The following is a 50270-nucleotide window of genomic DNA, read 5'->3' as shown; positions in this document are numbered from 1 at the left end:
CGCGGTCATCGAACACCCTCCTCAGCAGCGTGCGCACGGGAACGGATCGAGTGCCCGGACAGGACCGGACTGTGGGGCGGGGACAGGTGCCGCAGTGCGGTGGCCACGACCAGGCCAGCGGCGGCGAACACCAGGAACTGCACGGCCGGGGTGTCTGCGGTGGCGGTGGCGAACAGCCACAGTCCGAGGCCGATGCCGGCGGCGGTGATCAGCAGCTTCCACAGCAGCACCACTGCGGTGAGGGCCAGCAGCGCGCCGACCGTGAGCACGGGGAAGGGCAGGGCGTTCATCGCTGGCCCTCCGTCTCACCGATGCTGCGCAGCGCGAGGGCGTCGTGGGAGAACTCCGCGGCCAGCTCGCAGGCCTTGGTGTGCTCGGGGTGCGCCACGTCGGTGGTGATCGGCTTGAGCAGCGTCACGGCCAGCTCGAACCAGTCGGATACCGCGTCGTGGGAGGCGTGCATGCCGGGGGCGAGCGCCGCCCAGCCCAGCAGGATGCTCGACAGGTGCGACAGGTCGGTGGTGGGTTCGGGAATGGTGGTGGTGGACACTGGTGTGGCCCTTCGGTCTGATGATCGCTTGGGTGTCAGGACCGGACCGGCGGTGTCTTCTGGCCGGAGTCGGCCGCCGGTCCGGGCGTGGCTAGGCGTTGGGCCTGTTGACCTGCAACCAGGTCGTCACCCAGGCCGCGGTCTTGTCGCTCGGGTCGTCCCACGTGGTGTCGGGGTCGGTGTGGAACTCCTGGCACAGCCGCACGGCCAGCGCCTGGTCCGACAATCCGACCGGCAGGACCTGCGTCTTGCCGTTGGCGATGCGAGCCGGAGACCACTGGCTGAAGTCGATCTGCACGCTCACGCCGACGTCGGCACCCTTGATGCGCGGGACCAGGGCGAGACCGTTGCCGATCCGCATGAACGGCAGCGGGAACTGCACGGTGGTGCCGTCACCGAACCTCGCGGTGATCGACGGGTCGAACACGACCACCTGGTTGCCGCGGTTCTCGACGTAGTGACTGGTGAGCTGCAGGTACGTGGACATCACGCGGCCTCCGTCATCTCGGTGTTCTCGTTGGCTTCAAAGCACTTCCAGCACAGACGGGTGCTGGTCGGGACCACGTACAGCGGGTCCTTGCCACAGTGGCAGCAGATGCGCCGCGCGAGGTTGGCCTTGGCCAACGCGGTCCACTTCGCCGGCGTCATCGGCCGCACCGGCGCGGCGTTCGCGATCAGGTACAGCGACGCGAACCACGTCGTGCCCGACCCGTTGTGCCGCCCGTACAGCACCGCCACCGGGTCAGACCCGTTGGGACGCAGGCCCATCGCCCGCAACTGGCGGTAGGTGGCCAGCTTGTCCCGCGGCGCGCAGCAGTACGACAGCAACGGCAGACCGTCGTGCGTGCCACGCGTCCACTGCGGACCCTGCGCCCACACCACCGACGTGAACACCCACGGGAACGTCTTGCCCGCCACGGCTACACCACCGCCGTGACCGTCAGCGCGACACCCAGCAGCAGCAGACCGACCATCAGCAAGTCCACGGCGCGGCGCACGTTGGCGTACTTGGCCTTGGCGATCGCCGACAAGTGGCACACGTCCACCGCGAGCACGGTCGGCGACGTCTCGTCCGCGAACTGCTCCAGCAGCTCAGACGGCCGCTCCACGTAGCCCGCGAAGTGCAGGAAGCCGTGCGGGGCGACCTGGGTCAGCCTCGGCCGCACCGCGGACAGCAGCAGCAGCACGCTGAACGCCATCGGAGCCGCGGCCAGCCACAGCACCACCTCAGCCGCGACCGGGAGGCTGCGCGTCGTCAGCGCGACCACACCCGCGAGGAACCCGCCGAACAGCGGCAGCAGCGTGGCCGCCTTGGTGTCCGCGCGCCTCAACTGGTCAGCCACATCCGCCTGCGCCTTGTCGATCCGCGCAACCACCTGGTCGTCGGTCTCGCTCATCACGCGGCCTCCGTCCCGTAGGACGCGGCGTACCGCGACGTCGCGAGGTGCAGTTCTTCGGGGGAGAGGTAGTGCAGGCCCTCGTTGAGGTCGACGCCTAGCGGCGCCAGCAAGGCACGCGCGCTGTCGGTGTCGGCGTGGTCCCACACGCGGACTTCAGCGTCACTGCCCGCCACAGACGCGGTCACGGCGAACTGGACGAACGTCTTGCCCATCGCCACCGTGATCGAGCCGTCCAACGCGTGGCACCACTCGACGATGGCGCTCACCGTGCCGACGATGTGCGGCGAGTATGTCTGCAACTCGACCATCGGCACGATGCCGTCAGACAGCCGCACCGAACACACCTCGGGCGCGTCCGAGTGCACTTCCAGGATGCGTGCCGCCAGTTTGGCCAGTTCAGCAAGCACGTTCATCACGCGGCCTCCGTCCCGCGCGGAACGGACGCCGCCTGGACCCGCAGGACCCGCACGGTCTGACCGGTCACCCGGTTCACCTCCCGGCGCTCCCAACGGACCGCGGCCACACCGTCCAGCAACCGCGACGTCGGCGCCGGCATGTCTTCCAGCTCCGCGTCCACCTCCGCAATCAGCAGGTCAATCGACGCTTCGTCCAGCCCGTCCGGGCAGTATTTGCCCTGGTCACCCGTGGTCCGCATCGGTGTTTCCTCCCATGTGGTCGCCGCCACATCTAGCGACAATGAGGACGCTAACAGTTGTTATGTGAGCAGGTCAACTGTTTGGTAAGACTCGCCCAGAAAAGGCCCGCTACCTGCACAAACGCCGGTCGGCGTGCTGTTTGGTTGCTGGTATGGTGCGACCTAACAGCAGTCGAGGCGGTCGGAGGTTGCATGTCGGGCGAGGGTCCTCGCGTCGCGCGAGCCGAGGCTGGTTACCAGCAGGTGGCGCGCAACATCCGCAATCAGATCGCCGCTGGTCTGCTGCGCGACGGGCAAGCGCTGCCATCCACGCGCGCTCTGGGGAAGGAGTGGGGTGTCAGCGTCTTCACGATCAATAAGGCGATGGAGCTGCTGATAGACGAGGGATTGGTTGTCAGTAAGGAGCGTTCCGGTCGTGTCGTGAACGCGCCTGACCAGGTGTACCGCACCGAGATGCGAACGGCGGCGCCACACGTCCTTCTTATTGGGGGGTATGCGGGCAGCGGAAAAACCGAGCTGGGTAGAATTCTCGCCCGCGCCACCGGCTGGCCAATGCTGGACAAGGACACGCTGACCCGCCCTGTAGTTGAGGCTGCGCTTGAAATCCTTGGTCTCTCGCCGAATGATCGGGAGTCGGAGACCTATCTGTCGCAGGTGCGTCCTCGGGAGTACGAGGCGCTCATCAATGCTATGACCGAGAATGTCCAATGCGGGAGCAGTGCAATCGTCACGGCACCGTTCATCAAAGAGTTTAAAGATACGGCGTGGCTTAATCGCATTGCGGCTAGCTGTGCTGACATGAACGCCACAATGACGGTTGTGTGGGTTTATTGTGACCCCGCCACTATGCACAGCTATATTCGACACCGCGGCGCGGCTCGGGATGCGTCGAAGATCGAGAACTGGGCCGACTATCTAGACGTAATTGACGTCGACTTCCGACCGCCTGTGCCGCATAAGGTCATCGACAACAGTGCGTCCGGCGTGCCGCTGCAAGCGCAAGCGCGTGAGCTGATTGCACAAGTGGCGGATCAGGGTTGAGGGGAGTGATCCGTGGCTGTGTCCAGAATCCTCGTAAGTAACGAGCAAGACGACAGAGATGGTTACGAGTATCTGAGTGCTGTTCCGAACCTAGAGCTCGTTGGATACGATCCTAATAGTCTGGCTATAGACGATTTGCAGCGTTCGGTTCAACTGCTCATGCCGCCGTATCGGGGGAGTCACCGACCTCTCGGTTTGGTTGGGGCGCTGCCAGCACTGCGGATGGTGCAGCTGCTCTCGGCAGGCGTAGACGAGTGGAGGCCTCATGTGCCAAAGCATGTCACAGTGGCTAGTGCGCGCGGTGCGCACGCCGGACCGGTTTCTGAGTGGGTGCTGTCGGCAATTTTGACGCAGTTCCGCCAATGGCCTGCGCTGGTGAGGTTTCAGGACCAGCGCACATGGGCGCACCGCAGGTTCGACGCTGATACGCTGGCTGGTAGGCGTGTGCTCATTGTTGGAGCGGGAAGCATCGGAATGGCGGTTGCACGAAAGCTTGATGCTTTTGATGCCGAGTCGACGCTAATTGCTAGCTCTGCACGAAACGGTGTACACGGTCCCGAGGAATTGCCACACCTTATTCCGGGGCACGCTGTCGTGGTTGTTACAACACCGCTAACCGAAGCGACAGCGGGCCTTGTGGATGCCAAGTTCCTTGCTGCTATGGACGACGGTGCATTACTCGTGAACGCCGGTCGTGGTCAAGTCGTTGACACGGACGCGCTAGTCCTCGAACTACAGAGCGGCCGTCTCCGTGCGGCTCTTGACGTGACCGATCCTGAGCCATTGCCTTCCGAGCATCCAATTTGGGGCTGCGCTGGAGTAATTGTCAGCCCGCACGCTGCTCGTACCGTTCCTGGCACCAGTCGACTTTGCTACCAGGTAGCAGCAGAGCAAATCGCAACCTTCCTATCAGGCGGCACGCCATCGAACGTGGCCTACCTCTAGGGCGGCTGTAGCCGAGGGGGATTGGTCTAGGGTGGGGGACCCGTTTTTCTCAGGTCCGTAACTGCCGTAACTGCCGTAACCTCCCTGGTCAGGCGGTTACGGATAGGTCTGGGCATCCGTAACCGTCTACGGATCGGGGCACGGCGGTTACGGATAGGGCGGGCTATCCGTAACCTTCTGACCTGCATGGTTACGGCAGTTACGGCAGTTACGGACTTTGAGAGGGTGGGGGAGGCGCTGGCGACTCTGGTCCTGGATTGGTCCCCCCGGCTACAGCCTCGTCGTCATGGAGCTACTTCGGTCGATCGATGGTCGCCGATCACTCGCGGTGTGGCCCTGGAGACGGACTTAGACCGCGCCGTCGCGCAACGCTGGTTGTGTTGCTGCCCCGAGGAGTCCCGCTGAGAAGTCGTCCATAGTGGACGGTCTGCCTACGTGAGTGAGTGACTAACTGAGTCCCTTCGGTCACAGCCTTCGAGCGGCGGTGTTAGGTCCTCCCCGCCATGCTGCTAGGTGCGGCATCGCCGTGGGAAGTGACATCCGCTACAGTTTGTGGGTGACTGCGCGAGTCTTCCTTGAACGGTTGATCGATACCCTTCCGATGTATAGGGGCGATGAGCTGGTCTTCGACCCGGATACGCGCTTCCGGGTCGGCGTCGACATGCCAAAAAACTATGTATGGCCTTGTCTCGCTTCGGATCAAACTCCTGAGTGCTCGGTCCTTCTGATCGCGGCACCAGGGGCCGGCGGAAAGACAGTGGCGGCAGAGGCCATTGCTCACCGCCTGAACGCTCCGTTGGTTGATCTCGCCGAGCAGCCTGTAGGCGGTGACGGTATGACCGGCCTGCTTGCCAACTTGCTTGGATGGGATCAAGCGCCGATCTATATCAAGCAGCTGCGAAACGGTGAACGAGCGCTCGTGATGGACGGTCTGGATGAGGCGTATCTCCTTGCGGGGCATGTCCACTTCCTAGCCTTCTTGAAAGATCTGGCGTCGCTCATCAAGGGCGCGGCGCCTGCTCGGCAAGTGGTAATCCTAGGGCGGCATGATTCAATCGAGACCGCCTTTCTTGCGTTCGAAGATGAGGGTATCGCCGCTAAGATTGCGCACATCACCCCGCTTACTTGGGAGCAAAGCGGCGAACTGATCGCCCTTACTCTTGATGATAAAGAGCTTCCCGACGGCACGCTGTACACTGTGCACCGGAAGTATCCGAAGCCGTTCGCTCGGCTGCGTGACCAGGCATTCACCGAAATTGCGACAGCCCTAGGAAACCCCCCCAGCAACGGCGTTATGGACTGGCAGCTGAGCGAAGATTTTCTGGGTTATCCGCCTGTTCTTCTGGTGCTTGCAGAGTTCCTGGTAGTAGATAATCCCGAGGCTGAGCGCTCAAACCGGTCAATTCACGTAGCGGCGCCTGCAGATCGCTCAGCCCAGGGCGCCCTATTGCGCGAGGTAGTTGAACGAATCCTGGATCGCGAAGCCGGTAAGGTGCGCAAGCAGCTCGTAAAGTCGATTCCAGCAGCAGAGTCTTGCTTGGAGACCCTTTACGGGCGCGAGGAACAAGCACTGCGGGTTTTGCGACTGATCACAACGTCGAACATTGAAGTGGTGGCTCCCGCGTCTCTTCTTATGGAGGATCGCGCGATCTACGAAGAGCAAATCTCCATTTTTGTTCGAGAGCATCCATTCTTGGTAAATGGACGCTTCGCTAACGTGGTGTTTAGTGATTACATCCGTGCGTTCATCGCCACTTCGCCCATCGTCGCCGCACACGGACAATCCGTCCCGAGCCTGCTGAGTGCAAGCCCGCCTTCGGGACCCTTCTTTGCACATTTTGTCTTTGCGCTTAGTTCGGAGATGTATCACCGTACGGGGAAGATCGCAGCTCCATTCGCGGGTGAGGCCAACGGTGAGGTAGTCAGCATGGGAGTAGCTTCGGAGGGGCAGGTGGACGACCTGATCAAGTCGTTCGCAAGCGGGACTTCGAACCCATGCTGGGCATCGTATGGGCATTCAGAAACTGATGCCTATTTGATTTTGAGTGAGTATGCTGTCGAGCCTGAGGCCGATGTATCGGCGGCGAGCAAGTATTACTCGCTTTACTTCTCTATCGAAGACGCGTCGGGCGTGCTCGAACTTTCTAGTCCCATATCGCGTACTGTTGTGTTTTCTGACTTTGGCGTTGTTCTGACCTCGCGAGTTGGTGATGAAATTGAAGTTGGTCCTGCCGTAATAATTGCTGCAAACGAAATCGATTTGCGGGCGACCAAGTTTTCTGCAGTTGGCGGACATGACAACGCAATCGGCTCAGTTGCTATGATTGCCGAGACGGTACGACATGCCCAGAATCTAAAGGTTGCCGCTTACCCGCACAGCTGCTTGCGGGCTATGTGGAATGATTCTTGGCATCAATGGAAGCCGTACGCCGCAAAGCTTGGTGGGGTTGAAAAATTCATCAGCAGGGCGAGCGCTTATCAGGTTCTTATTGATTCCCGACGTATTTTGACCTCGTTCAAGAAGGCTGGTGGCAAAGCGGCTAAGGCGGCTCCTAGTGTGTATTGGGAGATGCTTGAGCGGATGGTTGTTGGTCGCAACATCCTGACCAATGCCGTTCTCAGCGGTTTGATTGAGCTGGAGCTAATCACACGAGATGGGCCGATGTATCGGCTCAATCTCGATGAACTGAGCTCGTATGGGGTTAGCTACTCCGCCCTTCGTGGCCCTGAATTCGAGGAAGCACTATCCAATCTGCACGCGGCCCTTGTGAAGACTAGTGCGGTGTTGGCTGTGGTTAGTCGACCGAAGAAATAGCGCACACGTGCGTAAGGTGTCGCCACCGTAGTCGGCACCTTGTAGAAGTACTGTGGCTAATTGCTCCGATGCTGGTCTACGTCCACCCGCCGGCAGCGCGGTGCACTACGGTTGCAATCGTGGTGGCATTCGCCCGTAGTCGGCGGTGCACGCCGAGGTGTGCCGTGCATCGTTGAGCAGGTGAAACATCGCCGATGATCCTCGGTGATCGGTCACTCGCAGACCTCGAAAGCGTGTGAGGTGAAAGCCTCCGTGGGTTCAAATCCCACCGCCACCGCCAAAGCTGGAAGGCGAGTGCTCACGACGAGCGCTCGCCTTCTTGCTTTGGCGGGTGTTTTGTGGGGGCGGAGCCCCCACACCCCGCCCTGGGGGCAAGCCCCCAGACCCCCACCATGGCTCAGAACCTCACCGCGGCGAGGAACTTCTCCAGCAGTGCGGCGTCGCCGGTCACCTCGAAACCGTCGACCGGCCGCCGCTGGTACAGCGCCAGCACCACCTCGAACGCCGGCCCGCTCAGCGACGCGTCAGCCGCCACCTCCCCGTGCCGGAGCGCCACGGGCGCCTCACCGCGCAGGTCGACCAGCCACTCCTCCGCGCCGGTCGCCGTGAAGCGCAGCACCCCGGACCCGAGCAGTGCGGACGCCTCCGGCCGAATGGTGAAAACGAACGGCAGCAGCGTCGTCATCCACTCCCACAGCGCGTCGCAGGTCACCCGCTCGCCGACCTCGAACGGCAGCCCGAGCGCCTGGCACGCGTCGAACCGGTGCACGACGGTCTCGTGCGCCATCCGCCGTCCCCAGAACCGCGGCCCCGCCATCCCGGCCATCACCGCGATCGGCTCGTCGACCCGCACCCCGGACATCCGGTCGGCCAGCAGCTGGGCGCCTTCGAGCAGCCACGGGCCGAGCTCCGCGGTCGTCTCCCCGGCGTAGCCGGACACCGAGTGCGCCTTGCTGAACGACCGGTCGGTCTCCTGGACGCGCCGCTCGACCATCTCCGCGACCCAGCGGTGCGCGTACCCGAGGTGGCGCAGCAGCTGGTTGACCGTCCAACCGGGGCACGACGGCACCGGCGCCGACAGGTCGGCGCCGTCCACCGCGGACACCAGCAGCGACGTTTCGGAGACGATCGTGGCCAGGCGCTCGTCGTAGCTCAGGGACCCCACGGTCAGAAACGTACGCCCCGCACCAGCAGGTCGAGCAGCGCGCGGTCGCCGAACACCTCCAGCCCCTCCACCGGGCGCCGCCGGTACATCGCCAGCACCAGGTCCACGACCGGGCCGCGCACCGCCACGTCCGCCTTCTCGTGGCCCTCCCGCACCACCGGCGCCGCACCCGTGAGGTCGATCACGAACTCGGCCTCGGCGTCCGTCGCGTGCAGGTGCACGGTGCCGGTCCCCACCAGGGCCGCCGTCTCCTCCGGCCACCGCGTGAACGCGTAGGGGACCGCGAGACCGGTCCACTCGCGCAGCGTGTCCTGGGCGATCTCGGGGTCGAGGTCGAACGGCAGGCCCAGCGCGTTCAGCGCGTCCCACCGGTGCACCGCGGTCTCGTGGGTCATCCGCCGCGACCACACGCGGGGGCCGGGGTGGCCCTCGACCGGCGCGATCATCTCGTCGGGGTCGACGGAGCGCAGCACCTCGGCCAGCGAGGCGGCTCCCTCCCGCAGCCACGGGATCAGCACCGAGGTCTGTTCACCCACGTACGAGGACAGGTGGTGGGCGCCGTTGCGGGAGAAGTCGATCTCCGGCAGCCTCTCCCTGAGCATGACGTCGGCCCAGCGGTGGGCGTGGCCGAGGTGGCGCAGGAGTTGGTTCAGCGTCCAGTCCGGGATCGACGGGACGGGAACGCGCAGGTCAGCGCCTTCGAGGGCAGCGGTCAGCAGTGCGGTCTGGTTGATGATCTCGGCGCAGCGGCGCTCGTAGCTCGGAATCCCCACACCTGTGAACATAGGGACGCCGGCCGGTGCCTGGGAGGGGCCCACCGGCCGGCGTTCCGAAAACGAGCATACACCATGATCGAACACTTGTTCGAGTGATCATTGCTGGGCCAACTGGTTAACCGTTAGTGACAACAGCTTCCAAACACCACTCGATCGAGGAAGGATGCGGCGGTCCGCCGCATCCCCTGGAGGAAGTTTTGAGACCCACCCTGCCCGGTGTCGGGACAGCGGTGGTGGCGCTCGTGTTCGCCGCCGTCCCCGCCGTTGCCGCACCCAGCTCCGATGCGCTGATCTCCGAGGTCTACGGGGGCGGCGGCAACTCCGGCGCCACCCTCACGCAGGACTTCGTCGAGCTCGCGAACAAGGGCACGGCCCCCGTCGGCCTGGACGGCTTCAGCGTCCAGTACATCTCGGCGAGCCCCGGCGCCTCCACGCAGTGGGGCGTCACCCCGCTGACCGGCAGCATCGCCGCCGGCAAGACCTTCCTGGTCGCCCAGGCCAAGGGCACCGGCGGCACGGTCGAGCTGCCCACCCCCGACGCCACCGGCACCCTCGCCATGAGCGCCACCGGCGGTGCCATCGCGCTCGTCTCCGGCACCACGCCGCTGACCTGCAAGACCGCCGCCGACTGCGCCGCGGAGCCGCGTGTGAAGGACCTCGTCGGCTACGGCACCGCCGTCGTGCGCGAGGGCACCGCGACCGGTGCGCTGAGCAACACCACCTCGGCGGCCCGCAAGACCGGCCTGCCCGACACCGACGACAACTCCGCCGACTTCACCGTCGGTGCCCCCACCCCGACCAACTCCAAGGGCGAGACCCCAGGCGGCGGCGACCCCGGTCCCGGCCCAGACCCGGACCCCACGCCCGGCGACAAGCGCATCCACGACATCCAGGGCGTCACGCGCATCTCGCCGCTCGTCGGCCAGAAGGTCACGAACGTCCCCGGCGTCGTCACCGGCACGCGCGCCACGGGTGACCGCGGCTTCTGGATCCAGGACACCAAGACCCCGGACGCCGACCCGCGCACCAGCGAGGGCGTGTTCGTCTACACGGCAGGCTCCGCGCCGACCGTCGCGGTGGGCGACGAGGTGCTGGTCAGCGGCACGATCGCCGAGTACCGGCCGGGCGGGGAGACGGGCTCGAACCAGACCCTCACCGAGATCACCGCTCCGACCACGACCACGCTGTCCAAGGGCAACGCGGTCCCGGCACCGGTCGTCGTGCAGAACATCCCGGCCGGCTACCTGCCCGCCCCCGGCGGCAGCATCGAGCAGCTCCCGCTGGAGCCGGAGAAGTACGGCCTCGACTACCTCGAGTCGCTCGAAGGCACGCTGGTGCAGGTGAACGACGCCCGCGTCGTCGGCCCGAGCAACTCCTTCGGCGAGGTCTGGGTGACGGTCAACCCCGACCAGAACCGCAACCAGCGCGGTGGCACCACCTACACCGCGTACGACCAGCAGAACAGCGGCCGCCTGAAGATCAAGACCGCCGGTCAGCTGCCCGCCGCGAACGTCGGTGACGTGTTCGCCGGCGCGACCGTCGGTGCCGTCGAGTACACCAACTTCGGCGGCTACACGCTGGCGGCGCTGACCCTCGGCCAGCACGTCTCGTCCAACCTGCAGCGCGAGATCACCGCGCAGCAGAAGGAGTCCGAGCTCTCGGTCGCGACCTACAACGTCGAGAACCTCGACCCGTCCGACCCGCAGGAGAAGTTCGACCGGCTCGCCGACGGCGTGACCACCAACCTGCGCAGCCCGGACGTCGTTGTCCTGGAGGAGATCCAGGACAACAACGGCGCGACCAACGACGGTGTCGTGGCCGCGGACCAGACGCTGCAGAAGTTCTCCGACGCGATCGTCGCCAAGGGCGGCCCGCGCTACCAGTGGCGCCAGATCGACCCGGAGAACCTCAAGGACGGCGGCGAGCCCGGCGGCAACATCCGCGTCGGCTTCTTCTTCAACCCGCAGCGGGTGTCCTTCGTGGACCGTCCCGGCGGCGACTTCAAGACGCCCGTCCAGGTCGTGAAGAAGAACGGCCGTGCCGCGCTTTCCGTGTCACCGGGCCGGATCGACCCGCTGAACGACGCGTGGGCCAGCAGCCGCAAGCCGCTCGCCGGCGAGTTCAAGTTCCGCGGCCGCACGGTCTTCGTCGTCGCGAACCACTTCAACTCCAAGGGCGGTGATGAGGCCGTCCACGGTCGCAACCAGCCGCCGAACCGCACCTCCGAGGTGCAGCGCGGCAAGCAGGCGGCGTCGCTCAAGGCGTTCACCGAGCAGATCCGCGCGATCGACAAGGGCGCCAACGTGATCCTCGCGGGCGACCTGAACGACTACCAGTTCTCGCCCGCGCTGAAGGCGCTGACCGGTGACGGGAACCTCAAGGCGCTGATCGAGACGCTGCCCGTGAACGAGCGGTACAGCTACGTCTTCGAGGGCAACTCGCAGACGCTCGACCACCTCGTGATGAGCAAGAACATCACGCGCTTCAGCTACGACGTGGTCCACGTCAACGCCGAGTTCGCCGACCAGGCGAGCGACCACGACCCGCAGATCGTCCGCCTCCGCCCGTCCACGGGTGACGCGAGCGTCGACCGGATCGTGTTCACGCTCGAGGACGTCATCGACTGCCTCAAGAAGTAACCCGCTCCACCTGCTGCCGTCGCCGCGTCATCCAGCTGACGCGGCGGCGGCAGCGGCCGTTGCGGCCGCGACACCGGCCTGGATCGCCTGGATGGCCTTGCGCACGGCGTCACCGGCCCAGTTGCCGGCTGCGATCTCCCCGGCCCGCCGCTTCAGCTCGCGCTTGTCGCCCTCGAACACCCGGTGCACCGCGTTCGCCGCGTGCAGCAGCGTGATCAACGACCCCGTGCGCGCATCCGCTCCGCGGTACCCGTGCACGACCTCGCCGACTGCCTTGCGCACCTCGTCGTCCGCGCGCTCGTCCGTGATCACGTAACTCCTGCCGGGAAAGATCCCGAGCACCCTGCGCGCGTCCACCCGCACGGCGCCACGGGCCTCCAGGTCCGCGAGCACGTTGTCGCGCACGCGTTTCCGCAGCCGCTCCACCGCCTTCCGCGGTGACATCGGCTTGTCGATCCGCGCGACCGACTCCCGCAGCAACGGGTCCGCCAGCGGCGCCGGGTCGACGACCTGGAGCTTCTTGCCGGTCGGTTCGAACGCGACCCGCCCCGAGCTCACCAGCTCGATGAGCACGGCACCGGCGAGCGCGTTGTCCGCCGACGCCGAGTCGACGTGCAACTTCCCGTTCTGCCGGTTGATGAACAGCAGCATCAGCTCTTCGTGCAGCACCATGCCACCGTAACGCGAGAAGGGCGCCGAACGGTGAGGTTCGGCGCCCTTCTGCGAAGAGAGCGGAGGATACGGGATTTGAACCCGTGAGGGGGTGAACCCAACACGATTTCCAGTCGTGCGCACTAGGCCGCTATGCGAATCCTCCGTGGAGAACCTTACCGGACGGGTGTCCCACGGCCCAAAACGGGGGGTCTCGACCACCTCGCCGAAAAATCTTCCGAGGCCGTGTCGATCTGGCGGGTGCCCGCTCGTCGTGATCCCGTAGACCCGGACCGAGGAGGACTTCCGTGAAGTACATGCTGTTGATCCACGCCGCCGCCGACCAGGAGGCCAACTGCACCGTCGAGGACTGGATCGCCTACGAGAAGGAGATGAAGGACGCGGGCGTCCTGGTCTCCGGGCACTCGCTGGCCGACCTCGTCACCGCGACCACCGTCCAGGTCGGACCGGACGGCCGGCGCAGCGTCACCGACGGGCCGTTCGCCGAGACCCGCGAGGTCCTGGGCGGCTACAACGTCATCGACGTGCCCGACCTCGACGCGGCACTGGAGTGGGCGGCCAAGTGCCCCGGCTCGCGTGACGGCGGCGCCGTCGTCGTGCGGCCGATCGCCGAGTTCGACCTCTGAGTTCTCGATGAACGTCGAGCAGGTGTTCCGGGAGGAACGCGGCCGGCTGCTCGCCACCCTGGTCAAGCGCTTCGGCGACCTCGACCTCGCCGAGGAGGTCACCTCCGACGCGATCGAGGCGGCGCTGCGGCACTGGCCGGTCGACGGGGTGCCGGACCGGCCCGGCGCGTGGTTGCTCACGACCGCGCGCCGCAAGGCCGTCGACCGGCTGCGGCGCGACCGGGTGCACGCCGCCCGGCTCGCGCTGCTGCAGGTGGAGGTCGACCGCGCGGACCCGCCGAAGGGCGACGCGCTGCCGGACGAGCGGCTGGAGCTGTTCTTCACGTGCGCGCACCCGGCGCTGGCGGAGGAGGACCGCGGGGCGCTCGTCCTGCGGTGCCTCGCCGGCTTCACGACGCCGGAGGTCGCGCGGGCGTACCTCGTGCCCGTGACGACGATGCAGCAGCGGATCGTGCGCGCGAAGAAGAAGATCAGGGAGGCGCGCATCCCGTTCCGCGTCCCCGACCCGCACGAGCTCCCGGAACGCCTGCCCGGCGTGCTGCAGGCCGTCTACTCGATCTTCACCGAGGGCTACGCCGCCCAGCGCGCCGACCTCGCGGCGGAGGCGGTCCGGCTCGCGCGGATCCTGCGCGGCCTGCTGCCCGACCGCGAGGTGACGGGCCTGCTGGCGTTGATGCTGCTGGTCCACGCCCGCCGGGACGCGCGCGCCGAGCTGCTGGAGGACCAGGACCGCTCCCTCTGGGACCGCGACATGGTCGACGAGGGCAGCGCGCTGGCCGAGCAGGCGCTGACCGGCGGCCACGGCCCGTACGGCGTGCAGGCCGCGATCAACGCGCTGCACGACGAGGCACCCGACTTCGCCTCGACGGACTGGCCGCAGATCGTCGCGCTCTACGACGTGCTGCTGAAGCTGGCGCCGTCGCCCGTGGTCGCGCTGAACCGGGCCGCCGCGGTCGCGATGCGCGACGGTGCCGCGGCGGGCCTCGCGTTGCTCGACGAGCTCGCCGCCGAACCCAGGCTGCGCGACTACCACCCGTACCGGGCCGCCCGCGCCGACCTGCTGCACCGCCTGGGCCGTTCCGCGGAGGCAGCCCAGGCGTACCGCGAGGCCATCGCACTCGCGGGCACCGCGTCCGAACAGGACTTCCTGCGCCGCAGGCTCACCGCCGTCGAGGAGAAACCGTGATCGTGAAGTGGTTGTCCACAGGTGGGGACAACCCTGTGGGCAACTCGAACATGCGTTCGAAGAACTAGATCGGTTACACTTGCGTCGGACCTCGTGCGGCACACATCTCGCGAACCTCCCCAGGGCCGGAAGGCAGCAAGGATAAGCGGGCTCTGGTGGGTGCACGGGGTCCCCTTTTTGTGTCGGTGCTCCCCGGTACTGTCTGCGGCGTGGCGCTCGCTCTGTATCGCAAGTACCGTCCGGCCACGTTCTCCGAGGTCGTCGGCCAGGAGCACGTGACCGATCCGCTGCGTGTCGCACTGTCGGCGGGCCGGGTGAACCACGCGTACCTGTTCAGCGGTCCACGCGGCTGCGGCAAGACCTCGTCGGCCCGCATCCTGGCCCGCTCGCTGAACTGCGTGAAGGGCCCGACACCCGACCCGTGCGGCGAGTGCAACTCGTGCATCGGCCTCGCGCCGAACGGCACCGGCAGCGTCGACGTGGTCGAGCTCGACGCCGCGTCCCACGGTGGTGTGGAGGACGCCCGCGACCTGCGCGACAAGGCCTTCTACGCCCCGGCGGAGGCCAAGTACCGCGTCTTCATCATCGACGAGGCGCACATGGTCACCACGCAGGGCTTCAACGCCCTGCTGAAGATCGTCGAAGAGCCGCCGGACCACCTGATCTTCATCTTCGCCACGACCGAGCCGGACAAGGTCCTCCCGACCATCCGCTCGCGCACGCACCACTACCCGTTCCGCCTGATCCCGCCCGGCGTGATGCGCAGCCTCCTCGAACGCAACTGCGCCGCCGAGGGCGTCGCCGTCGAGCCCGCGGTGTTCCCCCTGGTGATCCGCGCGGGCGGCGGCTCAGCCCGCGACACCCAGTCCGTGATGGACCAGCTCCTCGCCGGCGCGGGCCCCGAGGGCGTGCGGTACGACCGCGCCCTCACCCTGCTCGGCGTCACCGACTCGGCCCTGATCAACGACGTGGTCGAGGGCCTCGCGGCCGGCGACGGCGCCGCGGTGTTCGGCACCATCGACAGCCTGGTCGAAGCGGGCCACGACCCCCGCCGCTTCGCCTCCGACCTCCTCGACCGCCTCCGCGACCTCGTCCTGCTCTGCGCGGTGCCCGACGCGGCCGACCGCAACCTCGTCTCCGCCCCGGCCGACGAGCTGGCGACCATGTCGTCCCAGGCCGAGCGCATCGGCCCCGCCACACTCACGCGTTACGCCGAGATCGTCCACACCGGCCTGGTCGAGATGCGCGGCGCCACCGCCCCCCGCCTGCTGCTGGAGCTGCTCTGCTCCCGCATGCTGCTGCCCTCGGTCTCCCAGTCCGAGGCCGCACTCCTGCAACGCCTCGAACAACTCGAACGCCGCCCACCCGCCGCCATCGCGGCCGGTCCCGGCGACCCGTCGGCTGCTCCGGCCGGCGGTCCGGTGTTCACCCGCAGGTCCCAGCAGGCCGCCACTCCACCTGCGGCACCCGCGCCGGTCGCGGCGGTTGCGCCGCCGGTTGCTCAGCCCGCTCCTCCCGTTGTCGAGCCCGCTCAGCCCGTTGTCCAGGCCGTCGCCCAACCGGTTGCTCCGCCCGTTGCCGCTCAGCCCGTCGCTGTTCAGCCAGAACCTGTCGCTGCTCCCGCTGCCGCGGCGGTTCCTGCTCCATCGGAACTCTCCACCGCTCCCAGCACCGGCGCGATGGACGCGCCGGCCGTGCGCCGCATCTGGTCCGAACTGCTGGCCGCGGTCCGCTCCAGCAGCCGCAGCACCGAGGCGATGCTGACGAACGCGATGGTCAGCGAGGTCGACGGCAACGTCGTCACCATTGCCCACACCTCCGCCCCGCTGGCCCGCCGCCTGGCCGAACCCCGCAACACCGAGGCCATCGCCGCAGCCCTGTCCGCCGTGCTCGGCGGCACCTGGCAGGTCCGCTGCATCCACGGCACCCCCGGCGCCACCACCCAGGCCTCCGGCCCGGCCAAGGCCCCCCGTCCCGCCCCGACCCGCCCGAGCCAGTCGTCCGCACCGCCGCAACCCCCGGCCCGCCCGCAGCCAGAACCCCAGTCCCGCCCGGCCCCGCGCCCACCGGTCGACGACGTCCCACCCCCACCGGAACCCCCGGAGCCCGACGAGCCCCTCCCGCCAGAGCCGTACGACGAAGAGGCAATGCTCGCCGAGGCCGCCCGCCCAGCCGACCCCAACGCAACGCCGGTCGCGGCCCTGGACCCGGAGGCCAAGATGTTCCAGCTCCTGGCCGACGAACTGGGCGCCCGCCCGCTGAAAAAGGCCTGACGGGTTCCGCACGCGCCACCCGACCGGGTGAAGCTTGTCCTGATCCACGCCTGGGTTCGTCTTGTAGGTGTCCGGATCACACCTGCTCCGGCGCCCGCAGGTGTGGAAGCGCGCGGAGGGGGCGATGCTCGTGGTCGAGCCGGGGCGGCGGCATCGGTGAGGCCGCGGTGCTCAGCCGGTGTCGTGGGTGAGGACAGCCCGTGGGGGCGGCCGGCGTGCGCACCCGGTGTGGTGGCTGGGGGGTAGGCCGCGGGAGCGGTGGCCCGCGCGGCACCGCGCACCAGCGTTCCCGGCACCTGGACCACCCGCGCACCCACGCTGGCACCGTGGCCACCGCACGTGCCGCCCACCGCACGCACCGCCCACCGCACGCACCGCCCACCGCACGCACCGCCCACCGCACGTGCCGCCACCGCACGCACCGCCCACCGCACGTGCCGCCACCGCACGCGCCGCCCACCGCACGCACCGCCCACCGCACGCGCCGCCGCCCCACGCGCCGCACCGCACCGCGCGTGCCGCCGCCTCACCGCGCGTGGGGCCACCGCATGTGCCGCGCGCCGCCCACTTCACACGCCGCCCATGCGCCGCCACCCCACACGCCGCCCGATTCCACGCGCCGCCCACCCCACCAGGCCCCCACCCCACCCAACCCCCACGAGGGGCGAGCCCCACCCACCGACGCTGCGCGCCGTACGCTGGACCCCACTCCCAACCCACCCGAGAGGACCAGCAGGTGCAACCCGGTTTCGACATGCAGGCACTGCTCCAGCAGGCCCAGAACATGCAGCAGCAGATGGCCACCGCCCAGCAGGAGCTGGCCGAAACCGAGGTCGCCGGTTCCGCGGGCAACGGCCTCGTCACCGCGACCGTCACCGGTGGCGGTGAGCTCATGAACCTCACCATCGACCCGAAGATCGTCGACCCCGAGGACGTCGAGACGTTGCAGGACCTGGTGATCGCCGCCATCAAGGACGCGAACACGAAGGCCCAGCAGTTGGTGGAGCAGAAGCTCGGTCCGCTCGCGCAGGGCGGCCTCGGCGGATTGCTCGGGTAAGTCGCGATGTACGAGGGGCCGGTTCAGGACCTCATCGACGAGCTGGGCCGGCTGCCCGGTGTCGGCCCGAAGAGTGCGCAGCGCATCGCCTTCCACCTGCTCGCGACGGAGCCCGCGGACATCGAGCGGCTGCAGAGCGCGTTGCAGAAGGTGAAGGAAGGCGTTGTGTTCTGCGACGTCTGCGGCAACGTGAGTGCGGAGACCACCTGCCGCATCTGCCGGGACCCGAAGCGGGACCTGACGCTGGTGTGCGTGGTCGAGGAACCCAAGGACGTGCTCGCGGTCGAGCGGACCAGGGAGTTCAAGGGGCGCTACCACGTGCTCGGCGGGGCGCTCGACCCGCTCAGCGGGGTGGGGCCGGACCAGTTGCGGATCAGGCAGCTGCTCACGCGGATCGGCACGCCGACCAACGGGGTCGACATCTCCGAGGTGATCATCGCCACGGACCCGAACACCGAGGGTGAGGCGACGGCCACCTACCTGGTGCGGATGCTGCGGGACTTCCCGGGGCTCACGGTCACCAGGCTGGCGAGCGGGTTGCCGATGGGTGGCGACCTGGAGTTCGCGGACGAGCTCACGCTGGGGCGTGCGCTATCTGGGCGCCGGAGCATGTGACGAACCATCCACCGCGGTTGGGCAGCACCAGGCTGATCGCGGTGGATGGTCCTTCCGGCGCGGGGAAGTCCACCTTCGCGGAGCGGCTCGCCGAGCAGCTCGGGGCTCAGCTCATCCGCACCGACCACTTCGCCACCTGGGACGATCCCGTCACGAGGTGGTGGCCGCGGCTCGTGCGGGCGCTCGACGAGGTCGCGGAGGGCAGGACCGGTCGTTACCGCACGACCGACTGGTCGCAGGGGTTCGCGCGGCCGGAGCAGGGGGAGTGGGTCGAGGTCGAGCCACGACCGGTGCTGGTCCTGGAGGGGTTCTCCGCCGCCAGGAAGGCGAACCACCGCGCCAGCACCGCGATCTTCGTCGACCACGGCACCGAGGAGGCCCGGCTGGAACGCGCGGTCGCGCGGGACGGGGAGCGGCACCGGGAGCACTTCCGGCGGTGGCAGCAGTTCGAGCGCGGCTGGTTCGCCGTCGACGAGACGCGGGACAGGGCCGATTACGTGGTCACGGCGAGTTGATCGCGCACCACGTCGGCCTCCGGTGAGCCGATCGCGTTGAACACCTCGAGCGCCGACTCCCAGTACTTCCTCGCTGCCGCAACGGATCCCGACGCCAGTGCCGCGTCACCGGCCAGGCCGAGCGCCCGTGCGAAGACCCAGCGGTGGCCGGACGACTCGCCGAGTGCGGACGCGCGCAGGGCGCATTCGAGGGCCTGGGCGGCGTCGCCCGTGTCGAGGTGGATGCGGCCCAGCACGAGCAGCACCTCCATCTCGGCGCTGCGGAACTGCGACCGGCCCGCCTCCACCAGCGCCGAGGTCGCCTGCGCCAGCGCCTCCTCGTAGCGGCCGACCCCGCGGTACGCGGCGGCCAGACCGCGGCGGGCGAGGATCATGCCCCACGAGTAACCGGTCTCGGTCGCGCTCGCCAGCGCCGCCGAGAACTGCGTCAGCGCCTCCTCGTAGCGCTTGGCACCTTCGAGCGCGCGGCCCAGCAGGTTCGTGGCGTCGCACGAGCTCTTGACGTTCTCCAGGTCAGCGGCGATCTCGATGGCCGCACGGGCGTGTGTCGCCGCTTCTTCGTACCGGCCGCGCATCAGCAGGGTGATGGCCATGCCCTCGTGCAGCGTGTGTCCGAACGTGCGGGCCGCGGAACGTTCGTACAGCTCGCCCGCGCGCACGAAGTAGTCGGCGCCGAGGTCGGCTTGGCCGCGCATCGCGTACACCTCGCCCAACGCGCGCATGACGTGCGCCTGGGTGATCCACGAGTCGAGCCGCGTGCCGGCTTCGAGGGCTTCCTCGAAGTTCGCTGCGGCCCGGTCGAGCTGGCCGAGCTGCATGTAGATGCCGCCGAGGTTGAACAACGCGGTGGCCTGCAGCTGGTCTGCCTGGACCCGCCTGGTGATCACCAGCGCGCGTTCAAGGTGGTCGGCGGCGTGCTCCAGCTCGCCGAGGTCGATGTAGACGCCGCCCGCGTTCGACAGGACCGCGGCCTCCGCCTGCGGCAGCGAGATGCGCGGCACCAGCGCGATGGCCTGCTGGTAGTAGCCGAGGGCGTTGCGGAGCTGGCCGGTCACCCAGTAGAGCGTGCCCAGCGACGACAGCATCGCGAGCTGGCCGAGCTCGTCGCGGGGTGCGCGGGCGCCCAGCAGGCCCGCCTTCGCGGTCTCCCGCCACTCCGCGGCCAGGCCCTGCGTGTGGAAGTAGCCGCGCAACGCGTCCGCCAGCAGCCACGGCGAGTTCTCCGGGTCGCGTTCCACGGCGTGCGCGACCAGCGCCACCAGGTTGCCGCGTTCCACGTCGAGCCAGCTCAACGCCTCGGTCGAGGTGCTGAACGCCCGCGGCACCACCCCGTCGAGCGGGTCGGGGCGGGGGAAGCGGAACAGCGTCGACTTGAGCGCGGCCGTCGCGTTGTCGACCGACCGCACCGCCCAGTCCACCAGCCGCCGCAACGCCAGGCGCGCGTCGACCTTGCCCTCCTCGAACGCCAGCCGCTCGGCCGCGTAGTCGCGCAGCAGGTCGTGGAACTGGTAGCGGGACGGCGCGTGGTTCGCGATCAGGTTGGCCGTGGCCAGGCGGTCCAGCCGGCGGCGGGCGTCCTGCGGGGTCAGCCCGGACAGCGCGGCCGCCATCTCCGGTGTGAAGTCGGTACCGGGCACCAGCGACAGCAGGCGGAACATCTGCGCCAGCTCCGGCTTCAGCGCCGTGTAGGAGAGGTCGAACGCCGCGTGCACCGCGACCCGCTCGTCGCCCTCCACGGCCAGCGCGGCGAGCCGGTTGCCCGCGCGCAGCTCCTCGACGTAGTCCGCGATCGACAGCTCCGGCCGCGACACCAGGTTCGCCGCCGCGATCCGCAACGCCAGCGGCAGGTGCGCGCACAGCGCAGCCAGCTCCGCGGCCGCGTCCTCCTGCGCGTCCACCTCGGCGGCGCCCACGATGCCCGCGAGCAACGCCCTGGTCTCCGGCCAGTCGAGCACGTCGAGCCGCACGTTCGAGGCCGCGTGCGACACCGCGAGCCCGCGCAGGGTGTCCCGCGAGGTCACCAGCACCGCACAGCCCGGCGACCCCGGCAGCAGCGGCCGGATCTGCTCGGCCGACGACGCGTTGTCGAGCAGCAGCAGCACCCGCTGACCGGTCAGCGTCGAGCGGAACATCGCCTCCTGCTCGTCCTGGTCCAGCGGCACCTGGTCGGGTTCGGTGCCCAGCGCCCGCAGGAACCGCGGCAGCACGTCGACCGCGCTCAACGGCGGACCGGGGGCGTACCCGCGCAGGTTCACGTACAGCTGGCCGTCCGGGAAGTCCGACCGCATCCGGTGCGCCGCGTGCACGGCCAGCGCCGTCTTGCCCACGCCCGGCGGACCGGCGAGTGTGACGACCGGCACGCCCTGGGCGGTCCGGAGCAGGGCGATGATCAACGCCACGGCCTCGTCGCGGCCCACGAAGTCGGGGATGTCGGCGGGCAGCTGCGACGGCACCACCCGCTCGGGCTTCGCCGCCACGACCGCGGCACCGGAGACGGCGGGCGCCACCGCGTCGATCGAGCCGGAGAGCACCTGGCCGTGCACCCGCCGCAGCTCGTCACCGGGGTCGATGCCCAGCTCGTCACCGAGCAGCCGGGACACCCGCTGGTAGGCGGCCAGCGCCTCGCTCTGCCGGCCGGAGCGGTACAGCGCCACCATCAGCTGCGCCCAGAACCGCTCGCGCAACGGGTGCTCGCTGGTCAGCCGGGACAGCTCCGCCACCAGCTCGCCGTGCCTGCCCAGCTCCAGGTCGACCTCGACCCGGCGTTCCAGCACGTGCAGGCGGCGTTCGTTCAGCCGCGGCACCTCGTCGCGGTGCAGGATCTCCGACGGCACGTCGACCAGCGCCGGACCCCGCCACAGACCCAGTGCGGCGGTGAACGCGGCCGAGGCGGCCGGCAGGTTCCCCGCGGCGCGCTCCTGCTCACCCTGCTCGATCAGCGGTTCGAAGCGCATCAGGTCGATGGTCTTCTCGTCCACGTCGATCAGGTATCCGTCTGGCACGGTCCGAATGGGCACGGACGGACCGAGCAGCTGCCGCAGCCTCATCACGTACGTCTGGAGCGTCGCGCGGGCCCTGGCCGGCGGCTCGTCGCCCCACACGTTCCCGGCGAGCTCGTCGACCGACACCGACGTGCCGGCGCGCAGCAGCAGTGACACCAGCAACGCGCGCTGCCTACCCGCTCTCACCAGCAAAGGTTCGGAGTCGACGAGCACTTGCAGAGGGCCGAGCACGCGGAACTCGACGTGCCTGCTCATGCGCCCTCCTCCGCGTGTCGCTGTTGTTTCTACAGCCTAGGAGAGCGTTCGACGCATCTGGCGTGCTCACGTTGGGTCAGCGCGCATGCGCCGGACGTATCAGAATGCCTGGTCTAGTGGCCGGATCGTGACCTGAGCTACCTCGGGAGGGGTATGAACAACGGTTATGGTCGGCGACCACACCGTGAGATGTGCGGATTGTCCAAGGGGTGTTTGATGGTCCACTCAGTAACGGCTCGCCGCCGTTGGGTAGCCGCGATCGGCTTCCTCAGCGTCAGCGCGCTGGCCCTGTCCGGTTGCGCGCAATCCCAGCGCGACTCAGGGGGCGGCGGCCAGCAGGGCGGCACGCTGACCTTCGGTGCCGCAGGCGCGCCGAAGCTGTTCGACCCGTTCTACGCGACCGACGGCGAGACCTTCCGGGTCGCCCGTCAGATGTACGAGGGTCTGGTCGGCTTCAAGCCCGGCACCGCCGAGGTCGAGCCCGCGCTCGCCGAGAAGTACGAGCCCTCCGCTGACGGCAAGACGTGGACGTTCACCCTCAAGGAGAACGTGAAGTTCCACGACGGCACCGCGTTCAACGCCGAGGCGGTCTGCTTCAACTTCGAGCGCTGGTACAACCAGAAGGGCGCCGGCCAGTCCGACGCCGTCTCCCAGTACTGGCTGGACAACTTCGGCGGGTTCAAGGGCACGCCGGACAAGCCCTCGCTGTACAAGTCCTGCACGGCCAAGGACGCCAAGACCGCGGTCATCGAGCTGAACGAGGTCACCTCGCAGTTCCCGTCGGTCCTCGGCTTCACGTCGTTCTCGATCTCCAGCCCCGACGCGCTGAAGAAGTACGACGCCGACAACGTCCAGGCCGCAGGTGACTCGTTCACCTACCCGGCCTACGCCACGGAGCACCCGACCGGCACGGGCCCGTTCAAGTTCAGCAAGTACGACAAGGCCAACAACACCGTCGAACTCGTCCGCAACGACGACTACCACGGCACCAAGGCCAAGCTGGACAAGATCGTCTTCAAGATCATCCCGGACGAGACCGCCCGCAAGCAGGCGCTCAAGGCCGGCGACATCGACGGCTACGACCTGCCGAACGCGGCGGACTGGGCCGGTCTGAAGACCGACGGCTTCAACGTGGCGATCCGCCCGGCGTTCAACGTGTTCTACCTGGGCATCAACCAGAAGAACAACCCGAAGCTCGCCGACCTCAAGGTCCGCCAGGCCCTGATGTACGCGATCAACCGCGAGCAGCTGGTCAAGTCGCAGCTGCCCGAGGGCGCCAAGGTCGCGACGCAGTTCATGCCGGACACGGTGAACGGCTACAACAAGTCGATCCCCGAGGTGAAGTACGACGTCGAGAAGGCGAAGGCGCTGCTCGCCGAGGCCGGTGCCACCGACCTGACCCTGAAGGCCTACTGGCCGTCCGAGGTCACCCGCCCGTACATGCCGTCCCCGAAGGACCTGTGGGGCGCCATCGCCGGCGACCTGCAGAAGGCCGGCATCAAGCTGGACGTCGTCACCAAGCCGTGGAACGGCGGCTACCTGACCGACGTCGACAACGGCATCCCGGACGTGTTCCTGCTCGGCTGGACCGGTGACAACGGCACCGCCCACAACTGGGTCGGCACGTTCTTCGGCCGCACCGACAACCGCTTCAACACCGGTGTGTCGGCGTGGGGCGCCTCGCTCGCCTCCGACCTCGCCAAGGCGAACTCCGAGCCGAACGAGGGCAACCGCACCAAGCTGTACGAAGAGGTCAACAAGAAGATCATGGAGGAGTACCTCCCCGCGATCCCGATCTCGTACTCCCCGCCCGCTCTGGTGTTCAAGTCGGACATCAAGGGTGTCGTCCCGAGCCCGTTGACCGACGAGAGGTTCGGTTCGGCCTCCAAGGGCTGAGTCGACCAGCTCCCACCACAAGAGAACAACGGGGTAGCTCACAGTGCTCCGCTACACCATTCGACGGCTGGTCCAGCTGGTCGGCGTGGTGCTGGTGCTCTCGCTGCTGCTCTTCGCGTGGCTGCGCGTACTCCCAGGAGGGCCGGTCTCGGCCCTCCTGGGAGACCGCTCCACACCGGAGAAGGCGGCGGAGCTCACCAAGCAGCTCGGCCTCGACCAACCGATTTTCGTGCAGTACTTCAAGTTCCTCGGTCGCGCGGCGACCGGCGACTTCGGCGTCTCCACCGGTGTCCAACCCGGTGACTCGGCGCTCGACATCTTCCTCCAGCGGTTCCCCGCCACGCTCGAACTGAGCTTCTTCGCGATCCTCATCGCGATCGCGGTCGGCGTCCCGCTCGGTTACCTCGCCGCGAAGCGCCGCGGCGGCTGGTTCGACAACCTCAGCGTCGTCGGCTCCCTCATCGGTGTCGCCGTTCCGGTGTTCTTCCTGGCCTACGTGCTCAAGGGCGTGGCGTCGTCCACGCTCGGCCTGCCGTCCAGCGGCCGCCAGGACGCCATCGACGCCACCCGCGTCACCGGCTTCTTCACCCTCGACGGCATCCTCACCGGCGAGTGGGACGCGACGTTCAACGCGCTGGAACACCTGATCCTGCCGGCCGTCGCGCTGGCGACGATCCCGTTCGCGGTGATCTTCCGGATCACCCGCGCCGCCGTCCTCGACGTGCTCGACGAGGACTTCGTGCGCACGGCCGAGTCGAAGGGCCTCACCGCTCCGGTGATCCGCCGCCGGCACGTGCTGCGCAACGCGATGCTGCCGGTCGTCACCACGATCGGCCTGCAGACCGGTGCGCTGCTGTCGGGTGCGGTGCTCACCGAGAAGGTGTTCTCGTTCCCCGGTGTCGGCGAGGCGCTCGCCATCGGGTTCGAACGGCGCGACTACCCGGTGCTGCTGCTGTTGATCATCATGGCCACGAGCGTCTACGTCGTGGTCAACCTGCTGGTCGACCTCTCGTACGCGCTCATCGACCCGCGCATCAGGACGAGGTGAGACCGTGGCACTGGGAGTGACCAAGAAGGAAAAGATCGACGGTCTCGCGGAGAGCGCGGGCACCTCGCTCGCTGCCAGCGCGTGGAAGAGGCTGCGCCGCAGCCCGGTGTTCCTCACCGGCGCGGTGATCATCGGCATCTTCATCGCGGTGTCGCTGCTCTCGCCGTGGCTCGCGCCGCACAACCCGGCCGACCCGATGCTGATCGACCAGGTCGTCAAGGCGCGCAACGAGATCCCGCCCGCCCAGCCGGGCCACCCGCTCGGCGGCGACCTGCAGGGCCGCGACTTCCTGTCGCGCCTGCTGATCGGCTCGCAGCAGACGCTGATCGTCGGCATCGGCGCGACGGTCATCGGCCTGACCGGCGGCCTGATCCTGGGCACGCTCGCGGGCGCGCTCGGCGGCTGGGTCGACTCGCTCGTCATGCGCGTCGTCGACGTCATGCTGTCCCTGCCGTCGCTGCTGCTCGCGTTCTCCATCGCGGCGATGTTCGCGCGGCCCAGCCAGTTCACCGTGATCCTCGCGGTCGCGATCGTGCAGATCCCGGTGTTCGCCCGGTTGCTGCGCGGTTCGATGCTGGCGCAACGGCACAGCGACCACGTGCTCGCGGCGACGGCGCTGGGCGTGAAGAAGGGCGCGATCGTGTTCCGGCACATGCTGCCGAACTCGCTCGGTCCCGTGATCGTGCAGTCCACGCTCGTGCTGGCCACCGCGATCATCGAGGCGGCGGCGCTGTCGTTCCTCGGCCTCGGCAACCCGGACGACCGGGTGCCGGAGTGGGGCCAGATGCTCGGCGACGTGCAGAAGGTGTTCGACACCCACCCGCACCTCGCCGCGTGGCCCGCGGTCTGCATCATCATCGTCGCGCTCGGTTTCACCCTCATGGGCGAGACGCTGCGCGAAGCCCTCGACCCGAAGAACAGGCGGTGAGTCGTCGTGGCACTGCTCGAAGTTCGTGACCTCTCCGTCGTGTTCCAGCGCAAGGGCGAACAGCCGTTCACCGCGGTCGACGGCGTCAGCTTCGACGTCGAACCCGGTCAGACGGTCGGGCTCGTCGGCGAGTCGGGCTGCGGCAAGTCGGTGACCTCGCTGGCGATCATGAGACTGCTGCCCAAGCGCGGCGCCAAGATCACCGGTTCGGTGCACTACGACGGCACCGACCTGCTCAAGCTCTCCGACAGGGAGATGCGCGACCGCCGCGGCCGCGACCTCGGCATGGTCTTCCAGGACCCGCTGTCGTCGCTCAACCCCGTCGTCCCGATCGGCCTGCAGGTCACCGAGGTGCTCGAACGGCACCGCGGCCTGGCCCGCAAGGAAGCGATGATCGAGGCGAAGGACCTGCTGGACAAGGTCGGCATCCCGGACCCGAACCGGCGGCTCAAGGAGTACCCGCACCAGCTCTCCGGCGGCATGCGGCAGCGCGCGCTCATCGCGATCGCGCTGGCGTGCCGGCCGAAGCTGCTGATCGCGGACGAGCCGACGACGGCGCTGGACGTGACCATCCAGGCCCAGATCCTCACGCTGATGAAGGAACTGGTGCAGGACCTCGGCACCGCGCTCGTGATGATCACCCACGACCTGGGTGTCGTCGCCGGCCTGTGCGACGAGGTCAACGTGCTGTACGGCGGCAAGGTGGTCGAGAAGGCCATGCGGCACAAGCTTTTCTCCGAGCCGCGCCACCCGTACACGCACGGCCTGCTCGCGTCGATCCCGCGGCTCGACGCCCCGCGCGGCGAGAAGCTGACGCCGATCAGGGGCTCGGTCGCCGACAACATCCCGTGGACGAGCGCCTGCGCGTTCGCCCCCCGGTGCCCGAACGCGCTCGACGTCTGCCGTGCGGAGACGCCCGCGGAGGTCGACAAGCTCGGTCGCCTGCTCCGCTGCCACAACCCGGTGGTCCCGGGCACCCCGGCCGCCGAGGAGGTGTCGGTATGAGCGAGACCCTGGTGTCCGTGCAGGACATGAAGGTGCACTTCCCGATCAAGCGCGGTGTCTTCTTCGACCGCACGGTCGGCCACGTCTACGCCGTCGACGGCGTGGACCTGGAGATCCGGCGCGGCGAGACCTACGGCCTGGTCGGCGAGTCCGGCTGCGGCAAGTCCACCCTCGGGCGGGCGATGCTGCGGCTGAACGAGCCGACCGCGGGCAAGATGGTCTTCGACGGACAGGACTTCTCGGCCCTCAAGGGCGAGGAGCTGCGCAAGATGCGGCGCCGGATCCAGATGGTGTTCCAGGACCCGCTGTCCTCGCTCGACCCGCGCCAGTCCGTGGAGTCGATCCTGGTCGAGGGCCTGCGGGCGCACGGCCTGGACAAGGGCAAGGAGGAGACCGCCAAGCGCTTGCGCGAGCTGCTCACCGCGGTCGGCCTGCCGACGTCGGCCCTGCGCAAGTACCCGCACGAGTTCTCCGGCGGTCAGCGGCAGCGCATCGGCATCGCGCGGGCGCTGGCGCTGGAGCCGGACCTGATCGTCGCCGACGAGCCGGTGTCCGCGCTGGACGTGTCGGTGCAGGCGCAGGTCGTGAACCTCCTGGAGGACCTGCAGGAGCAGTTCGGCCTGACCTACCTGGTGATCGCGCACGACCTGGCGGTCGTGAAGCACATCTCCGACCGGGTCGGCGTGATGTACCTCGGCGGGCTGGTCGAGGAGGCCGACTCCGAGGACCTCTACGCCGAGCCGCTGCACCCGTACACGCGGGCGCTGCTGTCGGCGATCCCGGTGCCCGACCCGGTCATCGAGGACCGGCGTGAACGGATCCTGCTCGCGGGTGACCTCCCGTCGCCCGCGAACCCGCCCACCGGCTGCCGGTTCCACACCCGGTGCCCGTGGCGGCAGCAGACCCGCTGCGACACCGAACGCCCGGTGCTGCGCGAGCTCAAGCCCGGTCACAAGGTCGCGTGCCACTGGGCCGAGCAGATCCGCTCCGGCGAGATCCAGCCGCACGAGGTGAAGCCGGTCCTGGTCGAGGAGGGCGACGGCCTCTCCCCGGACGTCCCCCTGGTCGGCCCGGCCTCCGTCACAGAGGCGCTCAACCCGTAGCTCCGATGTCACGCGGGGGCCCCGCGTTCCCTTCCGGGGAACGCGGGGCCCCCGCGTGCCGTTTCAAGGGGCACGCGGGGACCTTTCGTGCTCCAGGAGAGTACGAAAGCTCCCCGCGTGCACTCGTTTCGAGGGGAGCGCGGGTGGGGCTTGAGGGGGGTCCGCTGTCGTGGGCGGATGGACAGTCGTGCGGCGATCCTGCTGAGGGCGGCGGAGATCGCGTCCGTCGACGGGCTCGAAGGAGTCACGATCGGGCGGCTCGCGGTCGAGCTCGGCATGAGCAAGAGCGGGGTGTTCTCGCACTTCGGCTCCAAGGAGGAGCTGCAGCTCGCGACCGTGCACACGGCGTCGGAGATCTTCGCGCACGAGGTCGTGGTCGCCGGCGGCACGGTCCACGACCTGTGCGGGCGCTGGCTCGACTACTCGAAGCGGCGCGTCTTCCCCGGCGGCTGCTTCTTCGTGGTCACGCGCTCGGAGTTCGCGGCCAGATCCGGCCGCGTGCGCGACGCGCTGATGCTGTTCCACCTGCGCTGGGTGTCACTGCTGGAACGGCTGTGCGGTGACGCGCAGCTGGCGTTCGAGGTCGACGCGCTGCTGACGGCCGCCGACCGGTTCGCGGTGCTCTACGACGACGCCTCGGCGTACGACAGGGTGCGGTTGGCGTTGCGCGCACGCCACACCATGCCGATCGGCACGGAGATCAGCATCGCGACGCCCAGGGACAGCAGCATCGCGAGCCAGGCCTCATCGATGATCTGACCGCCGATGTAGCCCACGGTGGCGGGGTAGAGGCTCCACACCACGGACCCGACGGTCGCGACCGGCAGGAAGCGCCGCAGCGGCCACTTCAGGGCCCCGGCGAGCATCGCGCCGACGATGCCGCCCGCCGGCAGGAACCGCGCCACGACCAGGATCGTCTCGCCCCTGGTCGCCAGCTGGTCGGCGGTCCACACCACCATCGCCCGCGCCTTGGCGTTCTTGTTCACCTTGTCGAGGGCCCTCATGCCCATCCGGCGGCCTGCGGTAAAGTTGATCATGTCGCTGGCCAGGCAGCCCGCGGCGGCCACGGCGATCACCAGGTACAGCGGAACCTCACCGGACGCGGCCAGGACACCAGCGCCGATGAGCACGGCCTCCGTCGGTGCCAGCGGCACGACGGCGACCAGGAACAGCACGACGAGACTGGCGGCTGCGGTGCTCATGATCTGTGAACGTACGTGACGCGGCTGAACAATCCCGACCTGGGTGTTTCTTCAGCCCGCCCACAGGGTGGAAGTCGATCTACACTCTCGCGTGCCCTTCACCCTCGCCCATCCCGCCGCCGTCCTGCCGTTGCGCCGGTTCCTGTGGTTCCCGGGGCTGGTGGCGGGGGCGGTCGCGCCCGACCTGGGCTACTACCTGCCGGTGCTGCCGACGCACGACGTCCCGGGCGGCTCGCTGGCGGCGGTGGTGTTGCTGCTGGTCGGGCGGTTGCTGCTGCCGTCGGTGCTGGCGTTGTCGCCGGAGCTCGTGCGCACGAGGGTGCCGCACCCCGGCCCGTTGCGCCGGCCACTGCGGTGCGGGCTTTCCGTGGTGGCCGGTGTGCTGACGCACCTGGTGTGGGACGCGGTCACGCAGACCGACGGGTGGTTCGTGCAGCGGTGGGACTGGTTGACCACGTCGGTCGTCGGCCCCCATCGGCTCTACAACGTGATCGGCTACGTGTCCTCCGCAGGGGGCATGCTGCTGTTGGGCTGGATGGCGGCACGGTGTCCGAAGGGGCATGACTGGCGGGCATGGTCAGGGATTTCCCGGTCCATGTTCCGGGCGCTGATCGCCGTCGCAGTCGTGGTCGGCGCGGTCTGGTCGTTGTCCGATCCGGTCAGCCAGGTCAGCGCGTATGACTGGGTGCGTGCGCTGCTGGTGGGCGGTATGCAGGGGCTGGGCGCCGGTCTGCTGCTCAACGCCGTGGCGTGGCGGTTCGCCGAGTCATCGCATGACAGGCGATGACTGCTCGGTTCCGCCGGTGAACCGCTGATCTGTCACGCGTTCATCCGGCACTTCTGCCGTTGACCTGTGTCTTCGAGCACGTCTAACCTCCGACCTTAATAGGAAAGCTTGTTTACCAATCCTTCGCCGCCACCCTTGCCCAGGAGGACGAAGTGATCAGAAAGCACACCAGAACAGGTGTCGCCGTCGCAGTGTTGGCGCTGGTGATTCCGCCTCTGGCGGCATCAGGACCGGCGCAGGCGGCCGACTCGCTGCTCTCGGCGAACAAACCCACCACCACCTCCTCCACCGAGGCCGAGACCTTCGGCGGAGCCAACGCCGTCGACGGAGATCCGACCACCCGGTGGGCGAGCCTCGAAGGCGTCGACCCGCAGTGGGTCGCCGTCGACCTGGGTGGCGCCGCCACCATCTCCAAGGTCAAGCTCACCTGGGAGGCCGCGTACGCCTCCGAGTACAAGATCCAGACGTCGAGCGACGGCTCGTCGTGGAGCACCAAGAAGACCCTGACCGGGCAGAACGGCGGCGTCGACGAGACGGCGCTGAGCGCGTCCGGCCGGTACGTGCGGATCTACGGCACGAAACGCGGCACGGCCTACGGCTACTCGCTGTTCGAGCTCGAGGTCTACGGCAGCTCGGCGAACGGCGACGTGACCGCGCCGACCGCGCCGTCCGGGCTGACCAGCACCGGCACCACGTCCAGCTCGGTCGGCCTGCAGTGGACCGCGGCGACCGACAACGTCGGTGTGACCGGCTACGAGGTGCTGCGCAACGGCAGCGTCGTCGGCACGCCCACCGGCACCACGTTCACCGACACCGGGCTGGCCTCCGGCACGGCGTTCACCTACACCGTCAAGGCGCGCGACGCCGCCGGCAACCTCAGTGCCGCGAGCAACGCGGTGCAGGCGACCACCCGGCCGCCGGCACCCGGCGACACCATCACGGTCGTCGCCGCCGGTGACATCGCGTCGCTGACGAACACCGAGCACTACGAGACCGCGAAGCTCATCGACCAGATCAAGCCGAACCACATCCTCACGGTCGGCGACAACCAGTACGACAGCGGCACGCTCACCGAGTTCCGCAACCACTACGACAAGTCGTGGGGCCGCTACAAGAGCATCACCCACCCGGCGACCGGCAACCACGAGTGGGAGGACAACCTCAACGGTTACAAGTCGTACTTCGGCGCTCAGGCCTACCCGGCCGGCAAGCCGTACTACAGCTGGGAGGCCGGCGACTTCCACTTCGTGTCGTTCGACTCCCAGAAGATGTACGACACCGGTGCCGACTCGACGCAGCTCGACTGGCTGAAGGCCGACCTCGCCGCGAACACCAAGGCGTGCGTCGTCGGGTACTGGCACCACCCGCGGTTCAACTCCGGCGAGTACGGTGACAAGTCCAAGATGTCGGCGCTGTGGAACGTCTTCGCCGACGCCAAGGCCGACCTGGTGCTCAGCGGGCACGACCACCACTACGAGCGGTTGAAGCCGCTCAACAAGAGCGGTGCGGTCGACGAGGCCAACGGCCTGCGCTCGGCGATCATCGGCATCGGCGGCGACTACCTGTACGACGCGGTCAAGCCGCGCACCGGGGTCGAGAAGTGGTTCGCCGACACCCACGGCGTCGTGAAGTTCACCCTGTCCGGTCGCTCCTACTCGTGGGAGGTCATCGACACGGCGGGCCGGGTGCGCGACAAGGCCGGTCCCTTCACCTGTCGCTAGTCGCACCTGGCTGTTGATCGGAGGCCGTCGTGTACATCGCAACCGCAAGACAAGCCCCGGCTTCGGGCGGCACCGGCAGGATCGCGGGGAACGTCCTCGCGCTGGGCGCGGTGTCCCTGCTCACGGACGTCTCGTCCGAGATGGTCACCGCGATCCTGCCGCTCTACCTCGTGCTGGGACTGGGGTTCTCCCCGCTGCAGTTCGGTGTGCTCGACGGCATCTACACCGGTGTGACCGCACTGGTGCGCGTCGTCGGCGGTCATGCGGCTGACCGCTGGCAACGCCGCAAGTTCGTCGCGGGCCTCGGCTACGGGATCTCGGCGCTGGGCAAGCTCGGCCTGCTCGCCGCCGGGACCTCGGCCACCGCGATGGGGCTCGTGCTCGCCGGTGACCGCACCGGCAAGGGCCTGCGCACCGCGCCGCGGGACGCGCTGATCACGTTGAGCAGCGAGCCCTCGGCGCTCGGCCGCGCCTTCGGCGTCCACCGCGCCATGGACACCGTCGGCGCGTTCCTCGGCCCGCTGGTCGCGTTCTGCCTGCTGTGGACGCTGCCCGCGCGCTACGACGTGGTGTTCGTCGTCAGCTTCTGCTTCGCCGCACTGGGTTTCCTGGTGCTCGTGCTCTTCGTCCGCGACCACCGCGACGTGCTGCCCCGCTTGGCGGTGTCGCTGCGGAACGCCTTCGGGCTGTTGCGGTCCAGGCCGTTCCGGCGGGTCTGCCTGGTCGCGTGCGGGCTCGGGTTCCTGACGCTCGGCGACGGTTTCGTCTACCTGTTGCTGCAGAAGAAGCTCGACGTCGAGCTCGCCTACATCGCGTTGCTGCCCCTCGGCACGGCCGGCGTGTACCTGCTCGCCGCCGTGCCACTGGGGTCGCTGGCCGACCGGGTCGGGCGGTGGCGGATCTTCCTCGCCGGCCACCTCGCCCTGCTCGGTGCGTACGCGCTGCTCGCGGGCACGTCCGGGATCACCCTGCTGGTCGGCGTCCTGCTGCTGCACGGGGTGTTCTACGCGTGCACGGACGGGGTGCTGATGGCCGTCGCCGGGCCGATGGTCCCCGACGAGCTGCGCACCTCCGGTCTGGCCCTCCTGCAGACCGGCCAGGTCCTCGCCCGTGCCGCCTCCTCCGTCCTCTTCGGTGCACTGTGGACGTGGTTCGCTTGAAAAGGGTTCTGATCGTCATCGCCGCCGTGGTCGTGCTCGGCGCCGGCGCCACCGCCTACGCCCTGCGCACTCCCGGCGAGATCTCCGTTGCCGTGGAACAGGGTCCGGTCGAGCTCTCGTCCGGCCGGCTGCTGTTCGTGGACGAGGCGAGCGGCAAGGTGGCGTCCGTGCCGCTGACCGACCCGTCCGGTCCACGACGGGTCAGCTCGTTGTCCTGCAAGCGCTTCTACACCTCCGGCGGCCGGGGGCTGTGCCTCGCGGACGCCGCGGGCCCGTTGCCCGGTGCGACCGCGGTGTTCGTCGACCGCGGCCTGACCGAGCGCCGGCGCGTGGAGGTCGACGGCGTGCCCAACCGCGCCAAGCTGTCCGCGGACGGGCGGATGGCGTCGTGGACGACGTTCGTCACCGGCGACTCGTACGCGCAGGCCGGCACGTTCTCCACCCGCACCGCGATCTTCGACCAGGAGACCGAGGTGTACGCCAGCAACGTCGAGGGCACGAGCGTCGCCGGCATGAAGACGACCAACGACATGAACTGGTGGGGCGTCACGTTCGCCACCGACGACCGCACCTACTTCGCCACGATGAGCACCGCCGGCAAGACCTACCTGGTGCGCGGCGACTCGACCGACGAGTCCGCGACAACGCTGCGGGAGAACGCGGAATGCCCGTCGCTGTCACCGGACGGCAAGAAGGTGGCGTTCAAGAAGCGCGTGCCCGGCGACGGCGCGCGACCGTGGCGCCAGCACGTGCTCGACCTGACCACGATGGTGGAGACACCGCTGGCCGAGACCCGCGGGATCGACGACCAGGTCGTGTGGCTCGACGACGACACCATCGCCTACGGCCTGCCCGGCGAGGGCATCTGGGCCGTGCCGGCGAACGGGGAGGGCGCGCCGCGGCAGCTGGTGCCGCACGCGTCCTCCCCGTCCGTCGCTACCGGTTAGCGCGGTTGACGGCGCTGACGATCGCGCGGAACGACGCCGCCACCGTCGACGAGTCGATGCCCACGCCCCACAGCACGCGGTCGCCCACGGCACACTCCACGTAGGCGGCCGCGCGGGCGTCGTCACCGGCGGACAGCGCGTGCTCGGCGTAGTCCATGACCCGCACGTCGTACCCGATGGACGCGAGCGCGTCGACGAACGCGGCGATCGGGCCGTTGCCCGCCCCGGTGATCTCGTGCTCCTCGCCGTCGATCAGCAGCACGGCGGTGATCTCCTCGCGCCCGCTGCCGTCCGACGACGCCCGGTGCCGCAGCAGGTGCAGCGGGACCTTGCCGTGCAGGTACTCCTCCGCGAAGGCGTCCCACATCTCCTTCGGGCCGATCTCGCCGCCCTGCGTGTCGGTGACCTCCTGGATCACCCGCGAGAACTCGATCTGCAGCCGGCGCGGCAGGTCCAGGTGGTGCTCCTGCTTCATCAGGTACGCCACACCGCCCTTGCCGGACTGCGAGTTGACCCGGATGACGGCCTCGTAGTTGCGGCCCACGTCCTTCGGGTCGATCGGCAGGTACGGGACCTCCCACGGGTACTCGTCGACGTGCTGGCCCGCGTCCTTCGCGTCGGCCTCCAGCGCCTCCAGGCCCTTCTTGATGGCGTCCTGGTGTGAGCCGGAGAACGCGGTGAACACCAGGTCACCGCCGTACGGGTGCCGCTCGGCCACCGGCAGCTGGTTGCAGTACTCGACGGTCCTGCGGACCTCGTCGATGTCGCTGAAGTCGAGCTGCGGGTCGATGCCCTGGCTGAACATGTTCATCGCCAGCGTCACCAGGCACACGTTGCCGGTCCGCTCGCCGTTGCCGAACAGGCAGCCCTCGATCCGGTCAGCACCGGCCAGGTACCCCAGCTCCGCAGCGGCGACGCCGGTGCCGCGGTCGTTGTGCGGGTGCAGGCTCAGGATGATCGAGTCGCGGCTGTCCAGGTTGCGCGACATCCACTCGATGCTGTCCGCGTAGACGTTCGGCGTGGCCATCTCGACGGTGGCGGGCAGGTTGATGATCAGCGGCCGCTCCGGCGTCGGCTGGATGACCGCGGTGACCGCGTTGCAGACCTCGAGCGCGTAGGACAGCTCGGTGCCGGTGTAGGACTCGGGCGAGTACTCGTAGCGGAAATCGGTCTCCGGGTAGCCCGCCTCCTGCGCCTTCGCGAACTTCGCGGCGTCCACGGCGATCTTCTTGATGCCCTCGCGGTCGCTGCGGAACACCACCCGCCGCTGCAGGATCGACGTCGAGTTGTAGAAGTGCACGATCGCCTTGCGAGCCCCGCGCAGCGACTCGAACGTCCGCGCGATCAGCTCCTCGCGGCACTGCGTCAGCACCTGGATCGTCACGTCGTCCGGCACCGCGCCGTCCTCGATGATCTCCCGGACGAAGTCGAAGTCGGTCTGGCTGGCCGCCGGGAACCCGACCTCGATCTCCTTGAAGCCCATCCGCACCAGCAGGTCGAACATCTTCCGCTTGCGCGCGGGCGACATGGGGTCGATCAGCGCCTGGTTGCCGTCGCGCAGGTCGACCGCGCACCACAGCGGCGCCTTCTCGACGCGCTTGGCCGGCCAGGTGCGGTCGGGTACGTCGACGACCTCCACCACCTCGTGGAACGGGCGGTAGCGGTGGAACGGCATGCTGCTGCCCAGCTGCGGGTTCCAGGGGGGCTGCGTCGACGGGGCCGGGCGCGCGGGCTGGCGGATGCGGCTCGAACCGGAGGTGTACGCGTCAGGTGAGGCAGACATTTCGGGGTAGCTCCTGCTGGTCGTGAATCAGACGACCGGCGGCAACGCTGAGTCCCGCGACGGGGGGCCGGTCTGGATCAGACCCCGTCACGGCAGCGAAGCAGGAGGGAACGCCACACGCCGAACAGAGTAGCCATAGGGGAGGGGGAGATGGAACTCGACGACCGGATCGTGGGACGTGGCTGTTCGGCGCGGCGTACTTCCAGCCTGGCGAGGCGGCTGTTCCCGGGGCTCCGGCTCGACCAAAGCCCGCGCCGGTCGGCCCGTGCGTCCGTCCAGCTCAGCGCAATGACCCTGTCGGTGCAAGCGAGTACGGTCGAACGCAGGGGCGCCGAAAACAAAGGGGACCCCTGCGCAAGCCTGCGGTTTGAAGCAACACAAACCCGGGAAGTTTTCAGGTATGTCCAGATTACGTACGACTAGTGGCCGCGGCACGGCTTCACGCGTGATCAGCGGCATCGGTGCGGTCTTCGCGATCATCGAGGTCCTGTACATCCTCATGATCGTGCTCGGCGCGAACCAGGCCAACGCGTTCTTCCGGTTTGTCGGCTCCCTCGCGGAACCGCTCGCCCTGTTCTTCCCCGGTCTGTTCGCCACGGGCAACTACAACGTCGATGTCCTGCTCAACTACGGACTCGCCGCCGTGTTCTGGCTGGTCGTCACCGGCCTGCTCGCCCGCGCGGTGTCACGCTACTGAAGAGTAGATTCCTGACCCATGCGTACGCGCGTGGTCGGAATCGTCGCAGGGATCTTGAGCTGGGTCGGCCTCGCGCTGGCGGTGGTGCTCGTCGTTCACGTCGTGCTCACCGTCGGCGGGGCCAACCCGGAAAATCCCATCACCAGCACCGTCAAGGCGATTGCCGAGCCGGTGTCCTTGGCGTTCAGGAACCTGTTCGAGCCGAGTGATGCGAAGCTGCGGACCATCGTCAACTTCGGGTTGGCGGCGATCTTCTGGCTGGCCGTTCGAGCGATCGTCCTCAAACTCGTGAGGCGTCTCGGCTAGCGTTTGGCCATGGCGCGCGACGACTTCTGCGACAACTGCGGCACCGCGTACGCGGACACGTCCGCATACCCCCGCAAGTGCCCCCGCTGTGCGCACATGGTGTGGGCGAACCCGTCGCCGGTCGTCGTGCTGCTCGTGCCGGTCAAGGACGGGCCCAGGACCGGGTTGCTCACGGTGCGGCGCGCCATCCCGCCGGTCGGGCAGCTGGCGTTCGTCAGCGGGTTCATGGAGCGCGGCGAGTCGTGGCAGTGCAGTGCGGCGCGCGAGCTCGAAGAGGAGGCCGGCGTCAGCGTCGACCCCGGTGAGCTGCGGCCGTTGCACTTCGTGTCCACGCCGGACGGCGGCACGGTGCTGTTGTTCGCCACCGCGCCCGCCATCAACGCCGAGGACATGCCGCCGTTCGTGCCGAACGAGGAGGCGTCCGAGCGGAAGGTCATCTTCGAGTGCGAGCCGTTGGCGTTCCCGCTGCACAACGAGGTCGCCACGAAGTACTTCTCAACCGAACAGTGACTCGCCCCAGGTGCCGGTGAACACCGTCTCGGACAACGGCAACCGCTGGCGTTCCCGCTGTTCGCGAGCTTGGAGGTCCTCCGGCAGGTCCGCGAGGTCCCCGATCCGGCCCACGGCCATCGCCACCAGCGGGCGCACGTCGGCGGGCATCGCGAACGCGGTGTGGGTGGCTTCCCCGTCGAAGCCGCCCATCATGTGCGTGACCAGGCCCAGGTCGACGGCCTGCAGGGCGATGTTCTCCATCGCAAGACCCAGGCCGAACTCGGCGTTCGGGATCGGTCCGCGGTCGTCGGTCGTGAGCACGCAGCCGACGAGCAGCACGGAAGCGCGCACCGCCCACGTCTGGTTGCCGGGGCGCAGGGTGTCGAAGACCTTGTCGAACGTCGGGGTGCCGCGGTGGCCCACGACGAACCGGGCGGGTTGGCTGTTGCCGTGCGACGGGGCCCAGCGGGCGGCCTCCAGCAGCACGCGCAGCTCGTCGTCGGACACGGTGGCGTCAGCGGAGAAGGCGCGAGGGCTCCAGCGCTGCGAGATCAGCTCGTTCATCAGATCGCATAGTCCCAAACGGCGAGCGCGTACGCACCGAACCAGGCGCTGAACAGGACGGTCACGCCGAGCACGGTCACGAGGGTGGACAGCCGGCGGCGCGCGAGGACCAGGGCCAGCGGCACCAGCAGCGTGAACGCCGGCAGCAGCAGGCGGGCCTTCGAGTTCATCAGGCCGTTCGAGCCGAGGTCCATGACCAGCACGCCGATGCCGTAGACGACCAGCGGCCACTCCAGGCGGCGCTGGAAGGCGTAGGTGACCAGGGCGATGGCCAGCACCAGCAGCCAGACCGTGCCGATCTCCAGCGCCGAGCGCGGTTCGCCGAGGTGTTGCAGGGCGAACGTCCAGGTCGCCTCGCCGCCGTCGAACTTCGAGCCCCAGCCGCGTTGCTGCACGCCGAACCAGCCGGCGAGGTCGCCGGTGCGGACGGCCACCCAGCCGAGGTAGCCCAGCAGGCCGACCGGGGCGACCAGGCCACCGGCCCACGCCCGCCAGTCGCGCCGGTCGCCGAGGACCGCGACCAGGGCGGCCAGGCAGACCGCCGCGATCAGCGCGCCCGCGGTCGGGCGGACCAGGCCCGCGGCCGCGCAGCAGACACCCGCCACGACCCACTGCCTGCGCACCACGCCCACCAGCGCCCACACGGCGAACGCGCAGAACGTGGCCTCGGAGTAGGTCATCGACAGCACGATGCCCATGGGGGAGGCGGCGAACAGCGTGACCAGCACCAGACCGGCACGCGAGGAGCCGGTGCGGACCGCGCGGCCGAGCACGAACAGGCCGTACGCGCAGAACAGGCCGCTGATCAGGCTCACCGCGAACGCCGCGCCCTGCACGCTCACGCCCGGCAGGCCGTCGACCCACCTGACCAGCGCCGGGTAGCCGGGGAAGAACGCGAGCGGGGTCTCCGCCGACCGCTTGCCCGCCGCGTCGACCAGGCGCATCGGCACGCCGTTGTAGCCGTGCTCGGCGATCGCCAGGAACCACTCGCCGTCCCACGAGCCCAGCTCGCCGGCCACGGTCATCCGCGTGCCGCCGCGGCTGTTCTGGTGGTCGACCATCCAGCCGAGCACGACCAGGCCGAGCTGGCGCACGAAGAGGTAGATGAGCGCCGGGGCGACCCACAGCGCGGCGGGGTGTCTCAGCAGTTCGCCGACGCGGGGTCGCGGAGCGCGTTCGGGCATCGAGGGAGAAGCCTCCACCACATCGACTGACGACACCCGGACAGAGTAGTCACGCGCATCACGGCTCCAGAGTCTCACCAGGTGGTCCGGGTAGGCTGCCTACGACGTGCGGTTTTAGTCGCGTGTGAGGGAGGTTGGGTCGGTGGCGCTCGTCGTCCAGAAGTACGGCGGTTCATCGGTGGGAAGTGCCGAGCGGATCAAACGCGTGGCCGAGCGCATCGTCGCGACCAAGAAGGCGGGCAACGACGTCGTTGTCGTCGTGTCGGCCATGGGCGACACGACCGACGAGCTGCTCGACCTCGCCCACCAGGTCGCCCCGGTGCCGCCGGTGCGCGAGCTCGACATGCTGCTCACCTCGGGTGAGCGGATCTCGATGTCGCTGCTCGCCATGGCGATCAACACGCTGGGTGCCGAGGCGCGGTCCTACACGGGCTCGCAGGCCGGCGTGATCACGACGTCCGTGCACGGCAAGGCCCGGATCATCGACGTGACGCCGAGCCGGATCCAGGACGCGCTCTCGGACGGGGCGATCGCGATCGTCGCCGGGTTCCAGGGCGTGAGCCAGGACTCCAAGGAGATCACCACGCTCGGCCGCGGCGGCAGCGACACCACGGCGGTGGCGCTCGCGGCGGCGACGAAGGCCGACGTGTGCGAGATCTACACCGACGTGGACGGCGTCTACACCGCCGACCCGCGCATCGTGCCGAACGCGAGGAAGCTCGACACGATCACCTACGAGGAAATGCTCGAGATGGCCGCCTGCGGCGCGAAGGTGCTGATGCTCCGCTGTGTGGAGTACGCCCGCCGCTACGGCGTCCCCGTGCACGTCCGTTCGTCGTTCAGCAACAAGACCGGAACCATCGTGTCCGGTTCAGTGGAGGACGCTTCCGTGGAACAGGCGATGATCACCGGCGTCGCGCACGACCGGTCCGAAGCCAAGATCACCGTTACCGCCGTCCCCGACCACCCCGGCATCGCGGCCAAGATCTTCCGGGTGGTGGCACAGGCGGAGCTCGACATCGACATGGTCGTGCAGAACGTCTCGCAGGCCGCCTCCGGCCGCACCGACATCACGTTCACGCTGTCGAAGGACGACGGCCCGCGTGCGGTGGCCGCACTGGAGAAGGCCCGCGGCGAGATCGGGTTCGACCAGGTCCTCTACGACGAGCACGTCGGCAAGGTGTCGCTGATCGGCGCGGGCATGCGCTCGCACCCCGGTGTCACGGCCACGTTCTGCGAGGCGCTGGCCACGGCCGGCGTCAACATCGACATCATCTCCACCTCGGAGATCCGCATCTCGGTCATCTGCCGCGACACCCAGCTCGACGACGCCGTGCGCGCCCTGCACGACGCGTTCGACCTGGGCACCGACGAAGAGGCCGTCGTCTACGCAGGGACTGGCCGATGACCGCCCCCGTGCTCGCGCTGGTGGGCGCGACCGGTGCCGTGGGCACCGTGATGATCGACATCATGAACACCCGCTCCTCCGTGCCGTGGGGCGAGATCCGGCTGATCGCGTCCGCGCGCTCGGCGGGCAAGAAGATCAACGTGCGCGGCCAGGAGCTCACGGTCGTCGCGCTCTCGCCGGAGGCCTTCGACGGCGTCGACATCGCGATGTTCGACGTGCCGGACGAGGTCTCGGCCGAGTGGGCCCCGATCGCCGCTGAGCGCGGTGCCATCGCGATCGACAACTCCGGCGCGTTCCGCATGGACGCGGACGTGCCGCTGGTCGTGCCCGAGGTCAACGCGGACCAGATCGACAACCGCCCGCGCGGCATCATCGCGAACCCGAACTGCACGACGCTGTCGATGATGGCGGCGCTCGGTGCCCTGCACCGCGAGTTCGAGCTCAAGGAACTCGTCGTCGCCTCCTACCAGGCGGCGTCCGGTGCGGGCCAGTCCGGCATCGACCGCCTGTACGCCGAGATCAGCGCGCTGGCCGGCAAGGAGGCGGGGGTCGTCGCGGGTGACGTGGCGCAGGCGCTGTCCGCCGCCGGCCTGTCCGCCGAGGACTCGCCGTTCCCGGCCCCGCTGGTGCTGAACGTGGTGCCGTGGGCGGGTTCGGTGAAGGACGACGGCTGGTCGTCGGAGGAGCTGAAGGTCCGCAACGAGGCCCGCAAGATCCTCGGCATCCCCGACCTGAAGGTCTCCGCCACCTGCGTGCGCGTGCCCGTCGTGACCACGCACTCGCTGGCCGTCCACGCGACGTTCGCCCGCGAGGTCACCGTCGAGGCGGCGCACAAGATCTTCTCCGAGCAGCCGACCATCGTCCTCGTCGACGACCCGGCTGCGGGCAAGTTCCCGACGCCCGCCGAGGTCGTGGGCGGCGACCCCACGTACGTGGGCCGCGTGCGGCAGGCGCTGGACTTCCCGAACACGCTTGACTTCTTCGTGTGCGGCGACAACCTGCGCAAGGGCGCCGCGCTGAACACCTACGAGGTCGCGGAAGAGCTCGCGAAGCGCCTCTGAGCCGACGTGGAGGGCCCCTGTCACCCGAGCTGACTCCGGTGACAGGGGCCTTCTGCTGTCCGAACGGGACCTGAGCCGCTGCAACGACCCGGACCCACCGCGCAGGCGGCCGGGGAGTGGTTCCGCCGCCACCCGCCCACCTAGGGTGGTCGGCATGGCGGAGAGCGACGAGCAGTACGACGCGCTGGGGGCGGTCTACGAGCGCGCCAAGCACATCCCGACCGGACTGGCCGAACGCGCCACGCTGCTGTCGGCCGTCGGGGACGTGCGCGGCCGGAGCGTGCTGGACGTGGCCTGCGGCACCGGGTTCTACCCGCGGCTCTTCCACGACCTCGGTGCGACGCGGATCGTGGGCGTCGACTCGGCCGGCGAGATGGTCGGCTACGCCCGGTACGTCGAGGACCGTGAACCGCGCGGCATCACCTACGCCCAGCACGACGCCACGAACCTGCCGGTGCTCGGCGAGTTCGACGTCGTCACGGCCGTGTGGCTGCTCGGGTACGCCGACGACGTGGCCGCGCTCGACGTCATGATCGGCAACCTGACCGCGAACCTCGCGCCCGGCGGGCGGCTCGTCGTCGTGGTGCCGAACCCGGACGGCGACTGGGACCTGTTCGCGCAGTACGGCCGCTACGGCTACGAGATCACCCGCACCGGGCCGATGGACGTCAAGCAGCCGGTCCGCGTGCACGTGCTGGGCGACCCGCCGTTCGACTTCGACTCCTTCTTCTGGGAGCGCGGCGTGTTCGACGAGGCGTTGCGGCGTGCTGGGCTCGCGGACGTGACGCGCCACCCCGTCGTGCTGCCGGACGACGACCGCGGCGCCGAGTTCTGGGAACCGCTGCGGACCTCGCCGAGCTTCGCGGTCTTCAGCGCGGCGAGGGGCGAGTCGTGATCGTCCTGGCGGTCGACCTGGGCACCACGGCCACGAAGGTGGTCGCGGTGGACGAGCAGGCGCGCGTGGTCGCCTCGACCGAGCGCAGATATCCCATGCGCACCAGCGGTCTTGAGGCGACGCACGACCCGCTGGTGGTGCTCGCGGCAGCGTTTGACGCGCTGCGCGAGCTGGCCTCCGATGACGTGCGCGCCATCGCGTTGACCGGCGCGATGCACACGATCATGGGGCTGGACGCGGACCTCAGGCCCGTCACCGAGTCGCTCAGCTGGGCCGACAACCGCGCGGTCGAGCAGACGGAACGGTTGCGCGGCACCGAGGAGGGGCGCGAGCTGCACCGGATGACCGGCGCGCCGATCCACTCGTTCACGCCGCTGATGAAGCTCGCCTGGTTCCACGAGAACGGCGTGCGGGCCGCGAAGTGGTGCGAGATCAAGGACTTCGTGCACCTGCACCTGACCGGCGTGCTGCTGAACGAGCACTCGTCCGGCTCCGGCACGGGCCTGATGGACATCCACTCGCTGCAGTGGCACGCGCCGTCGCTGGAGTTCGCCGGGGTCACCGCGGACCAGCTCCCGCCGCTCGTCGACCCCACGCACGCCACCCCGTTGACCGCGGAGATCCCGGGGCTGCGCAAGGGGATTCCGGTCGTCGTCGGCGGTGGCGACGGGCCGTTGGGCAACCTCGGCGTCGGCGCGGCCACGCCCGGCGCGGGGGCGGTGTCGCTCGGCACCTCGGGTGCGCTGCGGGTGGCCCAGCTGGGACCGGGCATCGACGACCAGGGCCGCACGTTCAGCTACGCCATCGCCGAGGGGCTGTGGGTGCGGGGCGGGGCGATCAGCAACGGCGGCGTGGTCGCGCAGTGGGCGTCCGAGACGTTCGGCGTCCCGGTCGGCGACCTGCTCGACCAGGCGCTGCACGCCGACTCCGACGGGCTGGTGGCGTTGCCGTACCTGCTCGGCGAGCGCGCGCCGTGGTGGGACCCGACCGCGCACGCCGCGTTGCTCGGCCTGCGCCGCGAACACACGCCGGCGCAGATCACCAAGGCGCTCGTCGAGGGAGCCTGCCAGCAGCTCGCGCTCGTGCTCGACGCCGTTCCGCTGGTCGAGTCGATCCGGATCACCGGCGGGGCGTTCCGCGCGCAGGTCTGGGCGCAGGTGCTGGCGAACGCGCTCGGGATGCCGTTGCACCTCACCGAGGACAGCGGCGGCTCGGCCGTGGGCGCCGCGCTGCTGGCGTGGCGGTCGCTGGACGTGATCGAGTCGCTGACCGTCGACCTCGTGCGGCCGATCAAGACGATCACGCCGGACCCGGACGCGATCACGCGGTACGCGATGGCCCGGCCGTTCGTGGCGAAGGCCTACCGGGCGCTGGAGGAGCTCTACTCCGTGTGATCTTGAGTACATCAAGAAAACGCCCTGTCAAATCATTAGCCAGGCAAAGTAAGCATGGGGTGTGAACCTCGCCCCGTTCAAACACGTCCTCGCGCTGCCCAGGGTCCGCCCGCTGGTGCTGTTGATGTTGTTTGCGCGGATGCCGTCGGCGGCGACCGGCGTGATCCTCACGTTGCACGTCGCCGTCACGCTGGACAAGGGCTACGGCGCGGCCGGGCTGGTCGGCGCGGCCGGCACCGTCGGCATGGGGCTGGGCGCCCCGCTGATGGGCAAGCTGATCGACGAGCGCGGCCTGCGCACGATGCTCGCGCTGAGCGTCACGGCGTCGGGCACGTTCTGGCTGGTCGCGCCGTTGATGTCGTACTGGGTGCTGCTGGCGGCGTCGTTCGCCGTGGGCCTGCTCAGCGTGCCGATGATGTCGGTCGGCCGGCAGATCGTCACCGCGCTGGTGCCGGTGGCGCAGCGCCGGGTCGCGCTGTCGCTCGACTCGATCTCCGTCGAGCTGTCGTTCATGGCCGGTCCCGCGCTCGGGGTGTTCGTGGCGACCCGGTTCTCCACCAGCGCGGCGCTGGTCTCCATCGGCATCTCGATCCTGGTCGCGGGTGTCCTGCTGTACGCGGCGAACCCGCCGATGGTGCACCAGGACGAGGTCCTCGACGGCCCGAAGCCGCGGGTGCGGGAATGGCTGCGCGGTCCGGTCGTCGGGGTGTTCGTGGTGTGCGCGGGCGCGACGCTCTGCCTGGTGGGCATGGAGGTCTCGACGATCGCGAGCCTGGAGCACGCCGGCAAGCAGAGCTGGCTCGGGATCGCGTTCTTCGCCATGTGCGCGTCGTCGATCACCGGCGGCCTGGTCTACGGCGGGGTGAAGCGGACGCCGAGCGTGCTCGTGCTGCTGGCGTTGATGGGGCTGTTCGAGATGCCGGTGGGACTGGGCGACGGCAGCGTGCTGTGGCTGTGCCTGCTGCTCATCCCGATGAACCTCATGTGCGCGCCGCTGATCGCGGCGTCCGGCGAGCACATCAGCCGGCTCGCCCCGGCCACGGCACGCGGGCTCGCCATGGGGTTGCAGGGCTCGGCGTTCACCATCGGCAGCGCGATCGGCTCACCGCTCGCCGGCGTGGCGATCGACCACGGCGGCGCACCGCTCGGGTACGTGGTGGTCGGCGCGGGCGGGCTGGCGGTGGCGGGGATCGGCTGGCTGCTCGCCCGGCGGCGCGACCGCGTGCCGGCCTGACGAAGGCCCCTCCGCGGAGGGGCCTTCCCGTTCTCAGGAGGTCAGCTTCGCCTTCACCGCGGCGGCCACCCGGCCACCCTCGGCGCGACCGGCCACCTCGGCGTTGACGGCCTTCATGACCTGACCCATCTGCTTCGGGCCGGGCGTCTCACCGGACTGCTCGGCCAGCGCGGCCACCGCCCTGTCCACAATGGACGCGATCTCGGCGTCGTCGAGCTGCTTCGGCAGGTACGCCTCCAGAACGGCGAGCTCGGCCCGCTCCAGCTCGGCCTTCTCCGCGCGCCCCGCACCCGCGAAGGCCTCCGCGGCCTCCTTGCGCTTCTTGGCCTCGCGCATCAGCACCTTCACGACCTCGTCGTCGCTGAGCACACGGGCCTGCTCGCCCGCGACCTCCTCGTTCGTCACCGCCGTGAGGGCCATGCGCAGAGCGCCGGCCGTGACCGTCTCCCTGGCCTTCATGGCCGCAGTCAGGTCGTTCTGCAGCCGCGTCTTCAACTCCGCCATGGCGCAGAACGGTACCGCCCGCCGGATGCGGCGCCGATCGAGTTATCCGTCTTCCGTACCCTTGACACGTGAACAAGCTCGGCCGCGCGCTCCTCGCCACGACCGCCCTCGGCACCGCGACCATCGCGTACGCGGCGGGAATCGAGAGAAGGCACTGGACCCTGCGCACCGCGACGGTCCCCGTTCTCGCCCCCGGCGCCAAGCCGATGAGGGTGTTGCACATCTCAGACCTGCACATGACCCCGAACCAGGTCTCCAAGCAGCGCTGGGTCGCCGCGCTGAACGACCTGGACCCGGACCTGGTCGTGAACACCGGCGACAACCTCGCCCACAAGGACGCCGTCCCCGCCGTCCTGCGCGCACTGGGCCCCCTGCTGGACCGCCCCGGCCTCTTCGTCTTCGGCAGCAACGACTACTACGCCCCGCGGATGAAGAACCCGGTCCGCTACCTGCTGCCCTCGGCCAAGACCAAGCGCATCCACGGCGTCACCCTCCCGTGGCGCGACCTGCGCGCCGGGATGATCGAACGCGGCTGGCACGACCTCACCCACGTCCGCCGCTCCATCGAGGTCGCAGGCCAGACCGTGTTCGCCGCGGGCCTCGACGACCCGCACCTCAAGCGCGACCGCTACGCCGACATCGCCGGCACCCCGGACCCCAGGGCCGCCCTGCGCCTCGGCGTCACGCACTCCCCGGAACCCCGCGTCCTCGACCCGTTCGCGGCCGACGGCTACGACTTCGTGATGGCGGGCCACACCCACGGCGGCCAGCTCCGCGTCCCGTTCTACGGCGCCCTGGTCACGAACTGCGAGCTCGACCGCGGCCGTGCCCGCGGCGTCTCCCGCTGGGGCTCCCACATGTGGATGAACGTGTCGGCCGGCATGGGCACCTCGCCCTACGCCCCGGTGCGTTTCTGCTGCCCTCCGGAGGCCTCGCTGCTGACCCTCGTTCCGAGGCCGGTCATGCCTGGTCAGGGCCGTAATGAGGGGGTCCGATTCGGAGCTGGGAAGAACATGATGTAGAGTTCTACTCGTTCCCACCGGGGTGTGGCGCAGCTTGGTAGCGCGCTTCGTTCGGGACGAAGAGGTCGCAGGTTCAAATCCTGTCACCCCGATGAAGATAGATACAGGTCAGCCCCTGTCCACAGCAGACGTGGACAGGGGCTGATTCGTGCTTCAGGGCCTCTCCTAAACGGTTTGGGAGAAATTTGGGAGAACAACTCTCCAAGAGGTCACTTCGGTGGGGCGCGGAAGCATCTTGAGAGGCGCTCAGTAAGCGTCGTGAACCGCAAGGCCCATCAGCCTGCTCATCGACGGGCCGTACGGCCGCACCTGGGCCCCACAGCGCGGGACCCAAGCTAGAAGATCGCTCCCTGACCGTGCGCTGGTGGCTGCTCGACCGAGAGCCCAGGAATCATGTCAGCGATCTTCAAAATCCCGCCGTCCCACGTGTAGAGCTTGGGACACTTCCACGCCAGAGCCACCGCAACAACGCAGGCGTCGGCGCCCTTCAGGTTGTGATCCGTCGCCAGGCGTGCGGCCTGTCCTGCAACGCGTTCGGTGATGTCAGCGACGAGGTACTCGCTGTCTTTGATCCACTGCTGTGCGAGCGCGATCCTCCGCTTGCGCTCGGCCGCTCCGCCCTCATCACCTCGTATCTGGCCAGCGCCAGCGATCTCAGCGATCACCAGAGCTGGCAACAGAACGCGGTGCTGCTGGCCGTCGAGACGAAGGATCTGGACGGACCTGGCGTGCCGATCTGTGTCGGTGGGAGCAAGCACATCGACGATCACGCAGCTGTCGACCACCACGAGCGGTGGTGGTGGTTTAGCCACGCTGCCGCCCAACCCAATCCACGGCGTCCATTCCTTCTGTCCAGTCAGAACCGAACAAGCCGATCACGTCGTCCAGAGATACCCGCGACTCGGGAGTCTCTAGCGAGGTCAGACCTTCCAGGGCGATGGACTCGACCTGGTCGTGAATGTTTCGCGTGACTCGGCCCCAGGCTTCGACTTCCTGGTCCAACGCGCCCCGCACGTCGGCCGCTAGCGCACTCGGGAAGGTGACGGTCACGATCTTGCCGGTTCGGTAGTCGCGGAGCGCGGCTGTGTGCTGGTGGCCGTTGTACCGGTACAACTCGCCACGAACAGAGCCAAGCGAAGGCGCTGGAGGTTCGATGCTCTCTCGCGCGTGCAGCGCCAGCTGCTCATCGAGCGGCGCAAGCGCGTCATCGATCTGTAGCCAGATCCCTTCAACACCTGCACGTTTCCGTACCTGGTCGAGCTCCAAGAGGCCGGCCACAGTCTCGATCGACCAGCCTCGCGGAACCACGGCCTCATGGAACAGATCCCGAAGCCCATCGCGCATCACGCCAGCAACGCGCTCTGAAGCTCGGATTCCGATCTTGGCGCTACCTACGGAAAGGCTGCTGATAGCGAGCGGTGTCGGCTCATCCTGCGGAAGGCTCCGGAGGACCTTGTCCAACGCAACGATCGCTTCGGCGACTGCACGAGGGTCGATCTGTCCGTGCGGACCCTTCAATTCCAGATTGATCACAGCTCCGTCTTCTGCTGCCTCTGATCCCACGTTGACCTCCCCTCAGCTTCCGCATCCTCATGTCCAGGATGGCACCACTACAGACCGGTGAACCTATCGATACGTGCACGCACGTTTGTTACTTCGGCCACCGGATCACTCAGACGGGCTATCTACTGCACGGTCCTGGCCACAGTGTCGTCCGCCCAGCCTGGTTGGACAACCTCCCTTTCATGATCGAAAAGCAAGCCCTACGGCAACAGCAGCGCGCCATAGGGAGCCAACGGCCCTGATCTTCAAAGTGAAGGTTCCAGCAGGTCAGGGTCGTCTTGTTGCGTCCGACGTCAGCACGCGCCCTACCGTCACAGAAATCCTGTCGATTCCCCCAAAGGCGTGAAGCGACGGCCTCAAGTGGTCCTGAGAAGCTTGTCAAGCGCCACAATCGGAGACCTAGGGTTCATCGCCCGTCGTAGCTCCAACGCCTCCTTCCAGACCTCTGTGAGGTCCGCCATGAGCCGATCCCGCATCGTCTGCGTCATGTGCGAGTGCGCCCCTGCGCGGTGCCGTCCAGATGCCCCATGCGCTCGTCCTGGAGCGGCCTGGGCACTCCGAGCTCCACGAGCAGCGTCTTGTGCGTGTGGCAAAGACCGTGCGGCGTGAGGCTGGCCGCCACAGGCAGCCACCTTGCGTTCGCACGAGCTCTCGGCGGCGGTCGCCGGCGGCTGCTGCGGGTCTCGCTGGGACACGGTCTGATGCGCAGAGTCGAAGGTCCCGCACTTCCCGGAAAAAGTAGTGAATCCACGCTCAAACATCACACGATCGGGCGACACGTATCGACACGGGTGGCCGCAGCAGTCACCGTGAGTTCACGGTCACAGCGCCATCGTTCCAGGTCAAACATGCGGAACGGCCACGTAGCGTTAGCCCCTACGAGTGAAGGTTGACGATTCAAGTCACGTTGCGTAACAGGTGCCAAGATCGACGCGACAAGCTGGACGACGTGTTCGGCACTTGTTGAACAAATCGGGAGACGCTCCATGAACTCCGCCACCGCTGCGAACCCCTTCACAAGTCGTGGCTCGTCGTAGCCGCCAAGACCGTTGTCGTGCTGCAAGCGCTGGCGATCGTGTACCTGCTGACGTCGGTGTGGGTGACCGTCGCCGTCGTCGCCGCTGTCGTCGTCGTGTTCGCGGCGGTCAAGGCGCTCGGCCGGGCGTCGAAGCAGGTCGACCGGATCTTCGAGGAAGAGCTCGGCTGAGCCGTGGGACCGGCGCTAGCTGAGGAACCCCCGCGCGGGCAGTCCCTCGGGGAACCGCTCCAGCGCCACGCCCGCCGCGGCGGCCAGCGCCTCCAGTGCCGACGTCTCCGACTCGGACGCGGTGTGCGGCACCGCCCAGTAGCACCCGATCGCCCCGATGGGCAGCGGCCGCAGGATCGGCGTCACGACCAGGCTCCGCACGAACGTCGGCCGGTACGCCTCCTGCGGGATGCGCGCGTCGAACCGGATGTCGGTGATCACGACGGTCTTGCGGTTCAGCATCGCCCAGCCGCTGATGCAGTTCGCGGCGGGGAAGCGCTGGCCCTTCCACAACGGGCTCATCGAGTCCTCGTCCGCGTAGTAGCAGAGGTCGCCGTCCAGCAGCACGAGGGTCGCGCCGTGGGAGCGCAGCAGCGAACGGGCCGTCGTGCGGACGATCCGCTGCACTTCCTCCAACGAGGTCGCCTGGTCGAGCAGCTCCGTCGTGTCGGGCATTCGTCAACGTTAACGCGCACGAAGCCGCGCAGCCAGGGATTCCGGTCCCGCCGGACCGCCCCTGACCTAGTGTTGGGTTGTGACGACGCACCCCGCTCCAGAGGTTCCGGACCAGCTCTTCGACGACCCCGCCGCGGAGACCACGTGGCGCGAACGGTTCACCGCACCCCGGATGAGCCTGCCCGGCTGGGCCGATGACGCACCCGACCGCGCGCTGTACCTGTCCAACGCGAGCGGGGTGTGGGAGATCTACTGCTGGGACCGCGCCACCGACGAGCACCGCAGGGTCACCGACCGCCCGAACGGCACGTCGCACGGCACGCTGAACCCGGACGGCACCGAGATCTGGTGGTTCGACGACCACGACGGCGACGAGTTCGGCGTCTGGGTGCGAGAGCCGTTCCACGCCGACGGCAGCAAGGCCGAGCCCGCCGTGGAGGGTGTGACCGCCGGCTACCCGGCCGGGCTGGAGATCGG

The 50270-nt window shown here is 68.6% G+C and carries 48 protein-coding genes, 2 tRNA genes, 1 other RNA gene and 2 pseudogenes (1 of these 53 only partly in view); 33 read left to right on the top strand and 20 right to left on the bottom strand.

Going from position 1 to position 50270, the window contains the following annotated elements:
- Positions 1-5: 5 nt before the first annotated feature.
- From ACZ7CF_RS13340 to ACZ7CF_RS13310, 7 genes are all read right to left on the bottom strand, one after another.
- Entirely contained in the window at positions 6-290 is a 285-nt protein-coding gene (locus tag ACZ7CF_RS13340) for a hypothetical protein (protein WP_470369665.1), read from the bottom strand.
- Positions 287-550, bottom strand: a complete 264-nt coding sequence (locus ACZ7CF_RS13335; protein ID WP_470369664.1) for a hypothetical protein — start codon at positions 548-550, stop codon at positions 287-289. Before ACZ7CF_RS13335 ends, ACZ7CF_RS13340 begins: the two co-directional genes overlap by 4 nt.
- A gap of 91 nt (positions 551-641) precedes the next feature.
- Complete coding sequence (locus ACZ7CF_RS13330; RefSeq protein ID WP_470369663.1) at positions 642-1037, bottom strand: hypothetical protein; 396 nt, start codon at positions 1035-1037, stop codon at positions 642-644.
- Positions 1037-1468, bottom strand: coding sequence for an RRQRL motif-containing zinc-binding protein (locus ACZ7CF_RS13325; RefSeq protein WP_470369662.1), 432 nt, complete (start codon positions 1466-1468; stop codon positions 1037-1039). The genes ACZ7CF_RS13330 and ACZ7CF_RS13325 overlap by 1 nt, the downstream gene beginning before the upstream one ends.
- Before the next feature lie 2 nt (positions 1469-1470).
- Positions 1471-1947 carry a Pycsar system effector family protein gene (locus ACZ7CF_RS13320; RefSeq protein ID WP_470369661.1) on the bottom strand — a complete coding sequence of 159 codons (477 nt, stop codon included), beginning with the start codon at positions 1945-1947 and terminating at the stop codon, positions 1471-1473.
- Positions 1947-2363 (bottom strand): hypothetical protein, encoded by a 417-nt coding sequence (locus tag ACZ7CF_RS13315; protein ID WP_470369660.1) that lies wholly within the window; start codon positions 2361-2363, stop codon positions 1947-1949. The genes ACZ7CF_RS13320 and ACZ7CF_RS13315 overlap by 1 nt, the downstream gene beginning before the upstream one ends.
- Positions 2363-2605: a hypothetical protein gene (locus ACZ7CF_RS13310; protein WP_470369659.1), complete on the bottom strand. Its 243-nt coding sequence runs from the start codon at positions 2603-2605 to the stop codon at positions 2363-2365. The genes ACZ7CF_RS13315 and ACZ7CF_RS13310 overlap by 1 nt, the downstream gene beginning before the upstream one ends.
- A gap of 243 nt (positions 2606-2848) precedes the next feature.
- Between ACZ7CF_RS13310 and ACZ7CF_RS13305 the strand changes: the two genes are divergently transcribed.
- The 3 genes from ACZ7CF_RS13305 (at position 2849) to ACZ7CF_RS13295 (ending at position 7406) form a co-directional block, all read left to right on the top strand.
- Positions 2849-3646, top strand: a complete 798-nt coding sequence (locus tag ACZ7CF_RS13305; RefSeq protein WP_470369658.1) for a GntR family transcriptional regulator — start codon at positions 2849-2851, stop codon at positions 3644-3646.
- A gap of 159 nt (positions 3647-3805) precedes the next feature.
- Positions 3806-4591 (top strand): NAD(P)-dependent oxidoreductase, encoded by a 786-nt coding sequence (locus ACZ7CF_RS13300; RefSeq protein WP_470369685.1) that lies wholly within the window; start codon positions 3806-3808, stop codon positions 4589-4591.
- Positions 4592-5147: 556 nt separating this feature from the next.
- Complete coding sequence (locus ACZ7CF_RS13295; RefSeq protein WP_470369657.1) at positions 5148-7406, top strand: hypothetical protein; 2259 nt, start codon at positions 5148-5150, stop codon at positions 7404-7406.
- Between the two features lie 397 nt (positions 7407-7803).
- Here the strand turns inward: ACZ7CF_RS13295 and ACZ7CF_RS13290 are convergent, their stop codons facing one another.
- Both ACZ7CF_RS13290 and ACZ7CF_RS13285 read right to left on the bottom strand, forming a co-directional pair.
- The gene (locus ACZ7CF_RS13290) at positions 7804-8571 is read right to left on the bottom strand and encodes a maleylpyruvate isomerase family mycothiol-dependent enzyme (RefSeq protein ID WP_470369656.1); all 768 of its coding nucleotides are present in this window, start codon (positions 8569-8571) and stop codon (positions 7804-7806) included.
- A gap of 2 nt (positions 8572-8573) precedes the next feature.
- Positions 8574-9344 carry a maleylpyruvate isomerase family mycothiol-dependent enzyme gene (locus ACZ7CF_RS13285; RefSeq protein WP_470369655.1) on the bottom strand — a complete coding sequence of 257 codons (771 nt, stop codon included), beginning with the start codon at positions 9342-9344 and terminating at the stop codon, positions 8574-8576.
- A gap of 200 nt (positions 9345-9544) precedes the next feature.
- Here ACZ7CF_RS13285 and ACZ7CF_RS13280 point away from each other — a divergent pair, with 200 nt between their 5' ends.
- Positions 9545-11986, top strand: a complete 2442-nt coding sequence (locus ACZ7CF_RS13280; protein ID WP_470369654.1) for an endonuclease/exonuclease/phosphatase family protein — start codon at positions 9545-9547, stop codon at positions 11984-11986.
- 27 nt (positions 11987-12013) lie between these two features.
- On the opposite strand, the gene ACZ7CF_RS13275 is transcribed toward ACZ7CF_RS13280, so the two are convergent.
- Both ACZ7CF_RS13275 and ACZ7CF_RS13270 read right to left on the bottom strand, forming a co-directional pair.
- The gene (locus ACZ7CF_RS13275; RefSeq protein ID WP_360396905.1) at positions 12014-12658 is read right to left on the bottom strand and encodes a GOLPH3/VPS74 family protein; all 645 of its coding nucleotides are present in this window, start codon (positions 12656-12658) and stop codon (positions 12014-12016) included.
- 60 nt (positions 12659-12718) lie between these two features.
- Positions 12719-12803, bottom strand: a tRNA-Ser gene (locus ACZ7CF_RS13270).
- A gap of 142 nt (positions 12804-12945) precedes the next feature.
- On the opposite strand from ACZ7CF_RS13270, the gene ACZ7CF_RS13265 reads away from it, so the two are divergent.
- From ACZ7CF_RS13265 to ACZ7CF_RS13235, 7 genes are all read left to right on the top strand, one after another.
- Positions 12946-13284, top strand: a complete 339-nt coding sequence (locus ACZ7CF_RS13265; protein ID WP_360396904.1) for a YciI family protein — start codon at positions 12946-12948, stop codon at positions 13282-13284.
- 7 nt (positions 13285-13291) lie between these two features.
- Complete coding sequence (locus tag ACZ7CF_RS13260; protein ID WP_470369653.1) at positions 13292-14470, top strand: RNA polymerase sigma factor; 1179 nt, start codon at positions 13292-13294, stop codon at positions 14468-14470.
- Between the two features lie 82 nt (positions 14471-14552).
- An RNA gene (gene ffs, locus ACZ7CF_RS13255) (signal recognition particle sRNA small type) lies at positions 14553-14649 on the top strand.
- A 30-nt stretch (positions 14650-14679) separates the two neighbouring features.
- On the top strand, positions 14680-16743 hold the full coding sequence (locus ACZ7CF_RS13250; RefSeq protein ID WP_470369652.1) for a DNA polymerase III subunit gamma and tau: 2064 nt from the start codon (positions 14680-14682) through the stop codon (positions 16741-16743).
- 754 nt (positions 16744-17497) lie between these two features.
- Positions 17498-17800 carry a YbaB/EbfC family nucleoid-associated protein gene (locus ACZ7CF_RS13245; protein ID WP_360397099.1) on the top strand — a complete coding sequence of 101 codons (303 nt, stop codon included), beginning with the start codon at positions 17498-17500 and terminating at the stop codon, positions 17798-17800.
- A 6-nt stretch (positions 17801-17806) separates the two neighbouring features.
- Positions 17807-18415: a recombination mediator RecR gene (gene recR, locus ACZ7CF_RS13240; protein WP_458429707.1), complete on the top strand. Its 609-nt coding sequence runs from the start codon at positions 17807-17809 to the stop codon at positions 18413-18415.
- A gap of 41 nt (positions 18416-18456) precedes the next feature.
- Positions 18457-18930, top strand: a complete 474-nt coding sequence (locus ACZ7CF_RS13235) for a uridine kinase family protein (RefSeq protein WP_458429706.1) — start codon at positions 18457-18459, stop codon at positions 18928-18930.
- Here ACZ7CF_RS13235 and ACZ7CF_RS13230 read toward each other — a convergent pair.
- A complete protein-coding gene (locus tag ACZ7CF_RS13230) occupies positions 18909-22187 on the bottom strand; it encodes an AfsR/SARP family transcriptional regulator (RefSeq protein WP_470369651.1) in 3279 nt (1092 codons plus the stop codon). The genes ACZ7CF_RS13235 and ACZ7CF_RS13230 overlap by 22 nt on opposite strands.
- Positions 22188-22403: 216 nt before the next feature.
- Between ACZ7CF_RS13230 and ACZ7CF_RS13225 the strand changes: the two genes are divergently transcribed.
- From ACZ7CF_RS13225 to ACZ7CF_RS13200, 6 genes are all read left to right on the top strand, one after another.
- Positions 22404-24083: an ABC transporter substrate-binding protein gene (locus tag ACZ7CF_RS13225; protein ID WP_360396898.1), complete on the top strand. Its 1680-nt coding sequence runs from the start codon at positions 22404-22406 to the stop codon at positions 24081-24083.
- Positions 24084-24126: 43 nt separating this feature from the next.
- Entirely contained in the window at positions 24127-25131 is a 1005-nt protein-coding gene (locus ACZ7CF_RS13220; RefSeq protein WP_360396897.1) for an ABC transporter permease, read from the top strand.
- Positions 25132-25135: 4 nt separating this feature from the next.
- Entirely contained in the window at positions 25136-26059 is a 924-nt protein-coding gene (locus ACZ7CF_RS13215) for an ABC transporter permease (protein WP_458429704.1), read from the top strand.
- Positions 26060-26065: 6 nt separating this feature from the next.
- Positions 26066-27064 (top strand): ABC transporter ATP-binding protein, encoded by a 999-nt coding sequence (locus ACZ7CF_RS13210; RefSeq protein ID WP_458429703.1) that lies wholly within the window; start codon positions 26066-26068, stop codon positions 27062-27064.
- Complete coding sequence (locus ACZ7CF_RS13205) at positions 27061-28167, top strand: ABC transporter ATP-binding protein (protein WP_360396894.1); 1107 nt, start codon at positions 27061-27063, stop codon at positions 28165-28167. The genes ACZ7CF_RS13210 and ACZ7CF_RS13205 overlap by 4 nt, the downstream gene beginning before the upstream one ends.
- Positions 28168-28344: 177 nt before the next feature.
- The gene (locus ACZ7CF_RS13200; RefSeq protein ID WP_470369650.1) at positions 28345-28926 is read left to right on the top strand and encodes a TetR/AcrR family transcriptional regulator; all 582 of its coding nucleotides are present in this window, start codon (positions 28345-28347) and stop codon (positions 28924-28926) included.
- A gap of 20 nt (positions 28927-28946) precedes the next feature.
- Here the strand turns inward: ACZ7CF_RS13200 and ACZ7CF_RS13195 are convergent.
- A pseudogene (locus tag ACZ7CF_RS13195) lies at positions 28947-29369 on the bottom strand (DedA family protein); the annotation flags it as partial.
- A 91-nt stretch (positions 29370-29460) separates the two neighbouring features.
- Between ACZ7CF_RS13195 and ACZ7CF_RS13190 the strand changes: the two are divergent.
- From ACZ7CF_RS13190 to ACZ7CF_RS13175, 4 genes and pseudogenes are all read left to right on the top strand, one after another.
- Positions 29461-30156 carry a DUF4184 family protein gene (locus ACZ7CF_RS13190; RefSeq protein WP_470369649.1) on the top strand — a complete coding sequence of 232 codons (696 nt, stop codon included), beginning with the start codon at positions 29461-29463 and terminating at the stop codon, positions 30154-30156.
- A 203-nt stretch (positions 30157-30359) separates the two neighbouring features.
- Positions 30360-31877 carry a discoidin domain-containing protein gene (locus tag ACZ7CF_RS13185; protein ID WP_360385010.1) on the top strand — a complete coding sequence of 506 codons (1518 nt, stop codon included), beginning with the start codon at positions 30360-30362 and terminating at the stop codon, positions 31875-31877.
- A 29-nt stretch (positions 31878-31906) separates the two neighbouring features.
- Positions 31907-33108: pseudogene (locus ACZ7CF_RS13180) on the top strand (MFS transporter); the annotation flags it as partial.
- Positions 33100-33984, top strand: a complete 885-nt coding sequence (locus ACZ7CF_RS13175; RefSeq protein WP_470369684.1) for a hypothetical protein — start codon at positions 33100-33102, stop codon at positions 33982-33984. The pseudogene ACZ7CF_RS13180 and the gene ACZ7CF_RS13175, both read left to right, overlap by 9 nt.
- Here the strand turns inward: ACZ7CF_RS13175 and leuA are convergent.
- The gene (gene leuA, locus ACZ7CF_RS13170) at positions 33974-35767 is read right to left on the bottom strand and encodes a 2-isopropylmalate synthase (protein ID WP_360385016.1); all 1794 of its coding nucleotides are present in this window, start codon (positions 35765-35767) and stop codon (positions 33974-33976) included. The two genes, ACZ7CF_RS13175 and leuA, sit on opposite strands and share 11 nt — an antisense overlap.
- A 400-nt stretch (positions 35768-36167) precedes the next feature.
- On the opposite strand from leuA, the gene ACZ7CF_RS13165 reads away from it, so the two are divergent.
- Genes ACZ7CF_RS13165 through ACZ7CF_RS13155 form a run of 3 tightly spaced genes read left to right on the top strand, consistent with a single transcriptional unit; the run spans position 36168 to position 37280 of the window.
- On the top strand, positions 36168-36464 hold the full coding sequence (locus tag ACZ7CF_RS13165) for a hypothetical protein (RefSeq protein WP_360385018.1): 297 nt from the start codon (positions 36168-36170) through the stop codon (positions 36462-36464).
- Positions 36465-36482: 18 nt separating this feature from the next.
- Complete coding sequence (locus ACZ7CF_RS13160) at positions 36483-36770, top strand: hypothetical protein (RefSeq protein ID WP_360385020.1); 288 nt, start codon at positions 36483-36485, stop codon at positions 36768-36770.
- 9 nt (positions 36771-36779) lie between these two features.
- The gene (locus tag ACZ7CF_RS13155; protein ID WP_360385022.1) at positions 36780-37280 is read left to right on the top strand and encodes an NUDIX domain-containing protein; all 501 of its coding nucleotides are present in this window, start codon (positions 36780-36782) and stop codon (positions 37278-37280) included.
- On the opposite strand, the gene ACZ7CF_RS13150 is transcribed toward ACZ7CF_RS13155, so the two are convergent.
- The gene (locus ACZ7CF_RS13150) at positions 37266-37826 is read right to left on the bottom strand and encodes a nitroreductase family protein (RefSeq protein ID WP_470369648.1); all 561 of its coding nucleotides are present in this window, start codon (positions 37824-37826) and stop codon (positions 37266-37268) included. The two genes, ACZ7CF_RS13155 and ACZ7CF_RS13150, sit on opposite strands and share 15 nt — an antisense overlap.
- A complete protein-coding gene (locus tag ACZ7CF_RS13145) occupies positions 37826-39046 on the bottom strand; it encodes a hypothetical protein (RefSeq protein ID WP_470369647.1) in 1221 nt (406 codons plus the stop codon). Before ACZ7CF_RS13145 ends, ACZ7CF_RS13150 begins: the two co-directional genes overlap by 1 nt.
- Before the next feature lie 106 nt (positions 39047-39152).
- Between ACZ7CF_RS13145 and ACZ7CF_RS13140 the strand changes: the two genes are divergently transcribed.
- The 5 genes from ACZ7CF_RS13140 (at position 39153) to ACZ7CF_RS13120 (ending at position 45002) form a co-directional block, all read left to right on the top strand.
- A complete protein-coding gene (locus tag ACZ7CF_RS13140; RefSeq protein WP_360385028.1) occupies positions 39153-40418 on the top strand; it encodes an aspartate kinase in 1266 nt (421 codons plus the stop codon).
- Entirely contained in the window at positions 40415-41479 is a 1065-nt protein-coding gene (locus ACZ7CF_RS13135) for an aspartate-semialdehyde dehydrogenase (protein ID WP_360385031.1), read from the top strand. The genes ACZ7CF_RS13140 and ACZ7CF_RS13135 overlap by 4 nt, the downstream gene beginning before the upstream one ends.
- 154 nt (positions 41480-41633) lie before the next feature.
- A complete protein-coding gene (locus ACZ7CF_RS13130; protein ID WP_470369646.1) occupies positions 41634-42374 on the top strand; it encodes a class I SAM-dependent methyltransferase in 741 nt (246 codons plus the stop codon).
- Positions 42371-43768, top strand: coding sequence for a gluconokinase (locus tag ACZ7CF_RS13125; RefSeq protein WP_470369645.1), 1398 nt, complete (start codon positions 42371-42373; stop codon positions 43766-43768). Before ACZ7CF_RS13130 ends, ACZ7CF_RS13125 begins: the two co-directional genes overlap by 4 nt.
- Before the next feature lie 61 nt (positions 43769-43829).
- Positions 43830-45002 (top strand): MFS transporter, encoded by a 1173-nt coding sequence (locus ACZ7CF_RS13120; RefSeq protein ID WP_470369644.1) that lies wholly within the window; start codon positions 43830-43832, stop codon positions 45000-45002.
- 33 nt (positions 45003-45035) lie between these two features.
- On the opposite strand, the gene ACZ7CF_RS13115 is transcribed toward ACZ7CF_RS13120, so the two are convergent.
- Entirely contained in the window at positions 45036-45506 is a 471-nt protein-coding gene (locus tag ACZ7CF_RS13115) for a GatB/YqeY domain-containing protein (protein WP_360385039.1), read from the bottom strand.
- A 68-nt stretch (positions 45507-45574) separates the two neighbouring features.
- Here ACZ7CF_RS13115 and ACZ7CF_RS13110 point away from each other — a divergent pair, with 68 nt between their 5' ends.
- Positions 45575-46528 (top strand): metallophosphoesterase, encoded by a 954-nt coding sequence (locus tag ACZ7CF_RS13110; protein WP_360385041.1) that lies wholly within the window; start codon positions 45575-45577, stop codon positions 46526-46528.
- A gap of 18 nt (positions 46529-46546) precedes the next feature.
- Positions 46547-46620 (top strand) — tRNA-Pro (locus ACZ7CF_RS13105).
- A gap of 243 nt (positions 46621-46863) precedes the next feature.
- On the opposite strand, the gene ACZ7CF_RS13100 is transcribed toward ACZ7CF_RS13105, so the two are convergent.
- Positions 46864-47316 (bottom strand): type II toxin-antitoxin system VapC family toxin, encoded by a 453-nt coding sequence (locus ACZ7CF_RS13100; protein ID WP_360385043.1) that lies wholly within the window; start codon positions 47314-47316, stop codon positions 46864-46866.
- 16 nt (positions 47317-47332) lie between these two features.
- On the bottom strand, positions 47333-48061 hold the full coding sequence (locus ACZ7CF_RS13095) for a hypothetical protein (RefSeq protein WP_360385045.1): 729 nt from the start codon (positions 48059-48061) through the stop codon (positions 47333-47335).
- A gap of 1084 nt (positions 48062-49145) precedes the next feature.
- Here ACZ7CF_RS13095 and ACZ7CF_RS13090 point away from each other — a divergent pair.
- Positions 49146-49298: a hypothetical protein gene (locus tag ACZ7CF_RS13090; protein ID WP_470369643.1), complete on the top strand. Its 153-nt coding sequence runs from the start codon at positions 49146-49148 to the stop codon at positions 49296-49298.
- Positions 49299-49313: 15 nt separating this feature from the next.
- Here the strand turns inward: ACZ7CF_RS13090 and ACZ7CF_RS13085 are convergent, their stop codons facing one another.
- Positions 49314-49793 carry a GAF domain-containing protein gene (locus tag ACZ7CF_RS13085; RefSeq protein WP_458429695.1) on the bottom strand — a complete coding sequence of 160 codons (480 nt, stop codon included), beginning with the start codon at positions 49791-49793 and terminating at the stop codon, positions 49314-49316.
- A 79-nt stretch (positions 49794-49872) separates the two neighbouring features.
- On the opposite strand from ACZ7CF_RS13085, the gene ACZ7CF_RS13080 reads away from it, so the two are divergent.
- A protein-coding gene (locus tag ACZ7CF_RS13080; RefSeq protein ID WP_360385051.1) for a prolyl oligopeptidase family serine peptidase crosses the window boundary here: on the top strand, positions 49873-50270 show its start. 1414 nt of this gene lie beyond the right edge of the window; the window shows 398 of its 1812 coding nt (coding positions 1-398); the start codon lies at positions 49873-49875; the stop codon falls past the right edge of the window.

It is taken from the genome of Lentzea sp. NPDC036955 (assembly GCF_055608005.1).
The sequence above is the reverse complement of the archived record's forward strand: the minus strand, read 5'-3'. Positions and strand labels throughout refer to the sequence as shown.

Bases quoted from the DNA above. Each gene is read 5' to 3' on its own strand.
- ACZ7CF_RS13330 (WP_470369663.1), bottom strand. From the start codon at position 1,037: ATGTCCACGTACCTGCAGCTCACCAGTCACTACGTCGAGAACCGCGGC.
- ACZ7CF_RS13315 (WP_470369660.1), bottom strand. From the start codon at position 2,363: ATGAACGTGCTTGCTGAACTGGCCAAACTGGCGGCACGCATCCTGGAA.
- ACZ7CF_RS13340 (WP_470369665.1), bottom strand. From the start codon at position 290: ATGAACGCCCTGCCCTTCCCCGTGCTCACGGTCGGCGCGCTGCTGGCC.
- ACZ7CF_RS13320 (WP_470369661.1), bottom strand. From the start codon at position 1,947: ATGAGCGAGACCGACGACCAGGTGGTTGCGCGGATCGACAAGGCGCAG.
- ACZ7CF_RS13135 (WP_360385031.1), top strand. From the start codon at position 40,415: ATGACCGCCCCCGTGCTCGCGCTGGTGGGCGCGACCGGTGCCGTGGGC.
- ACZ7CF_RS13155 (WP_360385022.1), top strand. From the start codon at position 36,780: ATGGCGCGCGACGACTTCTGCGACAACTGCGGCACCGCGTACGCGGAC.
- ACZ7CF_RS13200 (WP_470369650.1), top strand. From the start codon at position 28,345: ATGGACAGTCGTGCGGCGATCCTGCTGAGGGCGGCGGAGATCGCGTCC.
- ACZ7CF_RS13160 (WP_360385020.1), top strand. From the start codon at position 36,483: ATGCGTACGCGCGTGGTCGGAATCGTCGCAGGGATCTTGAGCTGGGTC.
- ACZ7CF_RS13300 (WP_470369685.1), top strand. From the start codon at position 3,806: ATGCCGCCGTATCGGGGGAGTCACCGACCTCTCGGTTTGGTTGGGGCG.
- ACZ7CF_RS13150 (WP_470369648.1), bottom strand. From the start codon at position 37,826: ATGAACGAGCTGATCTCGCAGCGCTGGAGCCCTCGCGCCTTCTCCGCT.
- ACZ7CF_RS13230 (WP_470369651.1), bottom strand. From the start codon at position 22,187: ATGAGCAGGCACGTCGAGTTCCGCGTGCTCGGCCCTCTGCAAGTGCTC.
- ACZ7CF_RS13275 (WP_360396905.1), bottom strand. From the start codon at position 12,658: ATGGTGCTGCACGAAGAGCTGATGCTGCTGTTCATCAACCGGCAGAAC.
- ACZ7CF_RS13310 (WP_470369659.1), bottom strand. From the start codon at position 2,605: ATGCGGACCACGGGTGACCAGGGCAAATACTGCCCGGACGGGCTGGAC.
- ACZ7CF_RS13245 (WP_360397099.1), top strand. From the start codon at position 17,498: ATGCAGGCACTGCTCCAGCAGGCCCAGAACATGCAGCAGCAGATGGCC.
- ACZ7CF_RS13260 (WP_470369653.1), top strand. From the start codon at position 13,292: ATGAACGTCGAGCAGGTGTTCCGGGAGGAACGCGGCCGGCTGCTCGCC.
- ACZ7CF_RS13205 (WP_360396894.1), top strand. From the start codon at position 27,061: ATGAGCGAGACCCTGGTGTCCGTGCAGGACATGAAGGTGCACTTCCCG.
- ACZ7CF_RS13115 (WP_360385039.1), bottom strand. From the start codon at position 45,506: ATGGCGGAGTTGAAGACGCGGCTGCAGAACGACCTGACTGCGGCCATG.
- ACZ7CF_RS13225 (WP_360396898.1), top strand. From the start codon at position 22,404: ATGGTCCACTCAGTAACGGCTCGCCGCCGTTGGGTAGCCGCGATCGGC.
- ACZ7CF_RS13130 (WP_470369646.1), top strand. From the start codon at position 41,634: ATGGCGGAGAGCGACGAGCAGTACGACGCGCTGGGGGCGGTCTACGAG.
- recR (WP_458429707.1), top strand. From the start codon at position 17,807: ATGTACGAGGGGCCGGTTCAGGACCTCATCGACGAGCTGGGCCGGCTG.
- ACZ7CF_RS13085 (WP_458429695.1), bottom strand. From the start codon at position 49,793: ATGCCCGACACGACGGAGCTGCTCGACCAGGCGACCTCGTTGGAGGAA.
- leuA (WP_360385016.1), bottom strand. From the start codon at position 35,767: ATGTCTGCCTCACCTGACGCGTACACCTCCGGTTCGAGCCGCATCCGC.
- ACZ7CF_RS13165 (WP_360385018.1), top strand. From the start codon at position 36,168: ATGTCCAGATTACGTACGACTAGTGGCCGCGGCACGGCTTCACGCGTG.